Source organism: Pseudoalteromonas sp. MB41, assembly GCF_020966275.1.
In the GTDB taxonomy this organism is placed as follows: Bacteria; Pseudomonadota; Gammaproteobacteria; order Enterobacterales; family Alteromonadaceae; genus Pseudoalteromonas; species Pseudoalteromonas lipolytica.
Genome location: NZ_JAJJZF010000015.1, coordinates 57,672 through 110,476, shown reverse-complemented (window position 1 = coordinate 110,476; position 52,805 = coordinate 57,672). Strand labels below are relative to the sequence as shown.

Annotated in this window: 43 protein-coding genes, 1 tRNA gene and 1 pseudogene (1 of these 45 only partly in view); 1 reads left to right on the top strand and 44 read right to left on the bottom strand. The window is 38.9% G+C overall.

All coding sequences use genetic code 11. The features are described from left to right. The 36 genes and pseudogenes from LPA49_RS14750 to LPA49_RS14575 all read right to left on the bottom strand — a co-directional run. Nucleotides 1-223, bottom strand: a pseudogene (locus LPA49_RS14750) (IS110 family transposase); the annotation flags it as partial. 292 nt (nucleotides 224-515) lie between these two features. Beyond that, entirely contained in the window at nucleotides 516-1,424 is a 909-nt protein-coding gene (galU, locus tag LPA49_RS14745) for a UTP--glucose-1-phosphate uridylyltransferase GalU (protein WP_230236955.1), read from the bottom strand. Between the two features lie 236 nt (nucleotides 1,425-1,660). Then, nucleotides 1,661-2,668 (bottom strand): NAD-dependent epimerase, encoded by a 1,008-nt coding sequence (locus LPA49_RS14740; protein ID WP_230236952.1) that lies wholly within the window; start codon nucleotides 2,666-2,668, stop codon nucleotides 1,661-1,663. Nucleotides 2,669-2,730: 62 nt separating this feature from the next. Further along, the gene (locus LPA49_RS14735; RefSeq protein WP_230236949.1) at nucleotides 2,731-3,897 is read right to left on the bottom strand and encodes a nucleotide sugar dehydrogenase; all 1,167 of its coding nucleotides are present in this window, start codon (nucleotides 3,895-3,897) and stop codon (nucleotides 2,731-2,733) included. A 72-nt stretch (nucleotides 3,898-3,969) separates the two neighbouring features. Then, a complete protein-coding gene (locus tag LPA49_RS14730; protein ID WP_230236946.1) occupies nucleotides 3,970-5,934 on the bottom strand; it encodes a polysaccharide biosynthesis protein in 1,965 nt (654 codons plus the stop codon). 214 nt (nucleotides 5,935-6,148) lie between these two features. Continuing rightward, nucleotides 6,149-6,697 carry a sugar transferase gene (locus LPA49_RS14725; RefSeq protein WP_230236943.1) on the bottom strand — a complete coding sequence of 183 codons (549 nt, stop codon included), beginning with the start codon at nucleotides 6,695-6,697 and terminating at the stop codon, nucleotides 6,149-6,151. A 23-nt stretch (nucleotides 6,698-6,720) separates the two neighbouring features. Then, the gene (locus LPA49_RS14720; protein WP_230236940.1) at nucleotides 6,721-7,650 is read right to left on the bottom strand and encodes an SDR family oxidoreductase; all 930 of its coding nucleotides are present in this window, start codon (nucleotides 7,648-7,650) and stop codon (nucleotides 6,721-6,723) included. 13 nt (nucleotides 7,651-7,663) lie between these two features. Beyond that, a complete protein-coding gene (locus LPA49_RS14715; protein WP_230236937.1) occupies nucleotides 7,664-8,419 on the bottom strand; it encodes a glycosyltransferase family 2 protein in 756 nt (251 codons plus the stop codon). Then, nucleotides 8,416-9,261, bottom strand: a complete 846-nt coding sequence (rfbD, locus tag LPA49_RS14710) for a dTDP-4-dehydrorhamnose reductase (protein ID WP_230236934.1) — start codon at nucleotides 9,259-9,261, stop codon at nucleotides 8,416-8,418. Before rfbD ends, LPA49_RS14715 begins: the two co-directional genes overlap by 4 nt. Then, a complete protein-coding gene (gene rfbB, locus LPA49_RS14705) occupies nucleotides 9,261-10,325 on the bottom strand; it encodes a dTDP-glucose 4,6-dehydratase (protein ID WP_230236932.1) in 1,065 nt (354 codons plus the stop codon). Before rfbB ends, rfbD begins: the two co-directional genes overlap by 1 nt. Nucleotides 10,326-10,337: 12 nt before the next feature. Then, nucleotides 10,338-10,883, bottom strand: coding sequence for a dTDP-4-dehydrorhamnose 3,5-epimerase (gene rfbC, locus LPA49_RS14700; protein ID WP_230236929.1), 546 nt, complete (start codon nucleotides 10,881-10,883; stop codon nucleotides 10,338-10,340). After that, entirely contained in the window at nucleotides 10,880-11,761 is an 882-nt protein-coding gene (gene rfbA, locus LPA49_RS14695; protein WP_230236926.1) for a glucose-1-phosphate thymidylyltransferase RfbA, read from the bottom strand. Before rfbA ends, rfbC begins: the two co-directional genes overlap by 4 nt. Next, entirely contained in the window at nucleotides 11,762-12,355 is a 594-nt protein-coding gene (locus LPA49_RS14690) for a DapH/DapD/GlmU-related protein (RefSeq protein ID WP_230236923.1), read from the bottom strand. Continuing rightward, on the bottom strand, nucleotides 12,352-13,488 hold the full coding sequence (locus tag LPA49_RS14685) for a glycosyltransferase family 4 protein (protein ID WP_230236920.1): 1,137 nt from the start codon (nucleotides 13,486-13,488) through the stop codon (nucleotides 12,352-12,354). Before LPA49_RS14685 ends, LPA49_RS14690 begins: the two co-directional genes overlap by 4 nt. Then, nucleotides 13,489-14,787, bottom strand: a complete 1,299-nt coding sequence (locus LPA49_RS14680) for an O-antigen polymerase (protein ID WP_230236917.1) — start codon at nucleotides 14,785-14,787, stop codon at nucleotides 13,489-13,491. Next, nucleotides 14,780-16,018: a lipopolysaccharide biosynthesis protein gene (locus LPA49_RS14675; protein ID WP_230236914.1), complete on the bottom strand. Its 1,239-nt coding sequence runs from the start codon at nucleotides 16,016-16,018 to the stop codon at nucleotides 14,780-14,782. Before LPA49_RS14675 ends, LPA49_RS14680 begins: the two co-directional genes overlap by 8 nt. A 9-nt stretch (nucleotides 16,019-16,027) precedes the next feature. Next, a complete protein-coding gene (locus LPA49_RS14670; protein WP_230236912.1) occupies nucleotides 16,028-18,271 on the bottom strand; it encodes a polysaccharide biosynthesis tyrosine autokinase in 2,244 nt (747 codons plus the stop codon). A gap of 14 nt (nucleotides 18,272-18,285) precedes the next feature. Then, entirely contained in the window at nucleotides 18,286-18,720 is a 435-nt protein-coding gene (locus LPA49_RS14665) for a low molecular weight protein-tyrosine-phosphatase (RefSeq protein WP_075593921.1), read from the bottom strand. A 12-nt stretch (nucleotides 18,721-18,732) separates the two neighbouring features. Next, complete coding sequence (locus LPA49_RS14660) at nucleotides 18,733-19,851, bottom strand: polysaccharide export protein (protein ID WP_230236909.1); 1,119 nt, start codon at nucleotides 19,849-19,851, stop codon at nucleotides 18,733-18,735. A 1,217-nt stretch (nucleotides 19,852-21,068) separates the two neighbouring features. Beyond that, nucleotides 21,069-21,554: a transcription/translation regulatory transformer protein RfaH gene (gene rfaH, locus LPA49_RS14655; protein WP_075593919.1), complete on the bottom strand. Its 486-nt coding sequence runs from the start codon at nucleotides 21,552-21,554 to the stop codon at nucleotides 21,069-21,071. A gap of 127 nt (nucleotides 21,555-21,681) precedes the next feature. Beyond that, on the bottom strand, nucleotides 21,682-22,848 hold the full coding sequence (locus tag LPA49_RS14650; protein WP_230236907.1) for a nucleotide sugar dehydrogenase: 1,167 nt from the start codon (nucleotides 22,846-22,848) through the stop codon (nucleotides 21,682-21,684). Between the two features lie 221 nt (nucleotides 22,849-23,069). Beyond that, a complete protein-coding gene (locus LPA49_RS14645; protein WP_180311177.1) occupies nucleotides 23,070-23,807 on the bottom strand; it encodes a glycosyltransferase family 2 protein in 738 nt (245 codons plus the stop codon). Nucleotides 23,808-23,809: 2 nt separating this feature from the next. Next, complete coding sequence (locus LPA49_RS14640; RefSeq protein ID WP_075593916.1) at nucleotides 23,810-25,036, bottom strand: exopolysaccharide biosynthesis polyprenyl glycosylphosphotransferase; 1,227 nt, start codon at nucleotides 25,034-25,036, stop codon at nucleotides 23,810-23,812. 137 nt (nucleotides 25,037-25,173) lie between these two features. Further along, nucleotides 25,174-25,842, bottom strand: a complete 669-nt coding sequence (locus LPA49_RS14635) for a hypothetical protein (protein ID WP_143474487.1) — start codon at nucleotides 25,840-25,842, stop codon at nucleotides 25,174-25,176. A gap of 406 nt (nucleotides 25,843-26,248) precedes the next feature. Next, on the bottom strand, nucleotides 26,249-27,334 hold the full coding sequence (locus LPA49_RS14630) for a glycosyltransferase family 4 protein (protein ID WP_075593914.1): 1,086 nt from the start codon (nucleotides 27,332-27,334) through the stop codon (nucleotides 26,249-26,251). Beyond that, nucleotides 27,331-28,716, bottom strand: coding sequence for a hypothetical protein (locus tag LPA49_RS14625; protein WP_118844699.1), 1,386 nt, complete (start codon nucleotides 28,714-28,716; stop codon nucleotides 27,331-27,333). Before LPA49_RS14625 ends, LPA49_RS14630 begins: the two co-directional genes overlap by 4 nt. Nucleotides 28,717-28,726: 10 nt before the next feature. Continuing rightward, the gene (locus LPA49_RS14620; protein WP_162898060.1) at nucleotides 28,727-29,944 is read right to left on the bottom strand and encodes a lipopolysaccharide biosynthesis protein; all 1,218 of its coding nucleotides are present in this window, start codon (nucleotides 29,942-29,944) and stop codon (nucleotides 28,727-28,729) included. A gap of 50 nt (nucleotides 29,945-29,994) precedes the next feature. Further along, complete coding sequence (gene pseI, locus LPA49_RS14615; RefSeq protein ID WP_075593911.1) at nucleotides 29,995-31,047, bottom strand: pseudaminic acid synthase; 1,053 nt, start codon at nucleotides 31,045-31,047, stop codon at nucleotides 29,995-29,997. 6 nt (nucleotides 31,048-31,053) lie between these two features. After that, nucleotides 31,054-32,580: a UDP-2,4-diacetamido-2,4,6-trideoxy-beta-L-altropyranose hydrolase gene (gene pseG / locus LPA49_RS14610; RefSeq protein ID WP_230236904.1), complete on the bottom strand. Its 1,527-nt coding sequence runs from the start codon at nucleotides 32,578-32,580 to the stop codon at nucleotides 31,054-31,056. Then, the gene (gene pseF, locus LPA49_RS14605; protein WP_075593909.1) at nucleotides 32,574-33,260 is read right to left on the bottom strand and encodes a pseudaminic acid cytidylyltransferase; all 687 of its coding nucleotides are present in this window, start codon (nucleotides 33,258-33,260) and stop codon (nucleotides 32,574-32,576) included. The genes pseG and pseF overlap by 7 nt, the downstream gene beginning before the upstream one ends. Nucleotides 33,261-33,262: 2 nt before the next feature. Next, nucleotides 33,263-34,423 (bottom strand): UDP-4-amino-4,6-dideoxy-N-acetyl-beta-L-altrosamine transaminase, encoded by a 1,161-nt coding sequence (pseC, locus tag LPA49_RS14600; RefSeq protein ID WP_075593908.1) that lies wholly within the window; start codon nucleotides 34,421-34,423, stop codon nucleotides 33,263-33,265. 12 nt (nucleotides 34,424-34,435) lie between these two features. Next, on the bottom strand, nucleotides 34,436-35,449 hold the full coding sequence (gene pseB, locus LPA49_RS14595) for a UDP-N-acetylglucosamine 4,6-dehydratase (inverting) (RefSeq protein WP_075593907.1): 1,014 nt from the start codon (nucleotides 35,447-35,449) through the stop codon (nucleotides 34,436-34,438). 48 nt (nucleotides 35,450-35,497) lie between these two features. Further along, nucleotides 35,498-36,466 (bottom strand): Wzz/FepE/Etk N-terminal domain-containing protein, encoded by a 969-nt coding sequence (locus tag LPA49_RS14590; protein WP_075593906.1) that lies wholly within the window; start codon nucleotides 36,464-36,466, stop codon nucleotides 35,498-35,500. 58 nt (nucleotides 36,467-36,524) lie between these two features. Further along, entirely contained in the window at nucleotides 36,525-39,194 is a 2,670-nt protein-coding gene (locus LPA49_RS14585; protein ID WP_118844701.1) for an SLBB domain-containing protein, read from the bottom strand. Between the two features lie 126 nt (nucleotides 39,195-39,320). Next, entirely contained in the window at nucleotides 39,321-40,100 is a 780-nt protein-coding gene (locus LPA49_RS14580; protein ID WP_036973284.1) for a YdiY family protein, read from the bottom strand. Nucleotides 40,101-40,135: 35 nt separating this feature from the next. After that, nucleotides 40,136-40,954, bottom strand: coding sequence for a mechanosensitive ion channel family protein (locus LPA49_RS14575; protein WP_036973285.1), 819 nt, complete (start codon nucleotides 40,952-40,954; stop codon nucleotides 40,136-40,138). Between the two features lie 277 nt (nucleotides 40,955-41,231). Here LPA49_RS14575 and LPA49_RS14570 point away from each other — a divergent pair. Continuing rightward, nucleotides 41,232-41,307: transfer RNA gene (locus tag LPA49_RS14570), tRNA-His, on the top strand. A gap of 832 nt (nucleotides 41,308-42,139) precedes the next feature. On the opposite strand, the gene nagP is transcribed toward LPA49_RS14570, so the two are convergent. The 8 genes from nagP to iscU all read right to left on the bottom strand — a co-directional run. Beyond that, the gene (gene nagP, locus LPA49_RS14565) at nucleotides 42,140-43,429 is read right to left on the bottom strand and encodes an N-acetylglucosamine MFS transporter NagP (RefSeq protein ID WP_036973746.1); all 1,290 of its coding nucleotides are present in this window, start codon (nucleotides 43,427-43,429) and stop codon (nucleotides 42,140-42,142) included. A 209-nt stretch (nucleotides 43,430-43,638) separates the two neighbouring features. After that, the gene (locus LPA49_RS14560; protein ID WP_230236900.1) at nucleotides 43,639-46,284 is read right to left on the bottom strand and encodes a family 20 glycosylhydrolase; all 2,646 of its coding nucleotides are present in this window, start codon (nucleotides 46,282-46,284) and stop codon (nucleotides 43,639-43,641) included. A gap of 1,561 nt (nucleotides 46,285-47,845) precedes the next feature. Then, nucleotides 47,846-49,273, bottom strand: coding sequence for an NAD-dependent succinate-semialdehyde dehydrogenase (locus LPA49_RS14555; protein ID WP_036973287.1), 1,428 nt, complete (start codon nucleotides 49,271-49,273; stop codon nucleotides 47,846-47,848). Nucleotides 49,274-49,415: 142 nt separating this feature from the next. Continuing rightward, nucleotides 49,416-49,754, bottom strand: coding sequence for an ISC system 2Fe-2S type ferredoxin (gene fdx / locus LPA49_RS14550; RefSeq protein WP_036973288.1), 339 nt, complete (start codon nucleotides 49,752-49,754; stop codon nucleotides 49,416-49,418). Between the two features lie 11 nt (nucleotides 49,755-49,765). Beyond that, the gene (gene hscA, locus LPA49_RS14545) at nucleotides 49,766-51,628 is read right to left on the bottom strand and encodes a Fe-S protein assembly chaperone HscA (protein ID WP_036973289.1); all 1,863 of its coding nucleotides are present in this window, start codon (nucleotides 51,626-51,628) and stop codon (nucleotides 49,766-49,768) included. A gap of 46 nt (nucleotides 51,629-51,674) precedes the next feature. Further along, complete coding sequence (gene hscB, locus LPA49_RS14540; protein ID WP_230236897.1) at nucleotides 51,675-52,202, bottom strand: co-chaperone HscB; 528 nt, start codon at nucleotides 52,200-52,202, stop codon at nucleotides 51,675-51,677. A gap of 78 nt (nucleotides 52,203-52,280) precedes the next feature. Continuing rightward, nucleotides 52,281-52,604 (bottom strand): iron-sulfur cluster assembly protein IscA, encoded by a 324-nt coding sequence (iscA, locus tag LPA49_RS14535; protein WP_036973291.1) that lies wholly within the window; start codon nucleotides 52,602-52,604, stop codon nucleotides 52,281-52,283. Nucleotides 52,605-52,615: 11 nt separating this feature from the next. Continuing rightward, a protein-coding gene (iscU, locus tag LPA49_RS14530; protein ID WP_036973292.1) for a Fe-S cluster assembly scaffold IscU crosses the window boundary here: on the bottom strand, nucleotides 52,616-52,805 show its 3' portion. 194 nt of this gene lie beyond the right edge of the window; only the last 190 of its 384 coding nucleotides appear in the window; its start codon lies off the right edge, out of view — the gene reads right to left on this strand; the stop codon is at nucleotides 52,616-52,618.

Here is a 52,805-nt window from a genome sequence, read left to right as displayed (position 1 = left end):
TTAACTTAACTTTGTGTCCTTGTCCTTCAAATTTACGACCATAATAGTGAGCGCTGCTACAAGCTTCCATACATATAATCGCTTCTGGATGGTTCACTATAAATGAAAGCATCTTGCGTTCAGTCATTTTCTCATTCGACTTTAAAACACCGAACTTATTAAAGAAAGCGACTTGAAAGACTGTTTTGGCTAAATCAATCGTTATAGTGCTAGACTGTGTCATGGTATGGGCTCCTTTTTGTTTGTCACTTTCACCTTAGTCGATTTTGACAAAGGTGGGGAGTCCATACCATTGAGTTGCGAGTTGCGAGTTGCGAGTTGCGAGTTGCGAGTTGCGAGTTGCGAGTTGCGAGTTGCGAGTTGCGAGTTGAACAAGATTTTGTTTGGGGGGAGGATAAAGCAAGTGGTTAAAAGCTATTAACTAACTTCTAACCACTAAATGTGTGTGATCACAGATCAGTGTGATCTGACTTCTGAAATCTAATGTCTAACTTCTTATATTTAGAATCTTTTTGTTAAACCGCTTTAAGGTGTATTTCTGTAGGGTTAACCATTTGCGTTACAAAATCAGTGAATTCAGCACCTAGCTTTTCATCGCGCATGCTGTATTCAACAATGGCTTTTAAGTAGCCCAATTTATCACCACAGTCGTGCGCACGGCCACTCATGTGAAAAGCCTCAACAATTTCGTGCTTCATTAGTTCATCGATTGCATCGGTTAATTGAACTTCGCCGCCAGCACCTGCTTGTGTTTTAGCCAGTAGTGGCCAAATAGCTTTCGACAATACATAACGACCAACAACGGCTAAATTAGATGGTGCTTCTTCTGCGCTTGGCTTTTCAACCATGGTCTTAATAGGGGCGCTTTCGCCCGCTTTAATTTTTACACCGTTTATGTCGGCAATACCGTATTTGCTCACATCATCAAAGGCAACAGGTTCAAGCATAATTTGGCTTGCTTTAACCTCTGTAAAACGCTTGATCATCGCAGCAATATTCTCAGTTTTTTGATCTGCCGTATACGCATCTAAAATTACATCGGGCAATACAACTACAAAGTCGTTATCGCCAACAATCGGCTTAGCACACATTACCGCATGACCCAACCCTTTAGCCTCACCTTGGCGTACATGCATAATGGTTACATCTGCCGGGCAAATAGAGCGCACTTCTTCAAGTAGGGTACGCTTAACACGTTTTTCGAGTGTTGCTTCAAGCTCAAAGCTCGTGTCAAAATGGTTTTCAATGGCGTTTTTAGAGCTATGCGTTACGAGTACAATGTCTTTAATGCCTGCAGCCACACATTCACTCACAATGTACTGAATAAGTGGTTTATCTACTAATGGCAACATCTCCTTTGGAATTGCTTTTGTCATTGGCAGCATGCGAGTGCCCAGCCCTGCAACAGGGATAACTGCTTTCATATGTTTAGTCCATTATTTAATGATTTATCTACAATATTACCAAACTAACAGTTCAAAAGTAGATACAAACTGAATGGTTTTTAATTTAATTTTCTAATAAATATAATAGAAAAATTGTTACCTATAAAAGCTAGCTTTCATAGGTATTATCGCGTGCAATAGATTTCACGCCTTCATCAAACCGTAGGCGGCATGCTTGGTTGGCGCATTAGAAACACCATACAGTGCAAAAACCACTATTTGTTATAAAAATCTTTATACCAGCTGATTAAATCAGCTACACCTTGTTCTACCCCAACCGCAGGCTTGTAGCCTGTTGCAGCAAATAAGTCTTTCGTATCGGCATAAGTTTTATAAACATCACCCGCTTGCATTTCGCGGAAATTCTTTTTAGCTTCAATATCTAACTCAGACTCAATAGCTTCAATAAACTTCATTAGGTTTATCGGGCTACCATGACCAATATTATAAACCTTAAATGGCGCAGAACTTGATGCAGGCGAACCTGTTTCAACCTTCCAACTATTGTCACGTTCTGGCACTACGTCTGTTGCTCTAACAACCCCCTCAACTATGTCATCAATATAAGTAAAATCACGCCACATATCGCCATTGTTGTTAATATCGATAGTGTCACCATCGAGCATTTTTTTAGTAAAAATAAACGGTGCCATATCTGGGCGCCCCCATGGGCCATATACTGTAAAAAAGCGCAACCCTGTGGTAGGTAAATTGTATAAATGAGAATAGCTATGGGCCATTAGTTCATTGGCTTTTTTGGTTGCAGCATAAAATGAAACTGGGTGATCAACACTATCAGAAGTTTCAAATGGAGTCTTTTCGTTTAGGCCATATACAGAGCTTGAAGATGCGTATACTAAGTGCTCAACTTTAGTATGGCGGCACCCCTCTAACACATTCAAAAAACCTACAAGATTAGAATCAGCATAGGCATCTGGGTTTTCAATCGAATAGCGAACTCCTGCCTGTGCTGCCAGATGAATAACACGGTCAAACTTCTCGCTAGCAAATAGCTCAGTCATTTCAACTCGGTTGGCTATGTCTAGCTTGATAAATGTAAAGTTTTCATGTCGTTCAAATTGCGCCAAACGGGCATGTTTTAAGTTTACATCGTAATAATCGTTTAAATTATCAACACCAACAACAGTATGACCTTGCGCTAGTAATTTTTGACTTGTAGCTGCGCCAATAAAGCCAGCTGCGCCTGTAACTAAATACTTCATGCTAATCCTTTTGCTTAAAGCAAGTAGGAAACTTACTTTAAAATTTATTAACTTACTTTTTATTAATCGTTGCCAAATAAATCGCGCGTATACACTTTATCAGCTACATCAAATAACTCATTATCCATTCGGTTAGAAATTATTACATCTGATATTTGCTTCAACTCATCAATTGACTTAACAACGCGAGAATTAAAAAATGCTTTATCAGTAAGGGTTGGTTCATAAATTACAACATCTATTCCTTTCGCTTTTATACGCTTCATTACCCCCTGAATGGCCGAAGCTCTAAAGTTATCCGAGCCTGATTTCATCACTAATCGATAGATACCGACAACTTTAGGATTACGATTAATAATCGAGTTCGCTATAAAGTCTTTCCGCGTCGTATTAGCATCAACAATCGCGCGTATCATATTATTAGGTACATCTTGATAGTTAGCCAATAACTGCTTAGTGTCTTTTGGTAAACAGTAACCACCATAACCGAAAGACGGGTTGTTATAATGTTTACCGATACGAGGGTCTAATCCTACCCCTTGAATAATTTGTTTAGCATCTAAACCATGGCTTTCAGCATAGCTGTCTAGCTCATTAAAGTAAGCTACACGCATTGCAAGATATGTATTCGAGAATAGCTTGATTGCTTCAGCTTCAGTTGAGTCGGTAAACAAAATATCAATATTTTCTTTAATGGCCCCTTGAGCTAACAAGTTGGCAAATACCTCGGCACGCTCTGAGCACTCACCAACAATAATACGCGATGGGTGCAAATTATCGTAAAGCGCTTTACCCTCACGTAAAAATTCAGGCGAAAAAATAATATTACTAGTGCCAAACTTCTCTTTAACAGATTTAGTGTAACCTACTGGTACCGTAGACTTTATAACCATAGTCGCAGTAGGGTTTATTTTTAATACATCACTAATCACAGACTCAACAGAGTTAGTATTAAAATAATTAGTATCTGGATCGTAATCTGTTGGGGTGGCAATCACAACAAACTCTGCACCAGAAAGCGCAGAGTTTTTATCTGTAGTTGCGTTAAAGTTAAGTGTTTTATTTTTTAAAAAATCACTAATCTCTGTATCTACTATTGGTGATTGTTTGTCTTTTAATAGCGCAACTTTTTTTTCATCTATATCTAAGGCAACCACCTTATTATGCTGCGCTAGTAACATTGCGTTCGACAGGCCAACATACCCTGTACCGACTACTGCAATTTTCATTCAGTTTTCATCCTTTAAATAAAATCGGATTAACATAAATCGATTTCTTAAAATTTTATATTATACGAACTATTAATTCTTTAAATTAACTACCTTGCCTTGCTCTGCAAAGTCATTGATATTATGGCTTGATGTTTGTTTAGCATTCCAAACCAGGTCACAAATACCATCGGTTGGGTTAAAGCCGGTTGGTGCGTCTAACAATAATTGTCTTATGGTTTCGTGATCAAAGTTATGACAAGCGATATCAAGCGCCTCTAAAAACACATTAAGCTCTGCTAGAGGCAGCATAACTTCATTTGCTGTCATAATACGCTCATGCGATGTTTCGCCTACATTGTCACCAATTAATAGCTCTTCGAACAGCTTTTCACCAGGGCGAAGGCCAGTACACACTATTTCTATATCACCATGCGGGTTGTTTTTATCTTTTACTTCAAAGCCAGATAAACGAATCATTTTTGTGGCTAAATCGATAATTTTTACCGACTCACCCATATCAAGTACAAATACATCGCCCCCTTTGCCCATTGCACCAGCCTGAATTACTAATTGTGCGGCCTCGGGGATGGTCATAAAAAAGCGAGTAATATCCTGATGAGTTAACGTTATTGGGCCGCCTTCACGTATTTGCCTACGGAACAATGGCACTACCGAGCCACTAGAGCCTAAAACATTACCAAACCTTACCATACAAAACCGCGTGTTATGGTTTTTACCTTTATTTTGGGCCAAGCCTTGCAAACACAGCTCTGCCATACGCTTTGTAGCCCCCATAACATTAGTAGGGCGCACTGCTTTGTCGGTAGATATAAGCACAAAGGTTTCAACTTTGGCATTTACAGCAGCTTTAGCCGTGTAATAAGTACCAAAAACATTATTGCGTACACCTTCAACAACATTGTGCTCTACTAAAGGTACATGCTTGTAGGCTGCAGCGTGATAAACGGTTTGTACACCAAACGCTATCATTACTGTTTCAATTCGGTTAATGCGCTGTACAGAGCCCATAATTGGGATTAGCTCAACATTAAGTTGGTTATTAGCGATATACTCTGCTAATTCTTTTTCTATTGAATATAAACCAAACTCACTTAACTCAAACAACACAAGCTTGGTTGGTTTTTGCTTTACTATTTGGCGGCATAACTCAGACCCTATTGAGCCACCGGCCCCCGTTACCATAACCACTTTATTTTTAATATTAGCGGCCAATAAATGCGCCTTTGGTGCAACACAATCGCGACCTAATAGGTCTTCAATTTCAACATCTCTAAATTCAGAAAGCTTAGCTTTACCCTCTATTACATCGGCCATACCAGGAATAGAAAGCACCTTAATAGAAAGCGGCTCAAGTTGCGCTAAAATTTGTTTACGACGCGCTCGACTCTCACTTGGCATTGCCAGTAAAACCTTACTTACTTTACCTCTGTTAATTAGGTCGTAAATATCTTTAAAGGCAATAACAGGAATACCTTGAATAATAGAGCCTTGCTTTGTTTCGTCGTCGTCAATAAAGGCGCGAACAAAGTACTCAGGTCCTGCGCCTAGCGCTGTGGCTAATTGGCGACCCGACGAACCCGCACCGTAAATAATAACCGACTCTTTATTTGCTGTTGTTAATTTACCAATCATCGCACGTACAACAATACGTGCCCCCCCCACTGTAAGTAAGCACAGCCAAGCAAAAATAAACGGCATAGTACGCGGGATTTCTACACCAATAAAAAAAGCAAAAAGTACCAAAGCAACCGTACTAATAAGGGTGCCAAGTACAATGGCCCACAAAGCTTGCGAGTTCATATAACGCAGCACTGCACGATACAAACCTAAATTAATAAAAGTAAACAGTGCAGTTGGCACAAGTAGTAAAAGCAACATCCAGTTGTCTGTTTTACTAAGCGGTGCAATGCTATCGAGCCTAACTATTAACGCAAGCCAAAACGCTGATATTATAAATAGCGAATCGATAAAAAGAGTAATAATGCGCTTAGTTGCACGCGAAGAATTTAAAATAGAGCGAATAATATTATCCACAACAAGTTCCCTGTCTTGTTTTTGCCGATTAACATACCAACCTAAGCTGACTGGCTGCTTAACAGTTGTTAAATTTTCATGAATTATAGCTGAACCAAATGAATCTAGCCACCAAACTAATACAATATCATTAGCCTTTGATTTTTATAAAAATTTAATTTAAATCTTGGGCGCGAGTCTTCTTGCACCTCAGTGGCCACCTAAACTTTGGTTACTATTTAACACGATCACCGCTCCCACTCCCCGTAACCGTCATTAAAATATATTTAAAATAACTCGATAGAGTAAGGGTATCGATCATTTCACGATCCGTTTTTGCGAGGAGTTCTGGGGTAGACATATCAATTTCGTTTACTTGAGCCAAACCAGTAATACCTGGGCGGACAGAGTAAACATTTTTAGCTTCGCGTGCTAGTGTTAGCTCTTCTTGGTTAAATAAACCTGGGCGCGGGCCAACCAAACTCATTTCACCTTTCAGTACATTCCAAAGTTGTGGTAACTCATCTAACTTTGTTTTACGCAAAAAACCACCAAAAGGTGTAATTGAGGCTGTACTTGCTAAGTGGCTGGCAACAGAGGCTGTATCAACCTTCATTGTCCTGAATTTAACAAGAATGAACGGTTTTTTATATCGCCCCACACGTTCTTGCTTAAAAATAGGTGAACCTGTATCAAACAAGCCTATAACGTATAAAATAACTAAAAATGGTAAAGCTATAAGCAAACCAAATAAAGCAAAGAAAAAGTCGAGTAAACGTATCATTTTATAAATCCATTAGTTTCTTGTTAAGAGCGTTTAGCAGCAAGTTTAAAGCCATGTTCGACAGAGTAAGGCGGAGACCAGTTAAGCGTATTTTTTGTATGTGTTATATCTAACTGAAGTGAACCCGTTAGCCTGTCAACAACATCTTTTTTACCAAATAATCTACCTGCTAATTTAAAGCACCAAACAGGCACTGGAAGCGCCAAGTTTGGCTTGCATTGAACCTTTGCCATTAGCGCGACCATTTCTGCCGTTGATAAATCGTGATCATCACTTACTAAAAATACTTGATTAGCGGCACTCGGATGGCGTATGCAAACTTGTATTAAATCGACTAAATTATAAACTGATACTAAACTTCGCTTATTATTATTAATTAGCCTAAATGGTAACGGAAACCCTTTGCTAACTAACTTCATTAATGAAGCAAAATTAGCCTTAACACCTTCGCCATACACAAGCGGAGGACGTATAATTACTATTTCCATACCTGATTGCTTGCCAAGCTCTAACAATTGCTGTTCAGCCTCTGCCTTTGATATACCATAAGGATCTTCAGGAGCAGGGCTATCACCTGCACAAAATGGTGATCTATTTGTTGTACTTTCACCATTAACTTTTATTGAACTCACAAAAACAAGACGCTTGACCCCTGCTTCTACAGCTTGTTTAGCTAAGTTGAGTGTACCAATACTATTTACGGCCCTAAATTCAGTTAAAGGATCCGCTGAAGTATCATTCATTATATGCACACGAGCAGCTATATGAATTACGCAGCTTACACCTTGCAGTGCTTCCTTATAATTCGAATCAGCATCTATGTTATGTTTATAAACATTGCCTAAGTCTGAATCTTTTCGGCCAAGGAGTTTGATTTTATATGACTTTTTTAACTCCTTACAGAGCAAGCTACCAACAAAACCTGTATAGCCTGTCACTAATATCTTAGTCAAATTTATTTCCTGATTATTTTTTTGAACTTAAAAATTTAAATAAGCTACTTAGATACCAACGAAAATGTTTAGAAAAAACACTTCTATTTTTATATTCACCTTTATGAACAGCCTTTACTCGTTTCAGAAATTTGAGATAAGTCCCCACCTTTTTTAATCTGTAACATAGGTCAACATCTTCGTAGTACATAAAATATTTAGAGTCAAAACCGTCAACGGTACCAAACATTTTAAATGTTATACATAGGAATGCTCCTGAAGCCCAATCAACTATAGCCTTATTTTCTAAAAGTTCCTTTTTATAAGGTCTATTAATAGGTTTAAGCCTTAAAGGGTTGAGTAGATCAAAGCAAGTTGCAAAATAGCGAATTGAGTTTTCAGGTTCGATATAGTCATTATCTTTGTATAAATTAGGAGCCAAAAAAGTATCAGTCGTAGTATTAAGTTCAGTAATCAACTTTTTAAATTCATACAAAGTTATTTCAACATCTGGGTTCAGGATGATAAACCAGTCATTATCATTTGCTAATAAGTTTTTTTTTGCAAAATGAAATATATAGTTATTATTATCTCCAAAGCCTAATATTTTCGGAGTTGTAACATATTCAAAACCACTTTCTTCCGCATAGCTTTTCAGTTTGCTATCTTTGATATTATCTTTTATAACAACAGTAACTTCTGGAATTTCAACAATAGATTTTAATGCTAGATTATTGACGATATAGTCGTAATGCCCATGGGATACTATCCCAACTATTATTCTTTTCATATAAGTTTCATTCCTTGAATCAGTGAAGCTCTCCAATGCAATTGATTTAAGTTTTTACTATGTTGCATCAAACTAAACACAGGGCGTTTTGCAGGTGTTGGGTAACTATTTGAAGAAATAGGCTTTATTGATATTTTATTCTCAAGTTTACCTGCTTCATATGCGATTTCTTGAATAGCAACTGCAAAGTCATACCAACTCGCGACACCTAAATCACTGTAATGATAAATCGGTTCTAAGTTTTCTTGCTCAACCAGTTGCCATAAAAATTGCGCTAAGCCTTTTGCATTTGTAGGGCTTCCTATTTGGTCATTTACTACATTTAGTTCATCTTTTTCTACCATTAAACGCAGCATCGTTTTTACAAAGTTATTACCGTGATTCGAATAAACCCACGATGTACGTACAATTGCTGAATTTTCAGGGCAATACTTCGTAATGGCTTGCTCACCAACCAATTTAGATGCACCATAAACATTAATTGGATTAGGTATGTCATCAACGCTATAAGGCGTGTTCTTGCATCCATCAAACACAAAGTCCGTCGATATATGAATGAAACGAATACTATGCTTATGTGCTGCTTTTGCTAAATGCTCAACAGCTGTCGCATTTATTAGATAGGCGTTATCTTTATCCGATTCTGCTTTATCTACCGCTGTATACGCTGCAGCATTTATAATAACTGCAGGTTGAAACACTTTTATTACTGTTTCAATGCTCGTAGGGTTAGTAATATCAATGTTTTCGCGGCCAAAAGCCTTAGCATTTATATTACTAGGGCACGTTTGCTGTAACTCCCATGCAACTTGCCCATTTTTACCAATAATTAGCGCTTTCATTAATTACTACCTAAACGCTCACGCTGATAAGAGCCGTCTTGCACATTTTGGCACCATACTTGGTTCTCTAAATACCACTTAATGGTTTTTAAAATACCAGATTCAAACGTTTCTTCTGGTTGCCAACCCAACTCTTTATTAATTTTAGTTGCATCAATAGCATAACGAACATCATGACCTGGACGGTCTTTTACAAACGTTATAAGCTCTTTAAAATCACTTAAGTTTGCTGGTTTATCCGCAATAAGTTCGTTTAGGTGGTTACAAATCGTTGTTACAACCTCAATGTTTTGTTTTTCGTTAAAGCCACCGATATTGTAGGTTTCACCAAGTTTTCCTTCAGTTACTACTTTATAAAGAGCGCGGGCATGATCTTCAACAAATAACCAGTCACGTACTTGCTTACCATCACCATACACTGGTAACTGTTTACCCTCTAAAGCATTTAAAATAATTAATGGGATTAGCTTTTCAGGGAAGTGATAAGGTCCATAGTTATTTGAACAATTAGTTAAAACAACTGGTAATTGATAAGTTCTATGCCAGGCTCTAACTAAGTGATCAGAAGCAGCTTTAGATGCTGAATATGGAGAGCTCGGCTCATAAGAGGTTTCTTCAGTGAACAATCCTGTTTCACCTAAATCGCCGTACACTTCATCTGTTGAGATGTGATGGAATCGAAAAAGTGCCTTCTTGTTACTTTCCAATCCTGTGTAATAACTGCGAGCTGCTTCAAGTAATTCGTATGTTCCGACTATATTCGTTTGGATAAACTCACCCGGACCATCAATAGAACGATCCACATGGCTTTCTGCCGCTAAATGCATTATAAAGTCAGGTTGGTACTGTGCAAATACAGAGTTAATATGTTCGCGGTCACAAATATCACCTTGCACGAAATTATAGCGAACACTATCCTCTATTGAGCATAAAGATTCAAGATTGCCTGCATACGTTAATTTATCGAAATTAACAACTGTATGGCCAGTTTTTTCAATCAAAAAACGTACTAGCGCAGAACCAATAAAGCCTGCACCACCTGTGACAAAAATTGTTTTATTCATTTTACGATTCTCTTAAAAGGCTGGAGCATTTGCTAGTAATAAACCAGCTTCATCTTTTGCAGACAATAAAGGATCTTTGCCATCGACTAAAGGCCATTCAATATTTAAAGCGGGATCATTCCACAGAACACTTTGTTCAAATTGAGGGGCATAATAATCTGTACACTTATAAACAAATTCTGCGTTTTCACTAGTTACATAAAAGCCATGTGCAAACCCAGCTGGGACCCATAATTGGCGCTTATTTTCCGCATTTAGCAAAACACCTACATGTTGACCAAATGTTGGGCTATTTTTACGCATATCTACAGCGACGTCGTATACTTCACCTTGCGTAACACGGACTAGTTTCCCCTGTGTTTGCTCTGTTTGGTAATGCAAACCACGTAATATGCCCTGTGCTGATTTACTGTGGTTATCTTGAACAAAGCTTACATCTGCAACATGCTCTCGAAACCAGTCTTCACGAAAAGTCTCTAAGAAAAACCCTCGCTCATCACCAAAAACCTTAGGCTCTAAAATTTTCACCTGGGGAATGGCTGTATCAATAATGTTCATGAAAACACCTTTTGAGATAGTAAATTTAGCAAATACTCACCATAACCACTTTTGCGCAAGGGTTCTGCTAACTCACGTAACTGTTCAGCACTTATATACCCCATACGATAAGCAACTTCTTCGGGGCAATTTACTTTTAAGCCCTGACGTTTTTCGATAGTTTCGATGAATTGAGCTGCTTGTAGCAAGCTGTCATGTGTTCCAGTATCTAGCCATGCGGTGCCACGCCCCATAATCTCAACGTTTAATATTCCTGCTTTTAAATACTGCTCGATAACATCTGTGATTTCTAACTCACCACGAGGTGAAGGTTTAACATTTTTTGCATATTCAACTACTTTATTGTCAAAAAAGTATAAGCCAGGCACAGCGTAGTTTGATTTTGGCATTGATGGTTTTTCTTCTATTGAAATTGCTTTACCTTGCTCATCAAACTCAACAACACCATAAGCAGTTGGATTAGCAACATGATACCCAAACACTGTTCCACCAACTTCTCGGTTAGCTGCGTTTTTAAGTGACTTAACTAAATCGTGACCGTAAAAAAGGTTATCGCCGAGAATAAGAGCAACATTGCTATCACCAATAAACTCTTCACCCAATAAAAATGCTTGGGCAAGACCATCAGGTGAAGGCTGTACTACATATTCAATATTAATGCCCCACTCTCGGCCGTTTCCAAGCAACTCTTGAAAACGAGCTTGCTCTTCAGGTGTTGTGATTACTAAAATATCTTGAATACCTGCATTCATTAACGTAGCAATCGGATAGTACACCATTGGTTTATCATAAACGGGCATTAATTGTTTACTTACCACTTTTGTTAGTGGATACAGCCGAGTTCCGCTTCCACCTGCCAAAATAATACCTTTAGTCATTTACTCTCCTAAACTTTTCCATTCTTTAGCATTAAAATCATAAATTTTAATCACTTTAGCGGGCGCACCTGCCACAATAGTGTTTGGCTCTACTGATTTAGTTACTACTGAGTTAGCTGCGACAACTGAGTTTTCACCGATTGTAACACCTGGCATAATGCTAACACCTTCACCAATCCAGCAATTATCTCTTAACTCTACGGGAGAGTGACTAAGGGGTCTTTCGACAACTTTTGAATCAGGATCTGATTGATTGTCCCCTGAATATTGCCCATGATTGTGATCAGTAATAAAAACTCGACTAGCTATAAGGACATTATCACCAAAAACTACTTTATCGACAGAAGCAATATGAACAAAATCATTAATCTGACAGTTTTCTCCAAATTTAATAAGTGTTTTACTTCTATTCCCCCCTGGAAAAGCATCTATTCTGCAGTATTTACCTGTTGTAAAACCACTACCAAAATTGATATTTTTCTTATTACGGATTACTATAGGCAACCTAATTAATCTAGCATTACTAAAAAAAACTTTTGTATAAACAAAACTTATGAAAGTTTTGATGAGATCACTTAATTGATAACCTTTCATAGTTTAACTCTTATAGACTTATAATAATCAACTCTTTTTTTATGTAGATTACTATATAAAAAATCACTTGCTCTAATAGCATTAGCCTTTCCTAGTCGAAGCATTTCTTCCGGTTCAGATGCTAAGGCATATATTTTCTTCGCAATAGCTGTAGAGTCATCAACCTCAAATAAAACTTCAGAGTCAAGTATTTCAAAAAAACCAGGTAGTTGAGTAGCAATACAAGGTAGAGAGTAAGACATCGCTTCTATTGTTGCTCTAGGTATGCCTTCAGCTAAACTTGGTTGAATATATAAATCACAATTCTTGAAAAAATCATCAAGCTCACTGTTGTTTAATATACCTGCGAACTGAATAACATCACTCAAGCCTTGTTTTTCGACTTGTGATTTCCAATCTTTATCCTGATGACCACCACAAAGAATAAATTGGAAATTCAATTTTCCATTTAAAATTGCCGCAACTTCGATAATAGTTTGAATACCCTTTCGTTCGTTTAGTCCGCCTGCAAAACCTAATATTAGTTTTTTGTCGTACTCTCGAGTAAGACTACTAGGTACGATTTCATTTATATTAACATTACTTGAAACTAATGACTCCCCCTTGCAGTAATACTTGGCTTTTAAATATTTTGATACATAAGCAGCACCTAGTGCATTAGTAATAATCCTTGGTGTTAATTGCTTTAGCAATTTACCAAAAATCTTGCCTCCCTTTTTCTTATCAAACATATTTGTATCGCCTGCAACCTCAACAGTATACTTTCTTTTAAAAAGCAAGCAAAGCAAGCCGAAATATGTCCCATTAACACTAGGAGTTGATAATGTAACCAAATTAAAACTTTTAATACAACACACAAACCTGAATAAATTTAACGGGTTAAACAAACGTGCATACCCACCATTTTCACGAAAAAGTAGTTTGATATTTTCATTTTCTATTTTTAAAAAACCTCTACTTAAAGCGACCTCCTTTGTCACAAATTCTGTACGAGAAAAAATTGTAACTGTATCAAATCCAGACTCAAAAAACCTGTCAAAATATTTTTCAGGCAATCCAACAGCAGTATAAACACCACCATTTTGGTCATAATAAAAACTAAAGTCATGAACGTACAAAACCGAAAAAGACAATTAAACTTTCCTTCTAGAATATATGTAAACTTTTCCATTATATAAACGTGCAATAACCAACAGTGACAGAGGGATACCTATTTTCTTAACTGCAGCAGAAAACACAGCGCCAAAATCACTTCGTATACAATAAAGAAATGCCACAACTAAAATAATATAAATTATCATTGAAATATTATTGCCAAAAGACTTTCGATAGAAATAGAGCATAAGGGACATAATTAAAAATCCAAGCGAAAAAACCCCAACTAAGCCAAAATTCACGTAAGCTTCTGCAACTATTGAAAAGCCTTTATTTGTTACATAATTACTCTCAAACCACTGCAAACCTGTATCATTTGCTTTAATAAAGAAACTGTAGCCCAAGTCACCTAAGTAAGTTAACCCGTATAAATGCTGAATATTACTATCATTAACTAACGCAAGATTTCTTCCAGTTGAAATAAACTCATTTTGCTCTAATACGCTAACAAGTGAAGATATTTCTCTTAATTGTGTACCTTCTAGGCTTTCCCTTACAATCCCTAATAAAAATAATAAGAAAAAAATAGAGCATCCAAATAATAAAACCCTTTTAAATGAAACTGGTTTGTAATAACTATAGAGAAAAAATGAAGCGACAATAGGTAAAACTAGCTGATCTCTTTCACCAAAAAAAATAAAACCAAAAAAACCGAGAGTTATAACAAATAGAAATAGTGACTTATTAAAAAAACCCGTTTTTACTATCAAAGAATTCATAATATACAAATAACAAAAATAAACTCCTCCGAAAAAAACAGAGAATGAAATCACCCCCGAAATCATTCGCTGCTCTTTTGACATACCTAAGGCTGACAACAATTGAACATAAGAGTATAAATAAAGAGCTATAAACAAAAAGAAAATGATTTTTATTTCAGTAATACCAAAATAATAAACTTTATGCCTCAATAAGTCGACCGTACCTTTCCTACCCCCTATAGGAGATAATAAATAACTAAATACCATTCCAGATAAAAATATAATAACCTGCGTGGTTGCACTAATTACACTATCAAGACTAACACCATAAGTTCTATCTCCTCCAAGATAGAAATAGATTGGAAAGACAATATGGTATAACATAAAGACTATTGGAAAATATACTAAAGGTGATTTCCAATCATTATTTTCTACAACCCCTGCAAGTACCAAAATAAAACATACCAAGGAAATACCTAAAATATTAACTACTAGAACATCTCCTATAGTAAAAACAAGTACAATCAACAATAAAAATAGAACTGCCAATCGCAAAGTGAATATATAGTTAAACAATAGCTAATTCCCTATTCTTCTTTATAGTTTTTAAAACCTCAAAATACAAGAGAGATGATTTCAATAAGTAGCTAACGAACAAGGCTAATGAAACCCCCAACAAATTAAAATACCCTCCCAAAACATAGGATAGAATAAACAAACAAAAAACTGAAAATACCATCGGTTTAATAATTTTTTTATAATACCCGGAAGCTAGTAATGAATAGCCTAGACAACTACCAATATACATTGGTATCGAAGAAAGTGAGATCAGGAGTATAACTTGCCTATCAAACATAACCTCCTTACCATAAATCAGGGTAAGTACTTCCTGACCAAAGAAAAAAGCAAGTAACACACCTGAACCACCTAAAATCATACTGAGAACAACTAATCTGTGTGTTAAATGCAAAAAGTTATTGAAATCTTTATTGCTAAAGAACAAAGACAATTTTGATATAAAAATCTGGCCTAGAGAAGTAACAACTAACTGAGAAACTATTAATATATATACGATGCTGACATACTGCGCTAACACCTCATAGCCAAATAAAAAGCTGACCACATATCGCTGCCCATTTACAAATAACGAGTCTAAAACTGCAACAAAACCTAAAGTATAAGTAGATAGAAAGACAACCCTAGCTTCAGCTAACACTAAAGGCTTACTAAAAATAAAGTTTAATCCTGATTTGAAGTCAATTAGCATTATAACAATTAAGTTAATCAAACAAATTGATAGTAGCACTCCAAACAAATTTAGCTCAGAGATAAAATAAATATAAGCCATAAGAAAAGAGCCAACAACACCTCTTATAAGCAAAGATAGTGTTAATTTATCTAAGGATTGTTCTCTTTGATAAAAGCCGTACTTTAAATCTACAATAGAGTCTATCAATTTGATTAAGCATATGAATAATGTGATTGCTAAATTATTCATTGTTGGCGCATAGGAATTAGAAAGACAAGCAACCATAATAGTCAGGAATGTAGCAAGTACCCCTGCGAAAAACCTAAATTTGAAATATAGAGACTCTTCGACTGCTTCTTTGACTTTTGATGCAATAACATTTCTAAACTGAAAACTCAGTAGTAAAAATATAGGTGCGCTCAAAGCTAGAATAAAAGCATACAACCCAGCAGCATTCAAGCCTAACTTCCGGGTTATAACAATTAATACTAGCCATTGATAAAAGGCATATAAAAAATTTGCTGAAATCAGAAGTAGTTTACTTCCAGTAAATTTCATTTGCCTTACCTATTTATATTCGTAATTGTAATAACCATAATAGCCGTAAGCATTACTTGCTTTTCTTACTACACCATTAAACACTACACCTTTTACATCAATGCCATTTTGCTCAAAACGGTTACGGGTTAGCTCTATTTCGCGGGCATGGTTTTGACCAAAGCGTGTTACGAGCAATGTTGTACCCGTGTGAGCACTGACTATTGCTGGGTCTGTTACCGCTAAAATAGGAGGGGTATCTATTATTACAATGTCGTATTTACCACTTACCTCAGCTACTAATTTACTAAAGTTACTGTGCATTAGTAGCTCAGATGGGTTAGGCGGTATTTGACCACGTGTAATTACGTCGAGGTCTTGCACTTGCGAGTGCTTAGTGATTTGCTCAAGGTTTAAGCGGCCAGATAAGTAATCACTTAAGCCATCGTCCCATTGCATGCCAAATTGGGTTTGCAAATAACCTTTTCGCATATCGGCATCGATAATCAGTACTTTTTTACCACTTTGTGCTAGCACCGTTGCAAGGTTAACCGATATAAACGACTTACCTACACCGGGGCTTGGGCCCGAAATAGCAATCAGGTTGTTTTTAGACTCCATCATCGCAAAGTGTAAGCTGGTGCGTAGGCTACGTAATGCCTCGATTGATAAGTCAGCAGGGTTATCAACCGCCAGTATGGTTTTAGGCTTGTTACGGCCTTTTTTAGCTTTGCTAAAACCGGTAAGTTTATCTTGGTAGTCTGAGTACGGTACGCTTGCGTATACAGGCAGGCCTAGTGCCTCAATTTCGTTAGGGTCTTCGACCCCTTTATGTATCGCTTTTTGTATTAATACAATAGCTACAGCGAGCATGCCACCCAGCATTGTTGCCATAACAACAATCAGTGCTTTTTTAGGTTTAACCGGTTTTGAAGTATTAACCTCAGCGTGGTCAATTACACGTACATTACCTACCGTGCCTGCGCGCACAATATCAAGCTCTTGCGTTTTACTTAAAAGCAGCGTGTAAATTTGGTTGCTTACCTCAACATCGCGTTTTAAGCGTAACAGCTCTTGCTGAGTTTCGGGTAGGTTGCCTACTTCGCCCACTAGGTTTTGCTTTTGTTTTTCAACCGCTTCAATTTGTTCAAGTACCCCTTGGTATGTTGGGTGGCTGTCTTTAAATTTACGGCTTAGCTCTAGGCGTTTTAGCTCTAGCTCTTGTAATTTAGTTTCAAGCTCAACCACTTGCTCTAGTACGCCTTGCGTTTCGAGAGTAATATTGATTGATTGGCGTTTTATTTGGTAGTCGTTAAAACGCTGCTCAGCGTATTCAAGCTGCTTTTTAACCTCGGGTAACTGTACCTCTAAAAACTCGAGTGACTTTTGTGCCTCGGCGCTATTGCGCTCTACATTTCGGCGCACATAAATAGCGGCCACTTTATCGAGTACTTTTTCGGCGTAACCCGCATTTTCGCTTTGTAAACTTAAGTTAATAATGCCTGAGTCTTTGCCTTTTTCGCCTGCACCAATTGCAGCCTGTAAATCTAAAATAGTATTTAAACGGTCTTGACGTAAAAGCGTAAACTCGGTGCCAGGGCGAGCAATTAAACTGCGAATTGTTAGGTTAAATTTGCCATTTGTTAGCTCTTCGCCCACCGTACCTTTTAAAATAACGTCGCCGTCACCATTTAAAAGTGTAAATTGTTTATTATTGCCAGTGCCTTCGTCTGCAACTAAGGTAAACTCTTCACCAATAGCTGAACGCGGTACGTCAAACCTAAATACGTTTATGCTCTCACCACCCCAGGCATAGCTACTTGCCCCAAAACTAGGCTCTGCTAGGTCACCACTTTCTACAGGAGTAAACTTACGGAACGCTCTGTTACCAATTATAGGAAACAGCTTTGGTTCAGCAATAACATCGAGCTTTAATGTGTCGACGGCTTCGCCAATGACAGAGCGCGATTTTAGTAACTCTATTTCGGTTACCGCAGCCGAGGTACTTTCGAACATGCCGGCCATGTCATCAAAGCCTGGTACCGACGCCCCTCCGTCTTCAACTTGTATCATGGCCGTTGCTTGGTAAACCGGAGTAGAAAAAACCGCGTAAAACACACCTACAGCCATAAACGCTGCCGTAATTGCCGCTATAAAGTATTTGCGGTCAATTAGCGCGCCTAATAATGCCATTAAATCGATTTCTTGGCTTGCTTGTTCTTGTTGGGTTCTATTTTGTTTATTTGCTGCTAATGCAGTGGGCTGAGCATTCATGTACTAGCCTTTCCTTATAAATACTTTTGCCAAGCGCTACACGCGCTATCGATTAATTCGTAAACATGCTTAAAAGCCTCTTGGCTTTGACGGTAAGGATCGGGTATTTCTTTATCGCCTACCCACTTACCAAGCAAAAATGTTTTACCGCGTGCCTGTGGGTAGCGCGCACACAAGTCATTTATATGGCGCTGCTCCATTACAAGTATTACGCTATTATTTGCAACAAGGTTTGAGGTTATTTGCCTACCTTGATGCGCGCTCATATCAATATTATGTTCGTTTGCAATTAACTGAGCTTGGGCATCGGCTGGTTTCCCTTCAAGGGCAGTTAACCCCGCCGACGATACCGTTACATTTTTACCCTGCAGTTTGCTTTTTAATACATATTCGGCGGTTGGGCTGCGGCATATATTACCTGCACACACAACTAATACAGAATCAAACATACCATTTAACCCTTAGTTTGTGTTTGCTACGTCGTTTACTGCATCTACCGTACTAACAGAAGGCAGTAGTAAGCTTATTACACGGTTCCAGCGCGCAAGCGGTGCACTTGTTACATATACAATGTCATGAGGTTGTAACTTAAACTGCTCGGCCAACACTAAAGCCGCCACATTTTTAGCATGTAGCTGATATACATCGGCAATTACACCGTCGGTTTCTAGGTCGCGTTTACGCAGTACAAAAACACCGTTAGCATCTGCCGTGTTTTCGTTTAAACCACCCGCATCACTTAATGCTTGCGCTAAATTTAAACCATAACGATTAACACCCACTGTACCAGCGCGCTTAACATCGCCTAATACAAACACTTTTTGCATATCGTTACGGTTCACGTGGACAATATCGCCATGTTTTAACAAACGATTTTGTGAAATATCACCTTTAGCGTAAAAGTCATCTAATTTAATAACTTCGGTTTTATCACCGCGTGTAAATGTCACTGTTCGCCAATCGGCAGATTCAGTTAAACCACCGGCTTGGTTTAATGCATCAATTAATGTAAGTGGAATTTCGGTTACGGGTAGTACGCCTGGTTTATTTACTTCACCCGTAACATAGGCTTTTTGGCTTCTAAAACCAACTATTTTAATATCGACCTGTGGGTCTTCGATAACGCGGCTTAAGCGCTTAACAAGTTCTGCGTGTACTTCTTGTACTGTTCTGCCAGCCGCTTGAATATTTGGTGCATATGCATAAGTAATTGTGCCATCGGCTTGAACACGAAAGCCATCAAATTCGGCAGTACGCTGAACAGCCGCTGGTATTGTAAGCTCTGGGTGATCCCATACACCTATCGTTAGTACATCACCAACGCCTAATCGGTATTGGTAGTCAGAAGTATCAACACCCTCTAAGCTTGTTGGTTTAGTATGTGTAACTTGAGATTGTTTTTGCTGATTAATTAAAGAAGAGTCAATGATTTGAATATTTACTTTATCGAGCTCCTTCTCAAGGTTATCTACTTTTTCACCCGATTCGATTCCTTCAAAATGGCTACCGGGGATGATTGTACAGCCAGTCATTGCTAGTAACGCAAATGACGTCACAATTGTTTTACAGCTAAGCGCCATTGTTATTTCCCAAATAATTTTTTAAAACGTCCAGTTTAAATAAACCCACAACTGTTTATTTTTTTGCTGCCTAATTAAAGCATGGCAACCATTGGTTCGCAAGACTGAGTGTTTAGTAAACGCTCACTTGTGACAGTTTTTTGCAAAATAGTTAATGAATGCATCGAGGTTCTTTAGTACCGATTGCTTTTTCTTTATTTTTGATGTTTTCGCGCGAAATAAATTTCACGCTTACAAAAGACACGCACTACACACGTGGGAGGTGTTTTAACACCGAAAGAGCGAACCTTTTCAGCGACATTAAACAACCAGCTCAATTTAGCTCGTATCTCGCTTCTCGTAACTCGTTACTTATAATCCCTTCACAGCTAAAGCAGTTCCTACACGCGATATTCATACACCGTAGGGGGGGGATTAACGCCGAACCACATTTGATACTTTCGCGCGAAATAAATTTCACGCCTACAAAAGACACGCACTACACACGTGGGAGGTGTTTTAACACCGAAAGAGCAAACCTTTTCAGCGACATTAAACAACCAGCTCAATTTAGCTCGTATCTCGCTTCTCGTAACTCGTTACTTATAACCCCTTTCACAGCTAAAGCAGTTCCTACATGCGATATTCAAACACCGTAGGGGCGTTTTAACGCCGAACCACATTTGGCGTTTTCGCGCGAAATAAATTTCACGCCTACATAAACAAGCTCGCATCTCGCTTCTCGTAACTCGTTACTTATAATCCCTTTCACGACTAAAGCCCTCCTACAAGTGATACAAATCTCACGTGGGAGGTGTTTTAACACCGAAAGAGCAAACCTTTTCAGCGACATTAAACAACCAGCTCAATTTAGCTCGCATATCGTACTTCGTGGCTCGAAGCTGTATAAGTCCTTCGGACACGCTTCCGTTCCAGTTCGTCGCAGAGCTCCTCTCGCTCACGCTTGAAAGCAAAACTTTTTGCTTGTCTAGTCCTTCGGACACGCTTCCGCCCCTAGGTTGCAGTTCCTACGTACTGATTTTATTGCTAGTTTTTGTTTTTACGCGTTGTAGCATAATGCCTACACCGTAGGAGGCGTTTTAACGCCGAACATTTTTACCTTATTCACGGCTAAAGCCGTTCCTACGTTAATGTCGTGTTGAATCACGACTTATAAATTTTTCCGCGCCACGCAAGCATGGTCCCTGCGGCCATTCCTACAAGATTACTCGTAGAACTTATAAACTAATTTCTTTGTTATCTACACTTACGGTGACTTGTTTGTTCAATAAATTAACTAACAAAATACTGCGCATGTCGCCATCGGGTTCTTGGTATATGGCTTGAACATTTTTAAACGACTCGGTATTTAAATAAACCACATCACCCGTTTTAGGTAAGTCTGATTTTACTTCGCACGCTGTTTCAAAAGAGCGGAGTTGAGAAATAAGCTGTTCAGGAACAATTTGAAACTTGCTGCCATAAGCTACAAAACCGCTTACGCCCCGCGTATTTTTTACCGCAGAAAAATTACAATTTTGTGTGTTTAACTTAATAAATAAATAGTTCGGAAAAAGAGGAGATGTTTTAATAGAACGGCGTCCCTTTATAATTCGCTCTATTTTATGTTCGGGAAAGAATACCTCAAAACCTTGGTTTTGTAGGTTTGTTTGAGCTCTTAGCTCTTGTTTTGCTTTGCAAAAAAGTAAGTACCAACTTTCCATAGTCACACCCAGAATGCTCATTTTCCTTAAATCCAATCCAAAAGGATTGCTTTTTATGAGTCGGCGATTATACGCATAGAGTTCTGGCGTGTCTATTATAATATTTCATGCTTTTTCTGTCATTAACCTAATCGTTTCCGAACAGATCTCGTGTATATATTTTTTCTGCAACATCTTGCAACTCTTTAACCATACGATTTGCAATAATTACATCTGCACTTATTTTTAGTTCATTGAGATCTTGTGTAACTTTAGAGTTAAAAAAAGTACTTTCTTGTAGCTCAGGCTCAAATACAATGACTTGAATCCCTTTAGCCTTAATACGCTTCATTACACCCTGAATAGCAGATGCCCTGAAGTTGTCTAAACCGGTTTTCATAATAAGACGATAAATACCCACAACTTTAGGGTTTTTAGCAATAATTGACTCTGCTATGAAGTCTTTACGTGTTGAGTTTGCATCAACAATCGCACGAATCATGTTATTAGGTACGTTTTGGTAATTAGCTAATAATTGCTTGGTGTCTTTGGGTAAACAATAGCCACCATAGCCAAAAGAGGGGTTGTTATAATGACTACCAATGCGTGAATCTAAGCATACACCTTCAATTATTTGTTTAGAATTTAATCCATGACTTTCAGCATAACTGTCAAGCTCATTAAAATAAGCCACACGCATAGCAAGGTAGGTATTCGAAAATAGCTTAATCGCTTCGGCTTCGGTTGAATCGGTAAATAAAATATCAATATTTTCTTTAATGGCCCCTTGAGCTAACAAGTTGGCAAATACCTCGGCACGCTCTGAGCGCTCACCCACAATAATACGCGATGGGTGCAAATTATCGTAAAGCGCTTTGCCTTCACGTAAAAATTCTGGCGAGAAAATAATGTTATCTGTTTTAAACTTTTGTTTTATGCTTTCGGTAAAGCCAACTGGTACTGTCGACTTTATCACAATAACAGCATGTGGTTTTATAGCTTGCACATCAGCTATAACTGCTTCAACTGACTTTGTATTAAAATAATTAGTATCGGGGTCGTAATCTGTCGGTGTTGCTATCACTACAAAATCAGCTGCTTCGTAAGCCAAAAACTTATCTGTTGTTGCCGTAAAGTTTAATTTTTTATTCGCAAGGAAATTTTCTATTTCGGTGTCTAATATGGGTGATTTACTCGCATTCAGTAATGCTACTTTTTCTTCAACAATATCCAAAGCGACTACATTGTTGTGCTGAGCCAACAACATCGCATTAGACAAACCAACGTAACCAGTACCCACAATTGTTATGTTCATAATTGCTCGTAAGTAAAAAACAACGCGCTGCTGTATTTACTTACTACGCTAATTTATTTTTGTGACGATTTAATTATCAAGCTACTTTTTTAAAACAACCAGTAAACGTTATTAATTTTAATCGGTAAGTCTATGATCTTGAAATTGCTGAATGAAACCAGTTTAGAAAAGGTAAAAAGAAAGAAGGTAGATTAAACATTGCGGATTGAGAAGAATGTATTTTACACGCGAGACTTAACTGCGTTCACAACATAACATAGGAAATAATACCAAACACTCAAAGGGCCAACCTTATTACTACTCTTAAGTATCTTAAAGTGCCACATTGCGGCCTTAAACTTGTTACTTGATAAGCTATTCGTAGCAACTAAGTAATTTGCAACGGGCTCCTCAATACCTATAGAGTCTGTTTTTTCTATTATATTTAACCACATAGCATAGTCTTCATGCCCTATGTGCTGTTGGTAAAATTTACCAAGCAATTTAGCGTTGTATATGCCTGTTAAGTTACCTATACAGTTTTGTTTTAGCATATCCTTAAGAGTTACACGTGACTTTATTTTTTTTATATTAAGAACATCGCCAGACTCGTTTACGCGATAGTATGCACTGTGTGAAGCGTTTACATTATGTATGTTCATCGCTTCAATTTGAGCTTTTAACTTATTAGGTAACCATGTGTCATCACTATCTAAAAAAGCAATGTATTCACCTTGAGCCACTTTTATACTGTTATTTCTAGCTGACCAAGCCCCTGATGCTCCCTTATTCAAGGTATACTTTATACGTTTATCATTGGAGGCAAGCTCTTGTACAATTTTAGCAGTTGAGTCTGTTGAGCTATCATCTGTAACAAGCAACTCCCAATTTGTATAGGATTGGTTTTGGATTGAGCGAATGCTGTTTTCTATCGTTTTTTCAGCATTAAACGCAGGCATAATAATGGAAACCAACGACATTATTATTTTGCCCCGAAGCCTGTCAGCATAGTTTTTAAAGTCTTGAACACAATATTTACGTCAAGCCAAAAAGACAAATGTTTAATATAATAAAGATCGTAAGCAAGTTTTTCTTTTGTAGAGTCAGTATCATCTGCATAGCCATGGACTGTTTGTGCCCACCCAGTAATGCCTGGTTTAACCATATGACGATAACCATAAAATGGAATATCTTGCTCAAATAACCTCACGAAAGACTCTTGCTCGGGTCTTGGACCAATAAGCGCCATATCTCCCTTTAGTACATTAAAAAACTGAGGTAACTCGTCAATTCGAACTTTTCGAATAAATTTTCCAACTTTAGTAATTCGAGCTTGCTCATCCGTTGCAAACTTATCTTTATCACACAACTTTTCAACGGTCATGCTTCGGAACTTATAAATTTTAAAAACTCGACCAGCTTGGCCAACTCGCTCTTGCGTAAATATAATTGGGCCGGGACTTTCTAACCTGATCAATATCGCCGTTACTATCATTACAAAAAGTGAAAAAGGCAACGTTAAAATAATAATAGCTGATTCCCATACACGCTTAAAAAGCTGATAAATAGGGTTTGGTTGCAGAGTTCCTATTGAGTTTTCAGAAAGATGATGAACTTGTACTTTACCCTTGATCATTTCTTTTATACTTTCGGCATGAAAAACTGAGATTTCGTTCAAGCTACAATCTGCAATAAACTTTTCTTGATAAGGCGTTAAGTTCTGGTGTAAATCAACAACTAAACCATGCTTAATAGCAGTTTGATCATAAGGTTCAGATAGTAAGATCGTTTCAATGTTACTATGAGATTCCAAGTCAGAATAATCAAAATTATCAATCACATGCAACATTAACTTTTTATGATTTGTTCTTAAAATCGTTGTTGTAAATAACCAAGCAAAGCTTGATGCAGCACCGACAAAAATTAGAAATAAAGAGTAATCAAAACGCAAAATCAATACTAACGAAAGTGCTATGCTAAACACTGAAAAAATTAACGGGATTATGTAGTATTTTCGATCAACTAAAAGATACTTCGCCACTAAAGGCAAAGTGAAGGCTGTCGCTAGGTAACTTCCCTCAACAAGCATTAAAGAGTTTTTTACAGATTCCGTAGAGTAAGGGAATGCAGAAAAAGCTAACACCAAGCATGCCGTAAACAACAATCCCAGTGTGTGACATACAAATGAATTTGATAATAGTTTATACACGTTACAATCTTTTAGCTTAACTCTGATTACAACCCTCTGAATTAGAGGGACGAAAAGGATGATATTATACTTAGAACCTATATTGAGGGCAATACTGACTCGTAACAATATTGCACGACCAGCAATACCTTTATGCTTTATACATTACTTTTACTTACCTTAACACCATACTTATTGAAAATATCAGATAAAAAAACAGCCATTAATATACAGTTAAAACTAATTACATTTTCAAACATCATTACAAATAAAATTACAAATAACATGTACAATTCTTTTTCTGTAGCTTTTTTAAATGTATTTAATACCAGCATCATAAAAAGCATATACCCCAAAATTCCAAATGAGAAAATGAGATTAAAAAACGCCATATCGACCTTCTCAAAAGTGACTCCTCCAAAAAGTAAGCCTATGAAACTTGTTGCATTAATGTACTCTGTTATCAGAGTCAGCCTACCACTTAAAGCATAATTTAAAAGATCTGTAACTAACTTAAATGATTGAGAGTAAAGCAAACCATACAGAATTAAAGGTATGAGAAGGTACAAGAAAATTAAAAATTTAAATCGGTGCAGCATACCGACAAAGGGAATCAAAACTATAGAAAGAACAGAGGCAAGCATATATGTTCTTGAACCTAACCAAACTGAAAACGCTAAGAAAATTAAAGTTGAAATAAAAAATAATGCTTTTTGATCATACACATAGATTAAAACGGTAATTGAAAGTATGAGCATTGATATAATATTAGGATTTAAGAAACCAAGTGAGTGTTTTATCGAAAAACCATAACTACTAGCCATCATGAAACTTTTAGATTCAATTAACCCATTTAGTGCAAGTAATGAAACTAATACAAACAAAGTTAATAGTATGCATGAAAGAAAAAACAGATTCAGTTTCTTAGACTTCCAGTCGAAAAAGCTTAAAAATAAAGCAAATATAACGACACTCATAACGTCAAAATAAAATAAATTTTTTGTTATTAGTAAATATAAGAGACAAATAAATAAAAAAAGTAAAATTTTTGATATAAACTTTTTCTTTATCAATACATTTGACTTCAATAAAATAAGGAAAGATAAAGCAAAGCAGATAAACCGAATTGCTATAAGAAGGTTTTTGTTATCTTGAAATAAAAGCATGTAACTAAAAAAGTTACTGACGTACATGAAAATGAAAATAAAATATAGCAACATGCTTTCATAGTATTTATTCATTGATTATTTTGCTTTGCCATAGTTCAAGAATGTGTAAATCATCATAGCTTTTTGATGTCTCTAAACCATTACCTATGAGTTCTTTTGCCAGTTTATCATTTTCAGCTATATCAAGCATTGCCCTAGCTAGCTCTTCAATGCTTTGATCTTGAACTAGGATACCATCATAATTATTTGTAATAATATCTGACGGGCCTGTTTTACAGTCAAACGAAATAACTGCAGCACCGCAAACTTGAGCCTCTAAAATCACTAGTCCAAACCCTTCATATCTTGAAGAAAGAATAAATGCTTTGCTCTGTAAGTAATATTTAGATACATCATTTTGAGCACCAAGTAACTCGACTTGACTAGATAAATTAAGCTCAGAAATTTGAGCTTCGAGATTCGCTCTTTCCTTACCTTCACCAATAATTTTAAGCTTCCACTCTGGGCATTTGTGATGTATCAAAGAGTATGCTTTTAATAAATTATCGAAACCTTTTTGTGGGTCTAATCTACCGACAGCCAAGAATTGCTTCTGCCTATCCTCATAAGCAGGAATATTTTTCGGCTTAACAAGAGTGATTGGATTTATTGTCTTTATCGATGTACAAAACTTTTGATATTTCTTTTGATCAGACTCTGTTAAACATAGCACTTTGTGAGCATATGGATATAACAGTCTTCTTAACACGCGCCACACGATACTCGGCGAGTCAAAGTGAATATGTTCGTAACATATTACTTTTTTTGCTAGAAATAAGGACGCAAGTAATGTGAAACAATTTGTAGATGTCCAATTAGTAACAATGAAGTCTGGGTTTGAGTCTTTAATTATTTTTCTTAATGAAAATAACATCTTAGCATTTGATGAAGAGAAATAGCTTAAACCTGAATTTTCACTGTCATCACTATCAAAACCTAATGAATACCTCTTTACTTCGCTTGGAATTTTAAAGAAATCTTCATCTGGACTTCTAAATGTAACTAGCTCACACTGAATATTTTTATCGTTTAAAAAAATATTTATAAGCTTATTAACTACATTATCAGTACCACCGCAATGCATGGCATGATTAACGAACATAATTTTCATATATTTTCTTCTACTAATGTTGCTAACTCTTCGATTCCTTCAGCTGTTTCTTTATCCGCTAAATTAAGCTTAAATTCGAAGCAAACTTTATGATAGCTAGCGACAAAATTAATATTATAATCTGCCGGCAAGCTATTTTGGGGTCGGCTTTTCATCCACTCTATTGCATCTCTAATCTCACCGAACCCATTCAGTTTTCTTGCTAAGAAATGCTTCTTATAAAATGCATCCCCAAACATCGAAACTGGTTTATTTTTAAGAACCGCCTCATAGCCTACCGTACTAGTTAAAGTGAAGATTCCAGAACATTCATCAATAATCTTTTTTGCATTCAGTTCAGGACGAACCAAAAGAACATTTGGTAAATTAGAGAGCTTTTTATAAAACTGCTTATCCTCAAACGCATGAGCACTTTTATGATCTTTTACTATTAGTAACTCCCCTTTTTTTAAGCTAAAAGCAATATTTTTAATGATATTTAGCTCATCATAAAATCGTCCTAACAAAGAGGTCGACGACTCGGGATGATAATGTAGAGGATATAAAAAGTAAGTTTGGGTATCTAATGGCTCAAATTTAGTAAAATATTTTTTTATTCTATATGAGTTAAGCTTTCTATAAACATTTCGTAATCTATATCGGATTGAAGATACAATAGGCTTACCTAACTGAAACCCTGCACTATTAGACCCCAATGAATATTTGATATGAGTTTTAAGACTGTGTATACCCACTTTTTTTAATGCAGGTAAAGCACTTACTTTGCTTAACCCATTATTCTTCATGTAATCTGGCTCAACTTCGTTAATCTGAGATAAATAATTTTTAGCAAAATCTAAATCATCTGCTCTAAAAGTATTCGATAATAAAGCCTGCTCAATCTTATCTGCTAATTCATTATCATCAGTCGAAAAACAGCACATAGATGGTAATCTTGAAGACGTTAGGCCTAAATATTTACCATTTTCAGATTCGATAGCTTTCCAAGCAATATAAGCAAACCCATTAGACACGTTTTCATAAAAACATGTTGATATATTATGCTCAAGAATGACTCGTTTAAAAAAGCAATATAATCTTTCGACGACTTGACTTGACTTATGTCCTGAAAACTCGCCAGAAAAACCATAGTAGTTGCCTCGGTCAAAATCTGGATGCAAGCACCAAGTATCTAAATTACTTACCAGATCACTGTCTATTGATAGATCATTTTCGAACACCTCAACAGGGATACCACTTTTATCTAGTTGAAATAATTCTTGAGTAAACTTAGAGTCTGTTGCTATGACAACATTGTTGCCTCGCTGTTTAAGCTCAATTGCCAACTTTAGATAGTACTTAGAAAATGCTGCTGTATTAATTAATATTAAAATACTTTTCAAAACCAACTCTTTATTTCAACACTTGGTAACAATAGAAAGCTTTACTCAGGAATGTAATCACTGATGATAAAAGCATAGCCAATACAATATTCATGAACACATTAATATCTGTTGCTACGTAAAGCCCAAAAACACTAACGAAAAAAACTAAAAATTGAAAAAAATGGGTTTTTAGTATCTTTCTGTCTTCATTTGCAGCATAAATTACATAATGGGGTATATATGAAATAACAATGAAAAAATACGCAATAAGCAATCCCCAAAAGTAGTTTATGTAATTCAGGTACTCTTGCTTACCTATATAGCTAAACAAAAACTCTAACAAAACATAGTAACCGGAGATGATCAATATATAAACAAACACTATTGCAACTGCATCTTTCTTCATTTGATTTAAGATTGCGTGCATATTTTTATTTTTAAAATTCTTTATTTGCTTTGGGTAACTAAATTGAAATACAGCAGAATCAGCAAATGTCATAAAAACATTGCATAACCCAACATACACAGCATATATTCCAACTAACTCTTTATGGCCTAAAAGCTCCAGTATCAGTCTATCACCAGTAAAGACAGCCCTAGCTAGCAAAGTGCCAAAAAATAGAATTATAGATATATTTATCCCTCGAATAATCCACTTTGAATCGATATTGAACTTAAATGGTGCAAGAGAAAATATATCTCTTAAATAATATACACCTATAAAAAGTGCTAACCAACTAGAGAGCAGCCAAAAGCCTAGAATGACTTTTAGAGAAATATAATCTGGGTTAAATACCATTAAGAACACAACAATATATGACCAAAGAGCACTTCGAATAAACAACGTCCAACTTGCTGCAATGACTCTTCCTGATGCAATAAGTAATCTACCTATTTCCTGCCCCAGATATTCGCTAATTACAACCATGCAAAATATAAGCAAAATATCTACTGAGAACACATCTAAAAAGAAAAGCAGTAAAAAAGGAATTGTTACAAGTGATAACGATAATAAATTAAAACTTAACTGCTTAGACGCGATTAAAGCTTGCTCACTTTCACTTTGTATAAAAGCTCGATTCGAAAAAGTATAAAAATCAAAACCGATCAAATATATTGAATAAGTTACAGAAGCAATAAAAATACCATACTCCCCCATATCTGATAGGGATAGGTATTTCGCAGCAAGAAAAATAAAGAAAAACTTACTTACAAGCACACTCAAGCGTAATGCTATATTTATCACTACCTCTTTATTGCTAATTAATTTTATAAATTGGTTCAAAGCTTTCAAATTTAAAGATCAACCAGTCTATTTGTAAGAGCTGTACCAGACTTAATAGAAGACTTTGCTTGCTTGCCTATTACATCATGTAAATACTTTGGTGCTAAGCCATAGCCTGGCCTAATACTCTTTACATTCTCATGTGTAAACACGTCACCTTCTGCAACATCCTTTACTACATACAATGAACGCCTAAAGATTGCATTCCCTTTCTCGCTCTCTTTTCGCTCATAATTTACTTTTCCTAGCGCCTGCCATGCTATTTTACTATCTCTGCATAACTGCTCTAACTCTGGCTTCTCTAACGAAAAACTATCATCCGGTCCGCCACCATTTCTGTCTAGCGTAACGTGCTTTTCGATTAAACATGCCCCCAACGCGACCGACGTAATAGCTGTTGTATTATCTATTGTGTGGTCAGATAGCCCCGTTAGCACATCAAAACGCGTTGCCATATCTGCAACCGTTGCTAAGTTGTAGTCTTCTGCTGGCGCTGGGTAACCGCTCACACAGTGTAAAACAACCAATTCTTTACACCCTGCATTTCTCGCTGTTTCTACTGCTTCACGTATTTCTTCTTCGTTTGCCATGCCCGTCGAAATTATCATCGGCTTACCCGTTTTCGCTACATACTCAATTAAGGGTAAATCAATGGCTTCGAACGAGGCTATCTTATAAGCTGGCGCACCAAGCTCTTCCAACATATCCACTGCCGTAAAATCAAATGGCGAACTAAAAATTGTAATGCCAAGCTCTTTCGCTTTCTCAAATAAAGGTTTATGCCACTCCCATGGCATGTGCGCCTCTTCATATAGGTCATAAAGCATTTTGCCATCCCATAACCCGCCTTTAATTAAAAACTCAGGGTTATCACTTTTCATCGTGATTGTATCGGGACGGTAAGTTTGCAGCTTAATTGCATCTGCGCCACATTCTTTTGCCATTTCCATTATTTTATAAGCGTTTTCTATGTTGCCATTATGGTTTGCTGACATTTCCGCAATAATATATGGTGCGTAATCTGGGCCTATCTTTCTGTTATCTATCGTAATAAATTTTGTCATTATTCCTCACTCCACAACTGGTCGAGTAAATTGCTCTGAATTGACTCTCTGATACCCTGCGCTACTAAAAAGCGCTTGTGATGCCGCGTTTTCTTTTAATACCGTGGCATTTATTATCACATCAGGGTGTAAGTTATCTATTTGCTGTAAGGCATATTTTCCTATGCCCTTGCCAAAATAATCAGCGTCAATAAAAATTGAAATCGTGTATTGACCTTGCGCGCTATTATCAAGGCGAACCACACCCACAGGTGCCGTTTCTTTGTTATTTTCGTCAACAAGTTCAATAATATAAAAATAGTCGTTGTTTGCTGCGAGCTTCTTTGTCATCCATGCTTGATGCTCTGAAAAACTCGGCACCGCTTTATTTAATGCATATTTTCGTGTTTCTGGCTTACACTGCCACTCGTAAACTTGTTCAATATCTGAGGTGATAGCGGGCCGTAACTTTAACCTAAACTCACTCAGTTGGTTAATGGCTTTCACCACTCGCTGTACTCCCTGTCCATCACACAGCTGTAAATTAATTCTCCGTATCTCTTCATACTGACTGAGTAATTCATGATACGTCGGCACTAAATCTGTCTGTATTCGAGATAGGTCTACTTGTTTTGCAGCACCTACCAATGCCAAATTACGGCTAATTGTTTGCTGATTTTCAGCCAGGGCAATAATAATGCTTGGTAGCCCAACACATGCTCGCTCCCACGAGGTGCTTCCCGGTGCACCTATTGCAAGTGAATGCTCGGCCATTAATGCTGCCATATCACTTACAAAATCAATATGCGTTACCCAATGTGAGTGTTGTAACGAAAATGCCTTTACACTTTCATAATTTGGCGCACGGGGGCTTAATAAAACGGTGACAAGTGGCTTTGTGTCAAGCTGCTGTAAAGCCTGCAGAGCTCGAAGTGTCGCGTTTGGTGCATCAATGCCTCCCATCGAAAGAAGGATGCGAGGCGGCTGTCGCAAAGGCGGCTGTTTTTCTACTTGGCACTGTTGGTGATATGTCGCAAAAACAGGCGCAATTAGTGCGTATTGCGTTCCTGCAAGTACCAATGCATTGGCATTTTTTCGGTTATACTCCGCTGCGTGTCGTTGTAATGTTTGATCGATAATTAATTCAGCGTTATGCGCTCTCACTAAGTCATCAATTACAACCACTTTACAATCATGCGTTTCTTTTACTCGCTTGTGCCATAAAGCACCAATACCATAATGGTCAACAATGACTAAGTCTGTCGATTTAATTAAATCAGCACACTCTGCTGCATCATCAAGCTCTGGGACTTGAAGCCAGCCTTGATAGTCATCTGTACTAACAGGTTCAACTGGGCACGCTAGCGCTGAAAGTGGGCAAACATTGTGACCGCGCTGCTTAATAAATGATATTAAGTCACCAGCTTGTGGACGAGTCAAAAAAACAACTTGGTGGCCATTGATTGACAGCGCATCCGCCAAAACCAAACAGCGCATAACATGACCACTACCAATGTGAATGGATGCGTCAACCCGAAAAGCAATTTTTAGCATTTGATAACCTGAAATAACGCTTCAGCTAAATCCCAATCCTCTGGCGTATCAATATCTTGCACTTGCTTTCGTGGCAAAAGTACAGCTTTTGACTTAACCCCAAATATAGGCCGTTTAGCTTTAAATGCGTCCGCTGTGCCCCAATAAAATTGGCCCGCATCATGGTATGCTTCAATTAAATCTTGCGAACGGGTATTAAAGTGCTCCGGTTGAAACATTTCAACCGTGCCTTCGGCATTCAGTTTTAGCGCTCGCTGAATAGGAAATGCATAACTCGTTGCACTAAATGCATAATCCAACTCACCCGATTGCAATGCTTCATACCCTTGTTTTAGGTTACTTGGCAAAACAAACGGCGCGGTTGCATAAAGACAACAGACATTATCAACAGCATCACCCTGTGCCTCAAGCCATTCAAGCGCATGTTTCATAACATCCAAAGTCGTTGCGTAATCATCCGCAATATCTGCTGGTCGCATAAACGGCACCTGTGCGCCAAACTGCTGTGCAACATCGGCAATTTCAGCATCATCTGTTGACACTATCACCTTGTCAAAACACCCGCTTTTGATAGCCGCTTCTATCGAATAGGCTATCATTGGCTTACCATGAAACAGTTTGATGTTTTTTCGCGGAATGCGCTTACTGCCACCCCTCGCTGGAATGATTGCTATATTCACGACTATTCACTCAAAACAGCTGTTAATTGCTTCACAACGTCATCTTGCTGTTCATGGGTCATCCCGTGAAACATCGGGATAGAAATCGCTTCTGCGTAATAACGCTCAGCTTCTGGGTAGTCACCTACGTTAAAACCCATTCGCTGATAATACGGCTGCAAGTGCACCGGAATATAGTGCAAATTGACTCCGATACCCGCTGCTCTTAGCTCATCAAATACCTGCTTGTGTGATTTGGTGATGGCGCTTAAATTCAAACGGATTACATATAAATGCAAACCAGAATACGTCTCAGGCAACTGATACGGCAAAGTAATCGGTAAATGTGCAAGCTTTTCATTGTAACGATTAGCTAACTGATGGCGAGCAGCGACAAACGACTCTAAGCGTGACATTTGCGACACTCCTAGTGCCGCCTGTAACTCTGTCATACGGTAGTTAAAACCTAGGTCAACTTGCTCATAGTACCAGCCACCGTGTGATGGATTTTCCATCAAGGCTTCATCTCGAGTGATACCATGACTTCTATACAGTGCCATTTTATCGGCCAGCGCTTTATCATTTGTGAGTGCTGCGCCCCCTTCTGCCGTCGTGACAATTTTAACAGGGTGAAAACTAAAGACGGTTATATCACTGTATTCACACGCACCAATCGGTTGTGACTGGTAACGACCACCAATCGCATGCGACGCATCTTCTATTACTTTAAAACCATACTCGCGTGATAGCGCATGGATAGCTTTCATATCACAAGGTTGACCGCACAGGTGAACAGCCACTAACACCTTTGGTAACGTTCCCGAAACTTTAGCGCGTTGTAACTTCGCCTCTAATGCAGTAGGACATAGGTTGTACGTTTGTGGATCAATATCGACAAAATCAACCGTCGCACCACAATAAAGGCCACAATTAGCTGATGCAACAAATGTGACGGGTGTTGTCCAAAGAACATCACCCTGCCCTAGCTCCAAGGCTAAACAGGCAATATGCAATGCTGAGGTGGCACTATTAACTGCTAATGCGTAATGTGCACCGGTGGCATCCATTAACGACTTTTCAAATGCAGGCACTTGTGGCCCTTGAGTTAAAAAGTCTGACTTCAATACCTCAACAACAGCGTTGATATCTTCTGCTGTGATAGATTGCTTTCCGTACGGTATCATTTATGCGTTCTCTTATACTTCAAACGTAGGATCAACGTGCTCTTTGACTAAGTGGCGTAAACTTTCAACGGTTTCCCACTCGGTGTTTGTACCTGAGTTGTATTTGAAACCAAAAGGAACTTTCTTCGCTTTATGGTGCTCAAGAAATTGCGCTTCAGTGTACATGTAAGAAACTGACGGTAGAATCGCGTACTTGTCACCTAAATCAATGGTATTAATTGAGTCGGTTTCAGTGAGCATTTCTTCATGTAACTTTTCACCAGGGCGAATACCAACAACTTCAGTCTTACACTCTGGAGCCACGGCTGTAGCAACATCTAAAATTTTGTATGAAGGAATTTTAGGAATAAAGATTTCACCACCTAAATGATGGCCAATCGCAAACATAACCAAATCTACGCCATCTTGAAGGGAAATATTAAAACGTGTCATTTCTTCGTGCGTAATAGGTAGAATACCGTCTTGACGCTTATTCAAGAAAAATGGAATAACCGAGCCACGTGACCCCATAACATTACCATAACGAACAACGCTAAATTTAATGTCTTTTGAGCCTTTAATATTGTTCGCCGCTGCAAATAACTTATCTGATGCAAGTTTTGTTGCTCCGTATAAGTTAATTGGGGCACATGCTTTGTCTGTTGACAATGCAACAACGTCTTTAACGCCGCATTCTAGTGCCGCATGAATCACATTCTCTGCGCCATCTACATTAGTACGAATACATTCTGTTGGGTTATATTCTGCTGTATCTACTTGCTTAATTGCAGCAGCATGAATAATCACGTCAACACCTTCACACGCTTGCTTTACACGCTCTTTATCACGTACATCACCAATAAAAAAGCGTAACTGGGGAAACTGTTGTGGCGGATAGCTCATACGAAGCTCTGATTGCTTCAATTCGTCACGAGAAAAAACAATAATCTTTTTCACGTCAGGGTAACGCGCTAAAATTGTCTCTATAAATTTCTTACCGAATGAACCCGTGCCACCCGTGATTAATACTGTTTTGTTATTTAACATTTTGTTCTCTCTAAAGTGATTTGGTTAAGTATGGATAGTTAAATAACATTACTTAACCTCAAAGTGTCTAGGGGAAACTGAGTTACCTCTTCTAAGAATGTAGTTCAAGAAAACGAGTGCGACTCCCACTACACCGCCAATTAAAGTCATAAAAATACAGATCAATGCTCTTTTTGGCTTAAACTTTTCTTCTGGTATTACAGCGGGATCAATAGTCCTGAATACATATTCATCTCTAACTTCAGAAAACATTATAGTCTTACTCTGCTCTTCAATGAGTTTATAAAGGATCGCCCGCATGTCAGCTACATTCGTTTGCTCGATCTGTTGCTTAAGGTATTCAATATTTTTAACAGAGCTACTAAGATCTCGTTGTTTCATTTTTTTATTGATATCTTGCACTAGCCATCTAACCCACTTTTCAGCAACATATGGGGAGTAATGCTCTACAGAAAGAGTGATCATTCCTGTTTCTTCTGACACATTTATAGACACAATTTTTGTATACTCTTTGTAAGCTTCTTGCATTGATGGTTTTGCTTTTAATGGCCACTCAACCTTACGAACCCACTTTTGAGTATCTTTATCGTATAGATCCTCATTGTATAAAACTTTATTGCTGGCACTATCCCAAGACTCTGCTGCCATTAAATCAGCTAAAAGCTCATGTGAATTAATAAACTCACTAGCAAACTGCCTCGACTTAATAATCTCAATAGCTAATTGTACCTTATCGCCGCCTTTATTGGCATTAAGGTTAATACCTGCAAAACTAGCGAGACCACTAAATTGGCCTGTTAAAGCTGATAACCCACTTGCTGTATCATTATCAGCTGCAGGAGCTAAAACTGCATATGACTTATATACATTTGGTAATAGGAGTGAAATTAGCACTCCTGATAATGCAAACAAGATTGTTATTATCAATACTTTCAACCGACCTTGCCAAATAATAAGTACAAACTCACTAATATTGAGATACTCATCATCTCGTGGGCTCAATTTTTTTTCTGTCACACTATTGCTACCTAATGTTTTTCTTTCAGTGAAATATCAAACTGCACAAGAGCTTAATTTAAATACTACTAATCGCTGCTACGGCTACACCAAGCTGATAAACAATCTGCGTTGCGGTGCTCCACAAGGTTAAGTTGTCCATGTAATCAGCATTCATTGGTACAACGATAGTGTCGCCCGCTTCTAAGAGCTGTGAATCATTAACTGCAAACCAGCTGCCGCTATTTGGAATTTTTACTGAACCATTTGCTTTAATGATATAGATTCGATCATCAGCGGCACGCTCTTTTAAACCACCACTGAGGCTGATGTAATCTTCAACGTCAATACCGGGTTTAAACAAGTGAGAAGTCGCGTAGTTTACTTCTCCAATAACGCTTATTGAGTCACGTTTGCTTGGGACATAAAGCGTGTCGCCATTTTGTAAAACTAGTTTTTGTTTGTTATCTGCAATCAGTGGAAGGTCAATAACTAAACGTCCTACAGCTTCAACATTTGCCAAATCAATAAGTAACTTGTTCATTTCTTCATAAGAAAGGGTGTTACTACTTACGGATTTTTCAAAGCTTTTTGTGGCAATGTCTCGACGTAAGTCTTCTGATAGTTTTGCTAACTGTTGTTGTTCTTGTTTTCGTATTGACTCACGAGTAAAGATAGCTGCATCGGGTTCTGCAAAGTCAGAAAAACCCCCAGCTCTTTCAAGCAGGTTAGTAAGGGTTTCTCCTCGTCGAATGGTGTATACACCAGGAAACTTAACTTCACCTTTTAGCTCAACTTTTACGTTTTCTTGCCAATTAGGAATAGAGAAAATATTAATACTATCTTTACTACGCAATATTTTATTTTCAGCTTTTTCACCTAGCATGGCTGCATGTAGGTCAAACTTGATGTGTTCAACTTTTGACGCATCACCCGCAACAATCCGAGTGATTTCAGCTTGTTCTGTATAAGCTGACTCAAGTAAGCCACCGGCTGCTGCAATAAGTTCATTTACTTCGCTGCCAACCGTTAACGGGTAAACGCCTGGGTACGCAACATGACCATTAATTTCAACAAGTTGCATTGCTGTATTAACAGAAGCTTGCTGTTTAAGCTTTGCTATAATTGGTTTTAATAAGTTATAGCGACTAAAGACTGCGTAATCTTCAGGTTCTAACTCCTGCTCTTCTTCTTTTGCTTTACGCTTCGATATTTCTGCGATGGTGAGTACTTTTTCTTCCTCAAGCTTGAAAGGGTCTTCTTCTTTTAAAACACCAATATAGCGTTCAAACTCTTTATTTTGATATTCGTGCCATTGCTTCACTTTAAATTGCTGTTGCTGTTGCTCTTCGCTTAACGCCATATTTGCAAGTGCAATTTCTTCAGCTTCTTTTTCTTGATAACGGCTAAAAACAAACAGTTTATCGTTTGCTTTTAACTCTAAATCATGACCTTGAGCTTTCACGATAGCTTGGGCAATATCAAATTGAAAAACCTCAATATCACCGGCAACGTTTATTTCACGTACCAGTAAGCCATAACCAAGATCGGCCTGTGGCAGTAAGTCGCCACGCACTGAAGTGAAAATATCTGAAATGCGTTTACCTTGATGCCATTGGTAATGACCAGGACGCGCAACAGCACCAATTAAGCTAACACTATTTTGATACTGTAAACTGATAGGGTTAAAACGAATACGGTCACCATCACGCGGAATATAGATAATTTTATCTGAGCTAAAGTCAACAGATAATACTTCTTTCATGTTGTGATTGTTAAAGCGCTCAACCAACGCTTTTTTAGCATATGCTTGTGGCTTTAAACCGCCAGCCATTTTTAAAAGCTGCTCTGCCGTTTCGCCTTTTTTTAACTCAAAAATTGCTGGACGTTTTACAAGTCCCTCAACAGCAACTTGCGAACCAACAGGCGGGATAAAAACAACATCACCTGGCTTTAATATAATATCGTTACTGCTATCACCCTTAATAAGCAGATCGTACAAGTCAAAATTTGCAACAACTTTACCGGCACGTTTAACTTGTATGTTTCGTAATGAGGCTATTTCTGACACCCCGCCGCTCACAAACAAAGCATGCGATACTGTAGTCAGTGATGACACACTGTAACTACCCGGTTTATAAGCTTCACCTAACACTAAAATACGAATACTACGAAGTTTACCGACCGATACAAACGCTTTAATGCCAATAACTTCCTGTTCAACTTTGGCTTTAATGAGCTCTTTTACTTCTGCAAATGTAAGCCCTGCAACTTGGACTGGGCTAAGATTTGGGATACTTATACGGCCTTCACGATCAACCATCACATCGTAGCTTTCACTTTCTTTACCATAAAAGTTAATAGTAAGCTCATCACCACGGCCAATTAGATAAGTATCTGGGACTGGGGCATTTTCGCTGGGCATAAATGTGGTTGGCTCACCAGCAAATAGCTCATAACCAAAAGGTTTTACTTCATCGACTTTCGGCGCAAAACGTTCATCGTCTGTGAGTTCTTCTTGTTCTTTTTCAAAGCGAGGTTGAATTGTTGACTCTTGTTCAACAGATTCTTTATTAGAGGTTTTGCCTGTTATGGTGGATAAATCGACACCATATTGCTTAGCAAGCGCTTCTTGCTGAGCTTTAGGAAGCTTTTTAAATTGCTCAATTTGAGCTGCTGTAGGGGTAAATGCCAATACTGATGCAGAAGTTAATAGCAAAAAAGTAATAAAGAGTCTTTTAAATAACATCACAAGTAGGGATTTCCATAGTTCTACAGTCAAAAAGATTGTCTATTCTACCTGAAATGACAAAAAATAAAAAAGGGACTTTCGTCCCTTTCTGTCATAAAAACATCAAAATTTTGATTTATTTAGTTAAAAACTGTAAACCAACGTTAATGAAGTCTCAGTATCTGTATTTTCTTTGTCGTCAGCTACATCAGAGTTGTGGGTAATGTTGTACGCCACTTTCATTTGCAGTGAACCATTAATTTTGGCAAGAATGGCTGATTCAGAACGTGTTTTGGTGTTGGTATCACCGTATTCCACAGAAACGAGCTGAGTGAAACGCGCACTGTCTGAAATTTGCCAATTGTAGTCAAGTTTACCTAACGCAATTACTTCACCTTCGCGCTCACCCGCAAGTGAGTTACCGTTTTCGTCAACTTCTGTGCTTGTGTCTGGGTATTGGAAGTATTTATAACCTGGACCCACTTCTGCATTTAACCACATATCAGAACGGTCGATTAATCGTAAACCATAACCCGCTGAAACTACGGTCTCATTACGGTAAGCACCAAAGTAATCAGATACGTGCGAACCGTAAATGAATAGGTGTGAATGTTTTTCGTTTAGCTTGTAGTTACCTTGTGCAGAAAAAGAGTACTTTTCGTTAGTACGCTGTGTTTCTTTAACACCGGCATCATTTTCGATCTCGTCTTCTTTATAAAGACCATCAAGCTTATATTCGTTATTCCAGCTCTCAAGGTTATGTAATACCTTTATGCCACCTTTTAGAGTGGTTGTTTCTGTATTACCGCTGGTTATGATGGCACCTAACTCACTCGTAACGTCCCACGTTTTCGTTTCATCGGCTGCGAATGCGCTAGTTGCAGCAGATGCTGCAACTAGAATTGATAAAGCTTTTAATTTCATTAAAAAATAACCTTTACTACTTTTAATTAGACAATTTAGTCTTCTTTGTGCAAATGAACGTCCATTTGCGGGAATGGAATAGTGATGTTTGCATCATCAAGTGCAATCTTAATGTTTTCCATTAAGTCGAAATATGTTGGCCAATAGTCAGCAGAGTTAACCCATGGACGAACCACAAAGTTTACGCTTGAATCGGCAAGTTCAGATACAGCTACTGTGTATGCAGGATCTTTTAATAAACGCGTTTCTTTGTCTAGTACTGACTTAAGCACTGCTTTTGCTTCTTTAAGATCAGCGTCGTAACCAACACCAATTACTAAGTCGATACGACGTGTAGACTCACGTGAATAGTTAACAATTGCATCGCCCATGATTTTTGAGTTAGGCATTACAATTACTTTGTTGTCTGGTGTGCGCATTTCTGTAGAGAAAATTTCAATTTTCTTAACCGTACCCGCTTTACCGCCAGCTTCAACATAGTCACCTGATTTGAACGGACGAAGTAAAATAATTAATACGCCAGAAGCAAAGTTAGATAATGAACCCTGAAGTGCTAAACCAACAGCTAAGCCCGCAGCACCTAAGATAGCAATGAATGATGTTGTCTCGATACCTAGTTGAGATAGAGCCATTAAGATTGTTGCAGCAAAAACGATTGCATAAACAATGCTCGCTACAAATGAACCTACCGCTTTATCTACTTTTTTCTTATCAAATGCTTTTTCAGTTAACCCTTCGCAGAATTTGGCGATGCGGCTACCAATAAAGAAGATAATTAGCGCCAGAACAGCCTGAACGGCGTAATGTATTATTAAATCTGAATTCTCATTGATCCAGTTCATTATTGTATCCATGTTCTCTCCTGAAGTTCATTTTTAGCGTAACGCTGTTGAAATTATATATGATCTTTGGTTAAAAAATCATTAAATAACATGCAGATTAATCAATGAGTGATTGCTTAATTGCAAAAGCGAGAGTCTAGCCCCCGAAACTGAACGCCAGCTGACCAGTGTTAAGTTTCTGAAATTTCTTACTCTTTCAACTTTTTTATCTTTTTTTATATTTAGGGGTTCACAAGCACACGTTAATTATGTAATATGCGCGCCACACCAAACATGGTGTATCTCAGTGGCGGCTGTAGCTCAGTTGGTAGAGCCCCGGATTGTGATTCCGGTTGTCGTGGGTTCAAGCCCCATCAGTCGCCCCACTTCTCTCCCCTTTGTATTTCTTTTGTTGTTCCTTTATAGATTTATTCTTAGCCTAGTTACCCTAGCATTATTTTATTTCAATTTTTAGCCTTTGTTTTTAACTCTCTGTTTTTATTCAGCACATCTTATACATTTCACCTTGCTTATTTTAAACCATAAAGCTATTTAAAAAGTTGCTGCGCGAACGCGCCATGCAAGCATAACGCCTACGGTTTAATGTAGGCGTGAAATTTATCTCGCGTGAATAGGTTGTAAGCAACGAGCATCGAAAAGCGAGATACGAGATGCGAGATGCGAGATGCGAGCTAGTACAGCTAAATCGAGATAGTTGTTTAATGCCGCCGAAAAGGTTTATTTTTTCGGCGTTAAAACGCCTCCTACGTGTGTCGTGTGCATCTTTTGTAGGAGGGGCTATAGTCGTGAATTTTAAAAGACAGGTTGCTGCGCAAACGCGCCATGCAAGCATAACGCCTACGGTTTAATGTAGGCGTGAAATTTATTTCGCGCGAAGAGGTTATAAGCGACGAGTTGCTAGGTGCGAGCTAAACCGAGATGGTTGTTTAAGGCCAGTTAAAAGGTTTACTTTTTCGGCGTTAAAACGCCTCCTACGTGGGTCGTGTGCATCTTTTGTAGGAAGGGCTTTAGCCGTGAATTTTATAAAGAGACGTTGCTGCGCAAACGCGCCATGCTAGCATAACGCCTACGGTTTAAATAAGACAAAAAAATGCCACCTTTCGGTGGCATTACACACGGGATTATTTCTATTTACTAGAAATGCTTTACATCAGTGCAAGGCCGACGATTTACTCGTCTTTACCTCACGCTTTTTAATTACTTCCAACTTTTCATTTTATGCCCTTTTACAGCATAGAAAAGTATGAATAAATAACAAGGCAACATCACAATATAAGCCATTTGTTGCGCCTCGGCACTTTTAACGCCGCCACTTGCCAAGCCCCAAAATAACGGACCAAATGCACCGCCGGCAATACCCATAACAAGCAAGCCCGATCCCACACTCGTAAGCTTACCTAAGCCCGAAAGCGCTAGCGGCCAAACTGCTGGCCAAACAATTGCATTGGCAAAGCCTAGCACAGCAATCAGCAATAAGGTATCAGGAAGTACCGATTTTAGGCCAAGCAATGTAGAAATAACGACCGACTCATTACTGCCTGTTACTATCGCAAGCGTTAACACACACCCTAACAGCGCTGAAATAGTCAGTGCTGCCTGCTGAGACAACACACGTGGAATCAATAAGATACCTAAAAAGTAACCAAGTACCATACAACCCATGGTGTACGATGTCATCACGCTGTATTGCTCGACACCCAATGACAGAGCAAAGCTACCAATGGTGTCACCAGCTATTACCTCGACAGCCACATACACAAACAACGCTACAATCCCTAACGCAAGGCTCGGATGTGCCAATGCTTTTTTAACTTGCCCAGGCTGCTGTTCATCAGCATCATCAATTAGTTCAGGTAACGGCATTTTGGTCACTGCGAAGCCAAGTATACCAATAAAAAGTGCCATCCCTAAATACGGTAATATTAAGCCATTGGCCATGGCATCGATGTCAGCTTGGCTGAGCTCTTTACCTACAAACCCTTTAAAATCACTCAGTATGAGTGCGGTAAACACAATCGGGGCTACAACCCCAGCACCTTTATTTAAAATACCCATAACACTTACACGGGCTGCGGCTGATTCCTCGGGGCCAATTCTTACCACATACGGGTTCACCGCTGTTTGTAGTAATGTTTGACCCGCGCCCATAACGAGTTGCGCAAATAAAAACAGTGCAAACACTTGTGTTTTTGCAGCAGGAATAAATAACAATCCTGCAACCATCATGGTTGCCATGCCAAGGGCCATACCATTTTTGTAACCCACTTTACGAATAATCATCGCTGATGGAATCGCAGTGAATGTTACCGCGATATAAAACGAGAAAATAATCAACGACGCCTGAAACGGCGAAAGCTGCAAAACTTGCTGCAGGAAAGGCATTAAAGAGCCATTTAACCAAGTAGCAAAGCCTAAGATAAAAAACAGCGTGGCAACGATAGCCATAGGTATTAGGCTGCTTTGTTTATTCGTTTCTGACATGGTAATTCCCATTCATAGCATTGACTCAATTTATCAACGCTATTTGTTCAAGATGATTATAAATACGTTTGATGAAATATTTATAACACTAACGCAACAAAAATGACAGCGCTGCCATTAAACTGACATCAAATTGTAGTCATAATACGATGCCTTTAGTTAAAAGCAAGATAATAAAAAAGGGCCAAAGGCCCTTTTAGTTTGCTTGTAATCTATTAATTTACATAGGTTATTCGGCTTGTTTGCTGCGAATTTAAACGGCTACGCAAGGCTACATTCGCATCATTTTCAACACTGATCGGATCAGCATAAAGCTGCCAATTTTTTCCATTATCTAGGCTGTATTCAATGCTTAAATAGTTAAACGCTGTGTTGGCTTTTAACGTCCCATTTTCAATAACAGCTCCCGGCACAGGTAAATGCAGATTGATACCATCTTGCGCCAGCTTTTCGAGCTCTTTTAAACCCACAGCGCTTGAGAATTCAGCCCAGTCTTTCGCTTGCTTTTTGGTATCGACATTTTCGCCTTCCCACTCTGCTTTGTGCCACGCACGTTCTGCAACTGACAAAATACGCGGAAAAATCATCGCTAACACCTGATCTTCAGTGCGGATAGTTTCAGACCACACCTGACCTTGCATACCCAGAATATTTTCAGGTTTCTCAAGCTTAGGTAACGGGCGACCAACCAAGGCTTCTAAATTAACAATTGGCTCGCGAGTACGGGTATAGTCTGCGTTCGCGTATACATCGTCTGGCATGTAGTTAAAGGTTTTTTTAGTATCGGTGTAACGGGTTGCCCAATAATAACCGCGCTCTTCTGGGCTGGCTTCATAGGGATGATCGAAATATAAGTGCGTGCCATGTGATAACACCACTTGGTAGCCCGCATTTGCTAACCGATATGCTCTGTCTGCAACGCCCCACTCCCAAATATTATCCCATGTATTAACCGTAAAGGTTTTATTTGGGAATTCATCACGTTTAAATGAATTCTCACGGTCATACATGATGCCGTCTTCCCAAATTCCTGGGGAAATACCGCGCTTTTCTAATAGTGTCGCGACGCGTTGCGTGAAATATGGTTTAAGATCAGCGGGGCCCGACACGCCATTACTCGGCTCGGCGAATAACGCCTGACAAACAGGTGAGCCAATCCATGAACCAGCCCCCACTTCATCACCACCAATGTGTAGGTTTGTCAGCTGTACGCCTGCTTCGCGGTACATTTGTTGTAATTCATACGTTACTTTATCTAAAAATGCATAGGTTGAATCCATACAGACATTTATCGAATTATCTTTGTAATTTTGTACCGTCATATACACTGAGGTGTCTTTCGGATCGGTCAGTAGATACTGTGTTGCAGGACCCATATCCACTTGTTGTATTTCTTGCTTGGCCGAGCCAGTTTTTATATTGTTTTTAGCTGCTTTTTCGGCTTGTTCGAGCATATTATGATAACGTGCCTCCATCGCTTTTATTGAAGCACGCGCATGCCCGGGTCCCTCTACTTCAGGGATGATCTGAATATGGCGATCTTTTGCGTATTTTAACAGTTCAACAAATTCTTCGCGTTTTAAGTAACCATTACCCGAACCTGTTTTAAATGGTCCCGTACCTAGCTGCGTTAATAAACAGGTGCGCTCTTCTAAATCAAAACAACGGTATCCACCTACCTCGGTAAGCTCCGGTAGGCCAGGTATTTCGAGTCGCCAACCTTCATCTTCAGAAAAATGCCAATGTAGCTTATTCATTTTATAGCGCGCCATTTGCTCAACGAGCTTAAACATGGCTTCTTTACCGTGAAAGTTACGGCCATTATCGTAATGCATACCACGCCAGCCATAGCGAGGTGAGTCTTCTAATTCAAGCTGAGGTAAGCTTGCTGAGCCTTGGGTTGCTGCTGGCATCAAATTAAGCACACTTTGCATCGCATAAAACACACCTGCATTATCACTGCCGACGATGTTAATGACTTCATCATCAATTTCGAGGGTGTAGCTTTCAGCTTTACCGGCATTCAGTGCAGGGTCGACTTTAAGACGAATAAGTTTCTCTTTACCAAGGTTAATATGGTCAGGCTGCGCTTTAAGGCTAATACCATAGTCATCTTGTAAGTCTTGCATAAACACCATTACTTCGTGCTTGAGCTGACCTTGATAACTAATTTGCCAATCATTATTGATGGTTGTTGTACCCCGGTTAAAGTCAACTTTACGTGGTTTTGGAATAATGCGTTTTAGTGCATCTTCTTTACTTACAGCAACGTTATCTGCATTGTTTCTTTCAAAACGTACTTTAGGCGTTGCAAGCACAGATAAATCTTTCGGCTCGTTATAGCGGTATAATTGGTTATCGCGCGTAAAAGGCATTACAAATTGTTTAAAGTCTTCGGTATCTGTGTTTGCAAATACCGCTGGCTTATTTTTTCCTGAAACAAAAAATGCACGCGGCATAAAATCACTGTAAGCAACAACCCATACTTGTGCATCAAAAGGCAGTTCTAGGCTTTCACCCGCTGCTAACCCTTTAAAGCTGCTCGTTGGCACTATACGGTGTAAGTCACCATTAACATGTTCAATATTTAAGCCTGCGACATGTTCGGTCGAAATTTTACGAACAGAATGAATATAAAGCTGCCAATCACTTTCACCCGCAGGCAAAGCCACGTCAGAGCGATTATTAAGCGTAATTTGACCTAAGAACCCCGCGTCTTTATTACGGAAATTATCTTCTACCGAAAATAGTAATTCAGTGTCTTTAGCAAAGTGATTAACCTGTGATTGCGTCAGTGTCGCATGTGCGACTACAGGTGATGCTACCAGTATCGCGGCGAGTATTGACCTCTTAAAATCCATTACTTTCTCCTCGTTTAAGCCCTGAGTTTACGGTATTTATTCCGTAATATTTGTCATTTTTGTTTATTATTCATAACTATCATATAAAAACTAAAATGACAGCGCTATCATTTTATTAATAATAAGCGTGTAGCTTCATCGTAGGAAGCGTTTTAACGCTAATTTTATTAAATAGATGTTGCTGCGCAAACGCGCCATGCAAGCATAACGCCTACGGTTTGTTGTAGGCGTGAAATTTATTTCGCGCGAAGAAGTTGTAAGTTACGAGATGTGAGATAAATAAGCTTCGAGAAGCGAGGTGCGAGATGCGAGCTAAACCGAGATGGGTGTTTAATGCCAGTTAATAGGTTTGCTTTTCGGCGTTAAAACGCCTCCTACGTGTGTGATGTATGTCACTTGTAGGAGTGGCTTTAGCCGCGAAAGAGTTATAGCAACGAGCATCGAAAAACGAGATACGAGCTAATACAGTTATACTGAGAAGGCTGTTTAATACCACTGAACAGGTTTGCTTTTTCGGCGTTAAAACGCCTCCTACGTGTGTCGTGTGTATCTTTTGTAGGAGGGGCTTTAGCCGTGAATTTTATTAAAAAGATGTTGCTGCGCAAACGCGCCATGCAAGCATAACGCCTACGGTTTGTTGTAGGCGTGAAATTTATTTCGCGCGAAGAGGTTGTAAGTAACGAGTTGCGAGATAAATAAGCTTCGAGAAGCGAGGTGCGAGATGCGAGATGCGAGCTAAATCGAGATGGCTGTTTAATGCCAGTTAATAGGTTTGCTTTTCGGCGTTAAAACGCCTCCTACGTGTATCGTGTGCATCTTTTGTATGAGTGGCTTTAGCCGTGAAAGGGTTATAAGCAACGAGCATCGAAAAGCGAGATACGAGCTAGTACAGCTAAATCGAGATGGTTGTTTAATGCCGCTGAAAAGGTTTGCTTTTCGGCGTTAAAACGCCTCCTACGTGTATCGTGTGCATCTTTTGTAAGAGGGGCTTTAGCCGTGAAAGGGTTATAAGCTTCGAGAAGCGAGGTGCGAGCTAATACAGCTAAATCGAGAAGGTTGTTTAATACCACTGAACAGGTTTGCTTTTTCGGCGTTAAAACGCCTCCTACGTGTGTGATGTATGTCACTTGTAGGAGTGGCTTTAGCCGTGAATCTTATAAAGGTGTTGCTGCGCAAACGCGCCATGCAAGCATAACGCCTACGGTTTGTTGTAGGCGTGAAATTTATTTCGCGCGAAGGGGCTATAAGCGACGAGGTGCGAGATAAATAAGCTTCGAGATACGAGATACGAGATACGAGATGCGAGATGCAAGATGCGAGCTAATACAGTTATACTGAGAAGGCTGTTTAATACCGCTCTGAATAGGTTTGCTTTTTCGGCGTTAAAACGCCTCCTACGTGTATCGTGTGCATCTTTTGTATGAGTGGCTTTTTGTAGGAGGGGCTTTAGCCGTGAATGTTATAAAAGAGATGTTGCTGCTTAAATGAGCCATGCAAGCATAACGCCTACGGTTTGTTGTAGGCGTTAAATTGATTTCGCGCGCAGAGGTTAAAGCGGCTTTTAAATCTTCATACAAAGATACTTCTCTTCTAGATACTCATCTAAGCCTTGATGACCACCTTCACGACCCAGGCCCGACTGTTTCACACCACCAAATGGGGCAACTGGGTTTGAGATAAGCCCTTCGTTGATGCCTATCATGCCGTATTCAAGTGCTTCACTTACGCGATAAATCTGTTTGATGTTGTCACTGTAAAAATAAGCAGCTAAGCCATAAGGCACATCATTGGCAAGTTTCAGTACTTCTTGCTCGTTATCAAAGGCAATAATGCTGATTACGGGACCAAACACTTCATCATGGTAAATATCCATCTCTGGGGTGACATCAGTCAAAATGAGTGGCGCTTGAAAACTGCCCTCAAGCTCCTTATTATCGCCTATTAAAGAAGCCCCTTTGTTCACCGCATCTTCGACTAAGCTTTGTACTTTCTCTTTTGCTTTTGGGTAAATTAATGGGCCAATATCCACCCCTTCATCAAGACCATTGCCTACCTTTAACTCTGCTACTTTGTCAGTGAGTTTTTCAAGTACGGTTTCAAGCACTGAGCGCTCTACAAAAATACGGTTTGCGGCGACACAGGTTTGCCCTGCGTTTCTAAACTTCGCGCCCATGAGCCCTGTAACGGCGTCATCTAAATTGGCATTTTCAAAAATAATAAAGGGAGCATTACCACCGAGCTCCATCGATGTGTTCTTAATTGTAGAAGCACACTGAGCGAGTAATTGCTTACCGACCCCAGTTGAACCTGTGAAAGTAAATTTACGTACGCGCTCAGACTCTGTCATGATTTCGCCGACCATTTTTGCGTTTTCAGATACCACCACATTTAAGGCACCTTTCACGAAACCGGCTTTATCAGCGAGATATGCAAGTGCAATTGCACACAACGGCGTATGCTCAGAAGGTTTAATAACAAAGCTACAGCCTGCCGCATATGCGGGGGCAACTTTACGCGTGATCATGGCAATCGGGAAGTTCCACGGTGTAATACCTGCTACCACACCCACGGGCTGCTTTATTGTTGATAAACGATGCTGACTATCCGTCGCAGGAATACTATCGCCGTAACTGCGTTTGGCTTCTTCGCTAAACCATTTAATAAACCCGGCGCCGTACTCCACTTCACCCAATGCTTCTTTTAAAGGTTTACCTTGCTCTTTGGTCATTAACTCAGCAAGTTGTTGTTTATGCTCAATGACTAAGTCGTACCAACGTCGCAACGTTTCACTGCGCTCAGTCGCCGTTGTTTGCTTTAGTTTGCTAAAGGCTTCGTCGGCACTTTTTATAGCCAGTTCAACCCCGGCTTTATCAATATTAGAGACATGGGTAATAGCCTCTGCGGTTGCGGGATTATCGACACTAAAACGCTGGCTTGTAGAATAAAAGTCACCGTCGATAAATGAATCAGAAAAAACCAAATCAGACATAGAACCTCCAAGTTAAAGACACTAGAAATCAGAAATCTGACGACTATCATCTGAAATCTACTATCTGACAGCTAAAAAACAAAAAACCGCTGTAGAGACCAAGCAACTACAGCGGTTTTTAGGTATTCAAAGCCGTTAAGAATTAATGCTCTTCATTAACGATATTGAGATTATACTTTGGAATTTCAACCACAAGATCTTCATCTTTAATGATTGCTTGGCAACCAAGACGTGACTCTGGTTCAAGTCCCCATGCTTTATCTAACATGTCGTCTTCTAGCTCATCACTTTCGTCTAAAGAGTCAAACCCTTCACGAATAATTAAATGACATGTCGTACACGCGCATGATTTTTCACAGGCATGTGGGATGCTAATGCCATTTTTAAGCGCAACATCTAATACAGTTTCGCCTGCAGGTGCTTCAATTGCTGCGCCTTCTGGGCATAACTCTTCGTGTGGAAGAAAAATAATTTGTGGCATACCTTACCTCGTTAAACTTCGTCTACTGACTGCCCTTGCAGCGCTTTTTTAATTGATGCGTCCATTCTACGCGCAGCAAACTCGCTACTTGCATTATCTACAGCTTCAATCGCTGCTTTAATTTCTGCCGGTGTTGTGGCACTTTCGCGTACCGCAATAAGTTTAGCAATTTCTGCTTTTAACACACTTAATTCTTGTTCATCAAGCAATTGGCTATCGGTTGCGAGTGAAGCTTCAAGTGCTTCAACAACACGTAATGCTTCAACTTGCTGCTCTTTGAGCATTCGCGCTTCCATGTCGTCTTTGGCATTTGTCATCGACTCTTTCAGCATATTAGCAACTTGATCATCCGATAAGCCAAATGAAGGTTTTACCTGTATTTCAGCTTGCACACCGGTTGATTTTTCCATTGCTGATACGCTCAATAGACCATCGGCATCAACTTTAAAAGTAACACGAATATGCGCAGCACCTGCCGCCATAGCCGGAATGCCCTTTAAGCTAAATTTAGCCAACGATCGACAATCATCTACTAATTCACGCTCGCCTTGCAGCACGTGTAATGACATCGCCGTTTGACCATCTTTAAAGGTGGTGAACTCTTGTGCACGTGCCACCGGGATTGTGGTGTTACGTGGAATGATTTTCTCGACCAAACCGCCCATGGTTTCAAGACCAAGCGAAAGTGGTAATACATCGAGCAATAACATGTCTGAATCGGGCTTATTACCCACTAACACATCTGCTTGCAGTGCAGCACCAAGGGCCACAACGCGGTCGGGGTCAATTGAGGTCAGTGGTTCTTTATCAAAAAATGCCGCAACTTGAGAGCGTACAATCGGCATGCGGGTAGACCCACCCACCATAACAACTTGCAGTACTTCTTGGTTTTCGATACCGGCATCTTTAACCGCACGTCGGCACGAGCGAAGCGTTTTCTTTACAAGTCCTAGCGCCAATTCATCAAAGGTTTCGCGCGTTACTTCAACTGTGTAGCTTTGGCCATCAAACTCTAAGCCAACGTTCACTGTTTGGTATTGGCTTAATGCTTCTTTACAGGCTTTTGCTTTATTGATGAATAAACGTAAAACCGATGCCGATAACTCGTTAACACCCGTTTGCTGCTTAAAGTAGTCAACCAGTAATGAGTCGAAATCGTCACCACCTAGGCTCGAATCACCGCCTGTCGCCATGACTTCGAATACCCCTTGATGCAGGCGTAAAATAGAGATATCGAAAGTACCGCCACCCAAGTCATAAACGGCAATAATGCCTTCTTGACCTGAGTCTAGGCCATAGGCAACTGCCGCTGCCGTTGGCTCGTTGAGTAAGCGTAAAACATTAATACCCGCAAGTTCAGCCGCGTCTTTAGTGCTTTGACGCTGTGCATCATCAAAGTACGCTGGCACAGTGATCACGGCGCCCATAATATCTTGGCCGGCAAAGCTTTCTTCAGCACGTTGTTTTAAGGTTTTTAATATTTCACTTGAAGCAGACACCGGGCTGATTGCGCCAGCAACAGTGCTAATGGCAAGTGAGCCATTATGTTCACAAAACTGATACGGTAATTGACCGTAACTTTGCTCAATTTCGGTTTGTGTTTTGCCTAAGAAGCGCTTCACTGAAATGAGTGTATTTGCTGGGTCTTGTGTAGCCGCTGCAGCCGCTTGTTCACCCACTAATATGCTGTCTGCTTGATACTGAACAACCGACGGCAGCATTGCATTACCTGCAAGGTCTGTTAGTGTGCGAGCTTCGCCACTTTGGACAGTCGCAACAAGTGAATTTGTTGTACCTAGGTCAATACCCACTGCCAATTTGTGCTCATGTGGTGCCGCGCTTTGCCCCGGCTCAGCAATTTGCAATAATGCCATAATGCTCTTTTAAACTCTTAAATAGCTGTTAAGTTACAACTAACGATTAATCATCAAATAAACTGTCTTCAATTCGCTCAAGTTCTTCGCGTAGCTTATAAACAAACTTTAACTTACGAATATTATCCGCCGCTGCCTGCCATTGCTGTTCATCATTGCTTGCTAGCTGAGCAGCCAGTTCGTTGCTGTATTGCGTGTCTAACTGTTTAATTTGCGTTTCAAACTGGGCAATTGCTGCATCAGGATCTGCGGCATTTTCAAGCTCTTCGAGCTCTTCTCGAAGCTCCATTTGCTGCATTAAGAATAGCGGATCTTGTAATGTTTGTTGTTCAGCACGAATATCAACGCCCAACTCACTAAGCATGTATTCAGCACGCTTTACCGGGTGTTTTAACATTTGTAATGCGTCATTGATTTCAGCCGCGTTTTGCACAGCAAGTAGTTTGTCGCGGCTACTAGCACTGGCATGACGATCTGGATGAACTGCACGTTGCAGCTCGAGGTAGTGTTTATTAATAGTCGCTAAATCAATGTTATAGTCTACTGGAATCGCAAATAACTCAAAGTAACGCATTACATAATCCAACTCGGTAAACAGAAAAAGAACAAAGCCCTACACAGGTAGGGCTTCAAGCAAGGAAAACGTGCTAGCTTAAACGGTAAAGCTTTCGCCGCAACCACACTCATCGGCCTGATTCGGGTTATTAAACTTAAACCCTTCGTTCAAACCTTCTTTAGTGTAATCAAGTTCAGTGCCGTCTATGTACACTAAGCTTTTTGCATCAACGATTACTTTCACACCGCGACATTCAAAAACTTCGTCGCCATCTGCTAACTCATCAACAAATTCAAGAACATAAGCAAGACCTGAACAGCCCGTCGTTTTAATGCCTACGCGAAGACCAATGCCTTTACCGCGATTTGCTAAAAATGATTCTACGCGGTTTGCTGCCGCATCTGTCAATGTCACTGCCATGAATTTATCTCTTACTTCGCTTGTTTGCTTTTGTAATCAGCAATCGCTGCTTGAATCGCGTCTTCTGCTAAAATTGAACAGTGAATTTTCACTGGTGGTAATTCAAGCTCTGCACTGATATCAGTGTTTTTGATTGTTGAAGCTTCGTCTAATGTTTTACCTTTCACCCACTCTGTTACAAGTGAAGAAGAGGCGATTGCG

Excerpts from the sequence above, each read along its gene's own strand:
- galU (WP_230236955.1), bottom strand. The coding sequence starts at position 1,424 with ATGAAAGCAGTTATCCCTGTTGCAGGGCTGGGCACTCGCATGCTGCCA.
- LPA49_RS14740 (WP_230236952.1), bottom strand. The coding sequence starts at position 2,668 with ATGAAGTATTTAGTTACAGGCGCAGCTGGCTTTATTGGCGCAGCTACA.
- LPA49_RS14735 (WP_230236949.1), bottom strand. The coding sequence starts at position 3,897 with ATGAAAATTGCAGTAGTCGGTACAGGGTATGTTGGCCTGTCGAACGCA.
- LPA49_RS14725 (WP_230236943.1), bottom strand. The coding sequence starts at position 6,697 with ATGATACGTTTACTCGACTTTTTCTTTGCTTTATTTGGTTTGCTTATA.
- LPA49_RS14715 (WP_230236937.1), bottom strand. The coding sequence starts at position 8,419 with ATGAAAAGAATAATAGTTGGGATAGTATCCCATGGGCATTACGACTAT.
- rfbD (WP_230236934.1), bottom strand. The coding sequence starts at position 9,261 with ATGAAAGCGCTAATTATTGGTAAAAATGGGCAAGTTGCATGGGAGTTA.
- rfbB (WP_230236932.1), bottom strand. The coding sequence starts at position 10,325 with ATGAATAAAACAATTTTTGTCACAGGTGGTGCAGGCTTTATTGGTTCT.
- rfbC (WP_230236929.1), bottom strand. The coding sequence starts at position 10,883 with ATGAACATTATTGATACAGCCATTCCCCAGGTGAAAATTTTAGAGCCT.
- rfbA (WP_230236926.1), bottom strand. The coding sequence starts at position 11,761 with ATGACTAAAGGTATTATTTTGGCAGGTGGAAGCGGAACTCGGCTGTAT.
- LPA49_RS14690 (WP_230236923.1), bottom strand. The coding sequence starts at position 12,355 with ATGAAAGGTTATCAATTAAGTGATCTCATCAAAACTTTCATAAGTTTT.
- LPA49_RS14675 (WP_230236914.1), bottom strand. The coding sequence starts at position 16,018 with ATGAAATTTACTGGAAGTAAACTACTTCTGATTTCAGCAAATTTTTTA.
- LPA49_RS14670 (WP_230236912.1), bottom strand. The coding sequence starts at position 18,271 with ATGAATGCTCAGCCCACTGCATTAGCAGCAAATAAACAAAATAGAACC.
- LPA49_RS14665 (WP_075593921.1), bottom strand. The coding sequence starts at position 18,720 with ATGTTTGATTCTGTATTAGTTGTGTGTGCAGGTAATATATGCCGCAGC.
- LPA49_RS14660 (WP_230236909.1), bottom strand. The coding sequence starts at position 19,851 with ATGGCGCTTAGCTGTAAAACAATTGTGACGTCATTTGCGTTACTAGCA.
- rfaH (WP_075593919.1), bottom strand. The coding sequence starts at position 21,554 with ATGGAAAGTTGGTACTTACTTTTTTGCAAAGCAAAACAAGAGCTAAGA.
- LPA49_RS14650 (WP_230236907.1), bottom strand. The coding sequence starts at position 22,848 with ATGAACATAACAATTGTGGGTACTGGTTACGTTGGTTTGTCTAATGCG.
- LPA49_RS14645 (WP_180311177.1), bottom strand. The coding sequence starts at position 23,807 with ATGTCGTTGGTTTCCATTATTATGCCTGCGTTTAATGCTGAAAAAACG.
- LPA49_RS14635 (WP_143474487.1), bottom strand. The coding sequence starts at position 25,842 with ATGATGGCTAGTAGTTATGGTTTTTCGATAAAACACTCACTTGGTTTC.
- LPA49_RS14630 (WP_075593914.1), bottom strand. The coding sequence starts at position 27,334 with ATGAAAATTATGTTCGTTAATCATGCCATGCATTGCGGTGGTACTGAT.
- pseI (WP_075593911.1), bottom strand. The coding sequence starts at position 31,047 with ATGACAAAATTTATTACGATAGATAACAGAAAGATAGGCCCAGATTAC.
- pseG (WP_230236904.1), bottom strand. The coding sequence starts at position 32,580 with ATGCTAAAAATTGCTTTTCGGGTTGACGCATCCATTCACATTGGTAGT.
- pseC (WP_075593908.1), bottom strand. The coding sequence starts at position 34,423 with ATGATACCGTACGGAAAGCAATCTATCACAGCAGAAGATATCAACGCT.
- pseB (WP_075593907.1), bottom strand. The coding sequence starts at position 35,449 with ATGTTAAATAACAAAACAGTATTAATCACGGGTGGCACGGGTTCATTC.
- LPA49_RS14585 (WP_118844701.1), bottom strand. The coding sequence starts at position 39,194 with ATGTTATTTAAAAGACTCTTTATTACTTTTTTGCTATTAACTTCTGCA.
- LPA49_RS14580 (WP_036973284.1), bottom strand. The coding sequence starts at position 40,100 with ATGAAATTAAAAGCTTTATCAATTCTAGTTGCAGCATCTGCTGCAACT.
- LPA49_RS14575 (WP_036973285.1), bottom strand. The coding sequence starts at position 40,954 with ATGGATACAATAATGAACTGGATCAATGAGAATTCAGATTTAATAATA.
- LPA49_RS14560 (WP_230236900.1), bottom strand. The coding sequence starts at position 46,284 with ATGGATTTTAAGAGGTCAATACTCGCCGCGATACTGGTAGCATCACCT.
- LPA49_RS14555 (WP_036973287.1), bottom strand. The coding sequence starts at position 49,273 with ATGTCTGATTTGGTTTTTTCTGATTCATTTATCGACGGTGACTTTTAT.
- fdx (WP_036973288.1), bottom strand. The coding sequence starts at position 49,754 with ATGCCACAAATTATTTTTCTTCCACACGAAGAGTTATGCCCAGAAGGC.
- hscA (WP_036973289.1), bottom strand. The coding sequence starts at position 51,628 with ATGGCATTATTGCAAATTGCTGAGCCGGGGCAAAGCGCGGCACCACAT.
- hscB (WP_230236897.1), bottom strand. The coding sequence starts at position 52,202 with ATGCGTTACTTTGAGTTATTTGCGATTCCAGTAGACTATAACATTGAT.
- iscA (WP_036973291.1), bottom strand. The coding sequence starts at position 52,604 with ATGGCAGTGACATTGACAGATGCGGCAGCAAACCGCGTAGAATCATTT.